Source organism: Streptomyces sp. NBC_01428 (assembly GCF_036231965.1).
Lineage (GTDB): Bacteria > Actinomycetota > Actinomycetes > Streptomycetales > Streptomycetaceae > Streptomyces.
Window position 1 is genome coordinate 3,320,775 of sequence record NZ_CP109499.1, and the last position, 56,593, is coordinate 3,377,367.

A 56,593-nucleotide genomic window follows, 5' to 3' on the forward strand; every position below is an offset into this window, starting at 1 on the left:
GGTGTCCTCGTGCACGTGTCCGTGACCGACCAGACCGTGGGCGAGGCACGGAACCGCGCGCTCGACCGGCTCACGGACGTCACGGCGGCCTACGAGGCCGGCGACCGGCTGCCACCGGGCGCCGCCGTGGACCCGCCCGGGCTGCCGGCGCGGCTGCGTGAGCTGGCGGTCGCGGGCCGGCGCGGCTCGATGGTCGGCGAGCACGACACGCACCCGACGATGTGGGCCGCCGGGCCCGCCGACGGCGGCCGGGCGCTGGCCGTGCAGTACGACTACGCCCAGGGCGCGCACACCATCGACGCCCTGGACCGGGCGATCGTGTGGTCGTCGGCGCTGGCGATCGGGGCGACCTTGCTGGTCGGCGCGTTCGCGGTGACGCGGGTGACGCGGCGGCTGCACGCGACGGCCCGGGTGGCACGGCGGATCAGCGCGGGCGACCTGGACGCGCGGGTCGACGACCGGCGGGCGCAGAATCCGCGGCGGGCGCAGGACGAGGTGGCGGCGGTGGCGGGCGCGCTCGACACGATGGCGTCGTCGTTGCAGCGCAAGCTGCTGAGCGAGCAGCGGTTCACCGCGGACGTGGCGCACGAGTTGCGGACGCCGCTGACCGGGCTGCACGCGGCGGCCGAGCTGCTGCCGCCGGGGCGGCCGACGGAGCTGGTGCTCGACCGGGTGGCGACGCTGCGCACCCTCACCGAGGACCTTTTGGAGATCTCGCGGCTCGACGCCCGCAGGGAGCGTCTGGAGCTGGACTCGGAGCCGCTCGTCCCGCTGGCCGAGCGGGTCGTGCGGGCGTCGGGGACGGACACCGAGGTGCGCGTGGTGCGGGCGACGCGGGTGGAGACGGACCGGCGGCGGCTGGAGCGGGTGCTGGGGAATCTGGTGGCGAACGCGCACAAGCACGGCGCGGGGCCGGTGGTGCTGACGGTCGACGGGCCGGTCGTGACGGTCCGGGATCACGGCGAGGGCTATCCGGGCTACCTCGTGGAGCACGGGCCGCAGCGTTTCCGTACCGAGGGCGGCGCGACGGGTCACGGGCTCGGGCTGACCATCGCGCTCGGCCAGGCGGAGGTCCTGGGGGCGCGTCTGGAGTTCGCGAACGCGCCGGACGGGGGTGCGGTGGCGACGCTGACGCTCCCTCAGGACGGGCAGGGAGAGCCCGGCGTCCCCGATGGCGGAGTGTGACCTGCGGCCCCCGGCTCCCCCTCCTAATGTGGCGATTAGTCAGCTTCGCCCCCTTTCTGGAGGAGCACCCCATGTCCCTGCGGTCCACGCACACCCGAATCGCCATAGCTCTCGCCGCCGGCAGCATGGTCGCGCTCACGGCGGCCGGCCCCGCCCTCGCCGACGGAGAGGGCGGCTTCGCGAACAACAGCAACAGCAACAGCAGTGGCACCGGCAGCCACGAGTGGACCAACAACAGTGAGGGTGCCGGTGCCGGCAACGGCGACGGCCGCGAGTCGAACAACGGCGGTGGCGGCGGTGGCCGCGAGACCGCCAACGGGCGCGGTGACGGCCGTCAGGACAACCCGCGCCAGTACAAGGGCCGGATCACCGCGCGCGGCGGTCTCGCCCTGCGCAGCGCGCCCAACCGCGGCAGTCAGCTGATCCGGGTCGCACGGCAGGGCGAGATCGTCTCGATCTACTGCAAGACCCCGGGCCAGAAGGTCGACGGCAACCCGCTCTGGTACCTCCTCACCGACGGCACCTGGGCCTGGGGCGCCGCCCGCTACATCGACAACATCGGTGCGGCACCTCGCTGGTGCTGACGGCCCGGCACCCGCACAGGTGAACCGGAACGGCCGGTTTGTCAGTTCATAACGGGACATCAGGTCGGCCACTTGCTACGTTCCGGACATGACCCAGCCCGGAATGTCCGGAACGGCCGTGGCGGTGGAACCGGCCCCTCCCGCTGTACGCCTGCCCAGGCGCCGTGGCGTCGAGTTCACCCTCATCGTCCTCGCGGTCCTGCTCAGCGTGTACGGATACTGCGCTGTCGGTCTCGCCAAGAACGGCACCGTCCCGCCCGGCGCCGCCGGTTACGGCGCCGGGCTCGGTGTGCTCGCGCTCCTCGCCCATGTGACCGTGCGGCTGCGGGCCCCGTACGCCGATCCGCTGCTGCTGCCCATCGGCGTCCTCCTCAACGGCCTGGGCCTGGTGCTGATCTACCGGCTGGACCTGGAGACCCCGGACGACCAGGCGGCGCCGATCCAGCTCGTCTGGTCGACGCTCGGTGTCACGTTCTTCATCGTGGCCGTGTTCTTTCTGCGCGATCACCGGGTCCTGCAGCGCTACACCTACGTCTCGGTGGTCAGCGCGCTCGCCCTGCTCGTCCTGCCTATCTTCTTCCCGGCGGTGAACGGCGCCCGCATCTGGATCCGGATCGCCGGGTTCTCCATCCAGCCGGGCGAGTTCGCGAAGGTGCTGCTCGCGGTGTTCTTCGCCGGCTACCTCGCCGCCAACCGCAACGCGCTCGCGTACAGCGGCCGGCAGATCTGGCGGTTCCGGCGGCTTCAGCTGCCCACCGGCCGGGTGCTCGGCCCGATCGTGGCGATCTGGCTGCTGAGCGTGGTGGTACTGATCCTGGAGCGGGACCTCGGGACCTCGCTGCTGTTCTTCGGCCTGTTCGTGATCATGCTGTACGTCGCCACCGGCCGGACCGGCTGGATCGCGGTCGGGCTCCTGCTGGCCTCCGTGGGCGCGGTGGCGGTCGGCCGGCTGGAGCCGCACGTGCACAGCCGGGTGGAGGACTGGCTGGACCCCTTCGCCTCGATCACCGCGGGCGACGGCCCCAACCAGCTGGCCCAGTCCCTGTTCGCGTTCGCCTCCGGCGGGCTGCTCGGCACCGGCCTCGGGCTCGGGCACTCGATCCTCATCGGCTTCGCCGCCAAGTCCGACTTCATCCTCGCGACCGCGGGCGAGGAGACGGGGCTGGTCGGCCTGTCCGCGATCTTCCTGCTCTACGCGCTCCTCGTGGAACGCGGCTACCGCGCCGGACTGTCGGTGCGCGATCCCTTCGGACGGCTCCTCGCCATCGGGCTCGCCTCGATCGTGGCCCTCCAGGTCTTCGTGATCGCGGGCGGGGTGACCGGCCTGATCCCGCTGACCGGCATGGCGATGCCCTTCCTGGCCCAGGGCGGCTCCTCGGTCGTCACCAACTGGATCATCGTGGCGCTGCTGATCCGGATCAGCGACAGCGCCCGCGGTCAGTACGACGGGACGGAGACACCATGACGAAGTACATCCGGCGGGCCGTCGGGCTGTGCGCCGTGCTGCTGGTGGCGCTGCTGGTCAACGCCGCCCGCGTCCAGGTCGTCCAGGCCCCGTCGTACGACGGCAACCCGGCCAACCGCCGTCAGGCGATCGCCCGTTACGGCCAGCCGCGCGGCGACATCGTCGTCGACGGCAGGACGGTCACCGGCTCCAAGGACACCGGCGAGCAGCTCCGCTACGAACGCACCTACCGGGACGGCCCGTTGTTCGCGCCGGTCACCGGGTTCGCCTCCCAGGTGTACGGGACGACGCTGCTGGAGGGCACGGAGGACGGCGTGCTGTCCGGCGCCGACCCGATGCTCGACCCGTTCCCGCTGTGGAACGACTTCACGCGGGCCCGGAACCCGGGCGGCAAGGTGGTCACCACCCTCAACGGGGCGGCGCAGCGGGCGGCGTTCGAGGGGCTCGGTGCGCGCCGGGGCGCGGTCGCGGCGATCGAGCCGTCCACCGGCCGGATCCTGGCACTGGTCTCGACCCCGTCGTACGACCCCGGGGTGCTGTCCGGGACGGGGCCGGCGGTCTCGAAGGCGTGGGCGCGGCTGAACGCGGAGGACGACAGGCCGATGCTCAACCGGGCCATTCGGCAGACGTATCCGCCGGGGTCGACGTTCAAGGTGGTGACCGCGGCGGCGGCGCTGGACGCAGGGGTGGTGGACGACGTGGACGCGCCGAGCGACTCACCGAACCCGTACCGGCTGCCCGGGACGACGACGCGGCTGACGAACGAGATCGAGGGCTGCGAGGACGCGTCGCTGCGGTACGCGTTCACCTGGTCGTGCAACACGGTGTTCGCCAAGCTGGGGGTGGATGTCGGGCTCGACACGATGACGCACACGGCGGCGGACTTCGGCTTCAACGACCGCAAGCTGCGCATCCCCTTCGCGGTGGCGCCGAGCAATTTCGATCTGCGGCTGGACAAGGCGCAGTTGGCGCTGTCGTCGATCGGCCAGTTCGACACCCGGGCGACCCCGCTCCAGATGGCGATGATCTCGGCGGCCGTCGCGGGGGACGGCACGGTCCGCAGGCCGTACCTGGTGGAGCGGACGACCCGGCGTGGCGGCGGCACCCTGGGCACGACGGGCCCGCGGACCCTCCATCAGGCGATGAGCGCGTCGACCGCGCAGCAGATGCGCGCGTTGATGACCGACGTGGTGGAGGAGGGCACGGGGAAGGTGGCGGCCCTGCCCGGTGCCACCGTCGGCGGCAAGACCGGCACCGCGCAGCACGGCGTCGGCAACGCGGGAACCCCGTACGCGTGGTTCATCTCCTGGGCCCGGCCCGACGACTCGATGGAGCCGGCGGTGGCGGTGGCGGTCGTCGTCGAGGACGCGGCGGCGAACCGCGGGGACATCAGCGGCGGTGGGTTCGCGGGTCCGATCGCCCGGTCGGTGATGGAGGCGGTGCTGGACACGCGGGACCGCGGGGACCGGTGAACCGGGGCCGGCGGGGACCGGTGAACCGGGGCGCGGCTCCGACGGGGCGCCCCCTGCTCTCTCGTCCTGTGAGACGTGGGTGTGACAGCCCTTCGGGGCGGCCTACCGTTCGCCCATGACCTTGCCGACAGACGCGCACGAACTCGCCCAAGTGAACATAGCCCGTCTCAAAGCCCCGCTGGACTCACCGCAGTTGAAGGACTTCGTCGACGGTCTCGACCCGGTGAACGCCGTCGCGGACGCGGCCGACGGTTTCGTGTGGCGGTTGCAGAGCGACTCCGGGAACGCGACCGACGTTCCCGTGCTCGGGGACGACCGGTTGATCATCAACCTGTCCGTCTGGCGCGACCCGGATGCCCTGACGGCGTTCATGTACCGGGGGCGGCACCGCGAACTGCTGTCCCGTCGGCACGACTGGTTCGAGCGGGTCGCGGAGGCGATGACCACGCTGTGGTGGGTTCCGGCAGGGCACCGACCGACGGTCCAGGAGGCCGAGTCGCGCCTGCTGCACCTGCGGGAACACGGTCCCACACAGCACGCGTTCACGCTGCGGACGTCCTTCCCGCCGGTGGCCCCGACCGGGGTCTAGAGACCCCCGGGCACGAGTTCCCTGCGGCGCAGCCAGTCGTCGGAGACGTCGTCGACACCGGTGCGGGCGCCCACGACGCCGCCGGTGATGGCGCAGGTGGTGTCGACGTCGCCGAAGCCCTCGGCGGTGCTCCACAGGGCCTCGGTCAGGTCGGTGGCGTGCCGGGCGGCGCACCAGAGGGCGAAGGGGACGGTGTCGTCGGCGCGGATCCGCTGACCGTTGCCGAGGATGTCGGAGGCCTTCCAGGGCGGGGTGCCGAACGGGAGCGCGGCCGCCTTCTCGACACCGTCGCGTACGGCGCTCGGCGGGGTCGCGGCGGCGACGGCGCCCAGGTCGAGGCGGCCGGTCGCGGACAGTGCCGCCGCGGTGGCGACCGCGACCGCGCCCGCGACGCCCTCCGGGTGGGCGTGCGTCACCTCGGCGGACAGCGCGGCCTGTTCGGCGACGGCCGGCAGGCTGGTGTGGAACCAGGCTCCCAGCGGGGCGACCCGCATGGCCGCGCCGTTGCCGAGGCTGCCCTCGCCGCCGAACAGGGCGCGCGCCAGCTCCGGCCAGCGGTGCGGCTCCCGGAGCAGCCGGGGCAGCAGCTCGTGCATGCCGTAGCCGTAGCCGCGGGCGGGGTCCGCGTCGTAGCCGAGGGCGAAGGCGTGGGCCAGTTCCGCCTGGCGGATCTCGCCGTGTTCGTCGAGGACGCGCAGGATGCCGAGTGCCATGGCGGTGTCGTCGGTCCAGTGCCAGGTGTGTTCCTCGGGCGTGCGCCGGGCGCGGATCTCCTCGTACGCCTGGAGGCGGTCCCGGAAGAGGGGGAACCAGCGCTCGCCGAAGGCGTCGCCGAGCGCCAGGCCGTCGAGGCTGCGGCGGGCTGCTCGGCGGTCGGCGCTGCGGTCGGCGGGGATCGGCGGGGTCATGGGGTGATGATGCCGGGCCCGACGGCCGGTTGCGCAGTGGTTTTCGCGCGTCGGGAGTGTCGCGTCGCGGACGGTCGCGTACCGGTTGCGCCAACTAGTCCGGCCCAGGGGATTGACGAGCTTGCTGACAAGCAGTCTCATAAGTTGTGACCGCCGGTAACCCCCGCTGATCCCGTACGACGAGGTGGAAACAGTCATGACGACGGTGACCGAAGCCGAGGTGCTCCGTGACGCGCTCGGTCTGCTCAAGGACCGGGAGCAGGTGGCCGAGCGCCTCCTCGACTCATCCGCCAAGCACTCCTTCGACCCCGACAAGGAGCTCGACTGGGACGCGCCCTTCGAGGAGGGCAAGTGGTTCTGGCCGCCCGAGCTGGTGTCGCTGTACGACACCCCGATGTGGCACCGGATGAGCGAGGAGCAGCGGATCGCGCTGTCCCAGCACGAGGCGGCCGCGCTGGCCTCGCTGGGCATCTGGTTCGAGCTCATCCTGATGCAGCTGCTGGTGCGGCACATCTACGACAAGGCGGCGACGAGCGCGCACGTGCGCTACGCGCTGACCGAGATCGAGGACGAGTGCCGGCACTCGAAGATGTTCGCCCGTCTGATCACCCGCGGCGGCACCCCGCACTACCCGGTGAGCCGGGCGCACCTCAACCTCGGGCGGCTCTTCAAGACCATCTCGACGACGCCGGGTTCGTTCACGGCGACGCTGCTCGGCGAGGAGATCCTCGACTGGATGCAGCGGCTGACGTTCCCGGACGAGCGGGTGCAGACCCTGGTCCGCGGCGTCACGCGCATCCACGTCGTGGAGGAGGCCCGGCACGTCCGCTACGCCCGTGAGGAGTTGCGGCGGCAGATGGTCACGGCGCCGCGCTGGTCCCAGGAGTTCACCCGCGTCACCTCGGGCGAGTTCGCCCGCGTCTTCTCGGTGGCCTTCATCAACCCCGACGTGTACACGAACGTCGGCCTCGACCAGCGCGAGGCGATGGCCCAGGTCAAGGCGAGCGGACACCGGCGCGAGGTGATGCAGACCGGCGCCAAGCGCCTGACGGACTTCCTGGACGACATCGGGGTGCTGCGCGGAGCGGGACGGCGGCTGTGGAAGTCGTCGGGCCTGCTGGCCTGAGCGCCGTGACGGCGGGTCCGTCCCCCGGGTCGGTCCCGCCGGTCACCCTCCGTTGTGGGGGAGTTGTGTACGGGCCGGTTACGCTGCCCGACATGACCTCGCAGGCCTCCACCCCCGCCTACCGCCGTCTCAGCGTCGAGGAACGGCGCAGCCAGCTCCTCGAAGCCGCGCTCTCGCTGTTCGCCCAGCGGGTGCCCGAGGAGGTCTCGCTGGACGACGTGGCGGAGGCGGCCGGGGTGTCCCGGCCGCTGGTGTACCGGTACTTCCCGGGCGGCAAGCAGCAGTTGTACGAGGCCGCCCTGCGCTCCGCGGCGGACGAGCTGGAGCAGTGCTTCGCGGAACCCCCCGAGGGGCCGCTCACCGAGCGCCTCTCGCACGCCCTGGACCGCTACCTCGCCTTCGTGGACCAGCACGACGCCGGGTTCAGCGCCCTGCTCCAGGGCGGCAGCGTCATCGAGACCTCACGGACGACGGCCATCGTCGACGGGGTCCGGCGGGCCGCGGCGGACCACATCCTCGACCACCTCGCGGTGCAGGACCCCGGGCCCCGGCTGCGGATGACCGTACGGATGTGGATCACGGCGGTGGAGGCCGCCTCGCTGGTCTGGCTCGACGAGGGCAAGGAACCGCCGCTGGACGAGTTGCGGGACTGGCTCGTCGAGCAGTTCGTGGCCGTGCTCACGGCGAGCGCCGGGCGCGACGCGCAGACCGCCGCGGTGGTCCGGGCCTCGCTCGCGATGGAGCGTCCGGACGGCATCGCGGGGACGCTGGTGCGCCGGGTGCTGCCCGTTGTCGGGGACGCGGCCCACCTGCTGTGACACTGGTCCGGTGAAGAGCGAAGACACCCCCTTTTCCGGCGGCCCGCTGGACGGCCGCGTGCTGCCCGTGCTGCTCGGGATCACCGGCCACCCGCCCAAGACGTACCGCGTCCCGGTGCCCGCCGCTGACGGCGGCCCGCCCACCGTGCTCGTGTACCGGCGCGTCCAGGCGGCGACGAGTCGGCGGCTCGGCCTCCACAAGGGGTGGACGTACGAGTACGACCCCGAGGACGACGGGTCGGGCCCCCGGTTCGCGTGGCCCTGGTCCGCGCGCAGGCACAAGGGCGGCGGCACGGGCGACGCCACGCCGGGCGGCAACGCCGACGAGTGACCTTCTTGGGCCGAAGCGGCCACCCGGCGCGCGCCCGGGATGCGGCGGCTCGATCCTGCCGGTGCGAGACGGGTGGTCGACGGGCCACCCCGGCACCGGAGGTGATGGCATGTCAGGAAGGCTTCTGCGTCTGGTCTGTACGGCTGCGGTGGTGACGGGAGCACTGCTCGCGCCGTCCCCCGCGGTGGCCGTCCCGGACCCCGCCCCGACCGCCGACAGCTCCGACAACTCCGCCGGCCTCGCGACAGACGGCGGAGATGGCACCGACGGCGCCGCCGCCCCCGACGCCCCGCGGTCCGCGGCCACACTCCTGACGGAGCTTCAGCGGCTGTACCGGGAGGCCGAGAAGGCCACCGAGACGTACAACGGCACCGCGGAGAAGCTGAAGAAGCAGCGCGCGGAGACCGACCGGCTCGACGCCCGCCTCGCCACGGCCCGCCTCTCGCTGCACGACAGCCGCGGTGCCGCCGGACGGCTGGCCCGGCAGCAGTACCAGAGCAGCGGCGAGATCTCCTCGTACGTACGGCTGCTGCTCGCCCGGGATCCGCAGCACGCGCTCGACCAGGGCCATGTGATCGGGCAGTTGTCGCTGGAGCGGGCCGAGACCGTGCAGCGGGTCAGCGGCAGCGAGAAGCGGATCGACGTGCTCGCGCGGGCGGCCCGCAAGGCGCTCGACGGTCAGCTGTCGCTCGCCGGACGGCAGAAGAAGGAACGCGACGCGGTGCGCGCGCGCCTCGACGCCGTGCAGAAGCTGCTCGCCTCGCTGACCGCGGACCAGATCGCCGAACTGAACAGGACCGAGAAGGCCGGGACGGACACGGCGCAGCGGACCCTCATGACGTCCGGAGCGCTCAGCACCGAGCGGGCGCCGTCGTCGGCGGGCGAGCGGGCCGTGCGCTACGCCGTCGGACAGATCGGCAAGCCCTACGAGTGGGGCGCCGAGGGCCCGGCCGCCTACGACTGCTCGGGGCTCACCTCACAGGCCTGGGACCGGGCGGGGCAACCCGTGCCGCGCACCAGTCAGGAGCAGTGGGCCGACCTCCCGAGGGTCCCGCTGGACGAGCTGCGCCCCGGCGACCTGGTGGTCTACTTCCCCGAGGCCACGCACGTCGCCCTCTACCTGGGCGGCGGCATGGTCGTGCAGGCGCCGCGGCCCGGCACCGACGTCAAGGTCTCCCCCATCGCGGCCAACCCGCTGCTCGGCGCGGTCCGCCCCGACCCGGGCGGGGAGCCCCTGCGGCACTACACGCCGCCGAAGCTCCCCGAGAACGCCACGGACGGAAGCGACGAGGGCTACGCCTCCGTCGCCCCGGCGACCGAGGCCAGGTAGGCGCCCGTCTTCTCCGGGTCGTAGAAGAAGTTCTCGAAGTCGGCCGGGTTGTTGAAGCCGTTGGCGAAGCGGTCGGCGACGGGCTGGAGCTGGCCGGCCGCGCCGATCAGGTTGAGCACGTGCTCCGGCGGGGCGCCGAGCATGGCGTTCGTCCACTTGGTGACGTGCTGCGCGGTGTCCCAGTAGCGGTCGAACGTCGCCTGCATCCACTCCTCGTCGAACGGCTTGTCGCCGTGCTCGACGATCGAGGCGAGGTAGGCGGCGGCGCACTTGGACGCCGAGTTGGAGCCCTGGCCGGTGATCGGGTCGTTGGCCACGACGACGTCGGCGACACCGAGGACCAGGCCGCCGCCGGGCAGCCGGCCGATCGGGTTGCGGACCGTCGGGGCGTAGCGCCCGGACAACGTGCCGCCCGCGTCGGTGAGTTCGACGTTCGTCGCCCGCGCGTACTCCCAGGGCGTGAACCGCTCCATGAGTTCCAGGGTGAGCGAGAGGTGCTCGGCGGGGTCCTTGACGCCGTTGAAGACGTCGAGCGGGCCGCCGGGGACGCCCTCCCAGAAGAGGATGTCGGCGCGGCCCGAGGTGGTGAGGGTCGGCATGATGAACAGCTCGCCGACGCCCGGGACCAGGTTGCAGCGCACGGCGTCGAAGTCCGGGTGCTCGGGGCGCGGGCCCAGACCGTGGACGTAGGCGACCGCGAGGGCGCGCTGCGGCTCGGTGTACGGCGAGCGGGAGGCGTCGCGGCCGAACATGGAGACGAGTTCGCCCTTGCCGGCCGAGACCAGCACCAGGTCGTACGTGCGGGAGAAGTAGTCGAGGTCGGAGACGGCCGCGCCGTGGATGACGAGTTGGCCGCCGCGCTGGGCGAAGGTCTCCATCCAGCCGGCCATCTTGACCCGCTGGTCGACCGACTGCGCGTATCCGTCGAGCGTGCCGACCCAGTCGATGGCGCGCTGCGAGGGGCCCGGGTCGAAGGAGCCGGGGGCGGCGACCGAGACGCCGAGGCCCTCGATCCGCGGGGCCTGGGACTCCCAGAAGTTCAGCTGGAGATCGCGCTCGTGCTGAAGTGCCGTGTCGAACATGCACTGTGTCGACATGACCCGGCCGGTGCGGATCTCGTCCGCCGTCCGGTTCGACATCAGGGTGACCTCGTATCCCTGCGACTGGAGGCCGAGGGCGAGCTGGAGTCCGGACTGGCCGGCTCCGACGACGAGTATCTTCCGCATGCGGGTGTTTCTCCTAGGACCTAGGCGTCCCTATTCGGGGCTGACTTCCAGCGCGTGGCCGACCACGGCCAGCAGGGTCTCGACGACCGAGATCCGGCGGCGCGCGTCCATGATCATGACAGGTATGTGCGGGGGCACGGTCAGGGCCTCGCGCACGTCGTCCGGCTCGAACCGCTCGCTGCCGTCGAAGTGGTTGACGGCGACGACGTACGGCAGGCCGCAGCTCTCGAAGTAGTCGAGGGCCGGGAAGCAGTCCGACAGCCGACGGGTGTCGGCGAGGACCACCGCGCCGATCGCGCCGCGCACCAGGTCGTCCCACATGAACCAGAACCGCTGCTGCCCCGGCGTACCGAAGAGGTAGAGCACCAGGTCGTCGTCGAGGGTGATGCGGCCGAAGTCCATGGCCACGGTGGTGGTCACCTTGTCCGGCGTCCCCGTGAGGTCGTCGGTCTCCTCGCTGGCCTGGGTCATCAGCGCCTCCGTCTGGAGAGGCGTGATCTCCGAGACGGCGGTGACCATGGTGGTCTTGCCGACGCCGAAGCCGCCCGCCACCACGATCTTGGTGGCGATCGGCGCACGCGTGCGGTCCGTCTGCCAGGCCTGAAGGTTCTCCTCATCGTCGAGGAGGGGGGCGACGCCAGGTGCGGCGTCAGAGACGACGGAGTCCACTCAGCACCCTTTCCAGCAGAGCGCGGTCCGGCTGTCCCGGGCCGTGACCTGTTCCGTACACACGGATCTTTCCCTGGTCCGCCAGGTCGCTCAGCAGCACTCGGACCACGCCGAGGGGCATCCTGAGGAGGGCGGCGATCTCGGCCACCGTGCGCATACGGCGGCAGAGTTCGACGATGGCCCGCATCTCGGGCATGACCCGGGTGGCGAGCGAGCCGTTCGTCAGTTCCTTGCGTTCCTCCGGGGCCTCCAGCGCGGCCACGAAGGTCTCCACGAGCAGGACGTGCCCGAAGCGGGTCCGTCCGCCGGTGAGCGAGTAGGGGCGTACCCGGGCGGGCTTGCGGTCGCCGCCGCGCACGGGGAGCTTCTGAACACCGTTCGACACGGTCATCGGGCACTCCCGAGCGCTTCGGCCTCAAGGGATTTTCGGAGCTCGGTGCGCAGTTCGGGCGTGAGCACGTGTCCGGCCCGGCCGACGAAGAGCGCCATGTGGTACGCCACCACGCTCATGTCGCAGTCCGGGGAGCCGTGCACACCGAGGAGCGAGCCGTCGCTGATCGACATGACGAAGAGGCTGCCCTCCTCCATCGCGACCATCGTCTGCTTGACGCCGCCGCCGTCCATCAGTTTGGCGGCCCCGATGGTGAGGCTGCCGATGCCGGAGACGATGGTGGCGAGGTCGGCCGCGGAACCCTTGGGTCCCGCGGGCCGGGTGGTGTCGGCCGTCCGGGCCTCGGCGTTGCGGCCGGGGTCGGAGGACAGCAGCAGCAGGCCGTCGGAGGAGACGACCGCGACCGACTGGAGGCCCGGCACCTCCTCGACGAGATTCGTCAACAGCCAGTGCAGGTTTCGGGCTTCGCTGCTCAGGCCGAAGGTACTGGGCGCGGTCAACTGCTTGCCTCCTCGACGGTGCCCCCCGATGCTTCTACGTCCTGTGCGGTGCGCGGGCGCCCGGTGGGCGTGGATCCCGCGGGCGCGTGTGCGGTGGGCGCGGGTGCCGGCGGGGTGTGTCCCGCGGGGGCGGGTGTCTCCCCCGTCCGGTCGGCGATCTCGGCCTCCACTTCACGGCGGCCCTCGACCGCGCCCCGGTGGAACCCGCCGAGCCGGCGCCGCAGGGCGTCGGCGTCCACGCCGCCCACCCGGGGGCGCGGCGCCGCGGCGGGGGCGGAGATCTTCGGCGTCCGCTTGGGCAGGCCCTTGTCGGTGAGCCGGGGGCGCTCATCGGGGGCTCGCTCATGGCTGTCGGGGCCGATGGCGTAAGGGTCGGTGCCGGTGCCGGTCGGTGCGGGCGGCGGCTCCGAGGGCGCGGGGGCCGCGTCGGGGCGGGTTCCGGCTCCGGTGGACGCGGCTGCGGACGGGGTGCGTGTGCCGTCGCGGCGGGGCAGCGGCCCGGCGGAGACGTCCGTGCCGGACGGCGCCGGCGTGGCGCCGGAGTCCGGTTCGCCGAAGGCCGCGGGGGTCTCGGTGCCCGGGTAGGCCGCCGGGGCGGCGGGGTGCGGCTCCTGGGCGTCCGTCGCGAGGTCCGGGAGCAGCAGCTCCATGGTGGTCTCGGGCGTGGCCTCGGGTGCCGGGGCCGCGGCCGGGAGCGGCTCGCGGGGCGCCGGGATGACCGGGGTCTGCGCGGAGCCGGGCGCGGGGTCGGCGGCCTGCTCGGGCGTTCCGTCCGGGGTGGGGTCACCGGCGTCCCGTTCGGCCGCCTGGGCCGCGGCGATCAACGGGTCCTCGTCACCGGCGGGGGGCGGAGCGATGACCGAACGGCCGCGCAGGACGTTGGAGTTGGCCTCCGCGTCGGCGCCGGGCAGGGCGACCGAGGGGGCGGCTCCGGCGAGCCGGGTGGCCGGGGCCGGGACGGTGGACGAGGGCGCTGCCGCGAGCAGGGACTTCGGCAGGACGACCACGGCGGCCACCCCGCCCTGCTTCTGCTCGCGCAGCTGTACGCGGACGCCGTGCCGGTGGGCGAGCCGGGCCACCACGTAGAGGCCGAGTCCGAGGCCCTCGCCGCTCTCCTGGTCGTAGGCGTCCTCGGGGTCGAAGTCGGCGAGCCGGGTGTTGAGCTGGCTCATCCGCTCGTCCGTCATGCCGATGCCCTCGTCCTGCACGGAGAGCATCACCTCGCCGCTCTCCAGGAGCCAGCCGGAGACCTCGATGGGCAGGTCGGGCGGCGAGAACGACGAGGCGTTCTCCAGGAGTTCGGCCACCAGGTGGCTGAGGTCGTCGGCGGCGAACCCGGCGAGGTGGGCGTGCGGCGGCAGCGCGGCGATCCGTACGCGCTCGTAGCGCTCGATCTCGCTGACCGCGGCCCGTACGACGTCGACCAGCGGGACGGGGCTCGCGTGGTGCTGGACGTGTTCGGCGCCCGCGAGGACGAGGAGGTTCTCGCTGTGCCGCCGCATGACGGTGGCGAAGTGGTCGAGCTTGAAGAGGGTGGCGAGGCGGTCCGGGTCCTGTTCGCGTTCCTCGAGGCCCTCGATGACGCCGAGCTGTCGCTCCACCAGGCCGAGGGTGCGCAGCGCGAGGTTGACGAAGGTGCCGTGGATGGTGCCGCGGACCTGGTCCAAGTGGCTTGCCGCCGCCGCGAGTTCGATGCGGAGCTTGTCGCGCTCGTCGGCCATCAGCTGGCGCTGGCCGATGAGGTGCTTGCGGTCGCCTTCGAGGGTGGCGTGCCGCTCCTGGAGCGCCGCGGCGTGCTCGTGCAGCGCGTTGACGGAGCGGACCACCTGGGCGAACTCGTCGTTGCGGCCGGTGAACGTGACCGGCTCCTGGGAGCCGGGGTCGGCGGCGAGACGGGCCGAACCGCGGCGGAGCACGGAGAGCGGCCGGGTGAGCGTGCGGGCCATGGCCATCGTGACGCCGACCGCGACGAGGAGGAGCGCGCCGAGGAGGACGACGCGGATCTCCAGGGCGGTGACGTCGTCGTCGCGGAGCTGTTCGAGGTCCTTGGTGCGGTGGTCGTTCAGCGAGGACTCGGCGCCGCGCATCAGGTCGATGCGGGCGGACAGCGCGGCGTTCAGCTTCTCCGCGGAGGTGTCGAGTTCCCCGTCCGCGAGCTTCGGTTCGTCCGTGAGGCCCGCCAGGTACTTGTCCGCGGAGCCGACGTCGGGGCCGGTGACCGTGGAGTCGTAGGAGGTGACGGCCTTCTCGGGTGCCGTCTCCCGGAAGCCGGCGAGGGCCGCGTCGGAGCGGACCCGGGCCTGCTGGGCGGCGCCGCTCAGCGCGTCGCGCTGCTTGGCGCCGGCGGCCGAGGAGGTGTTCGTGGTGGTCGCCAGGCCCGTGATGGGGTCGACGACGGTCTGCGTGGTGCGCGGGATGGCGAGGGCCGCGAGGAGCAGGCCGCGGGCAGCGGCGGACTGCTGGACGGCGGTGTCCAGTTCGGCGAGCGCGTGCGCGCCGGAGCCGGCCCGGACCGGCATGCGGTCGGCCAGGTCCTCGGCGAGGGCGTGGAGTTCGGCGATGGCCTCGGAGTACGCCTGGTGCGCTTCGAGGGCGGAACTCTTGCCGGTGAGGGCCGCGCGCCGCAGAGCGGCGATCCCGTCCAGGTCCTTGAGGAGTGCGGCGGGGGCGTCCTCGTCGGCGCGCAGTTCGTCGACCTGCCGGTCGACGCGGGCGCCGCGCTGTTCGGAGGGCGCCTTGGCCTTGGGGCGGCCGGCGGCGACGTAGGAGGTGACGTCGTCGCGTTCGTCGGCCAGGGAGTGCGCGAGGGTGAGGGCCTGCTGGGTGCGCTGGGAGAGCGTCACCAGGTTCTGGGAGTCGTTCAGTTGCCGCGAGGCGGCCAGCACCGTGGGCGCGCCGGCTCCGGCGATGGCGGCCGCGACGACCGCCACGGCGACGATGAGCCGGTTGCGTACGTGGGCGGTCCTGCCCCGGCGTGTGGAGCCGGTGGCGTCGCCGACGGCGCCGCCCTCCGCGGAGGTGGAGACCGTCTTCTTGCCTGTGCGCCTCGGCCGCGTCTTCTGCACCGGTGCTCGCATTCCTGACTCGTGTACCCATCTGGGGCCCGGGTGACGTCCCGTCGATCGCGGCGTCCGCCCGGTACGGCTCCCGACCCTCCCAGTGCCGGTGGGCGGTGGTCCCGCTTCGTCCGGCCCGCCACCCGAAGGAGTGAACCCCGGAGGGGAGTTGGCGGGCAAGTTCCTGCGGCGCTTGCCACGGGCCCGCGCGGCGGGCCGGTTGGACGTCGGGACCGGGCTTTGGCAGTATTCGCCGCCACGTGTTCCCGGAGTCGATCATTCCATGCCAAACCCGGCTTCCGGGCTGGTGGTCGGCAGGAGTTCGGCGACCGTTGCCGGGCTTTCGTGAGCCTTGTGAAGGGCTCGTGCAGACTGGCGTGATGCGCACTGAACTCGTCACGGAGCCCGGCGACCCGGCCCGCCCCAATGAGGACTTCGCATCGGTCGGGCTTCCCGCTTCAGGACAGGGCGGTTCACTCGTCGTGCTGGACGGGGTGACTCCGCCCCGGAGCGACTACGGCTGTCGGCACACGGTCGCCTGGTTCTCCGCGCGGCTCGGCGGAGCCCTGCTCGAACTGTCCGTTTCGCAGGGCGATGTGACGCTGCGGGAGGTGCTGGCCGAGGCGATCCGCCGGGTGGCCGACGCGCACGCCGCGACCTGTGACCTTTCTCACCCAAGGACGCCTCAGGCAACCGTCGTCCTCGTACGGTGGTCCGCCTCCGAGGTCGAGTATCTGGTCCTGTCCGACTCGGCCCTGCTGGTGGAATCGCCCGCCGGCGAGGTGACCGCGCTGCTCGACGACCGCCTCTCCCGCGTGCCGCGCGCCTCCCTCGCCTCGGACGCGGTGGCCGATGCCACCGTCCGCAACAGGGAGGGCGGCTTCTTCACGGCGGCGGCGGATCCGGCGGTGGCCGCCCGCGCGGTGACGGGCACGCTGCCCCGCGCCTCGGTCCGCGCCCTGGCCGCTCTCACGGACGGCGCCACCCGCTGGGTGGAGAAGTTCCACGAGGGCGACTGGGCCGATCTGTTCGCGCTGGTGCGCAAGGAGGGCTCCGCGTCCCTCGTGGACCGCGTCAGGGAACTGGAGCGCGCGGACGCGGTGGAGCGGCTGCACCTGCGGCGGAGCAAGACGCACGACGACGCGACGGTGCTGTTCGCGGAACTGTGAGCGACGCCGGACCGTGCCGGGCGGTGCCGCCCGGCTGCGGACGGGCCTCCCATAAGGACGTTCGGCCGTGGGCGGACCTCTGCCTTCCGGCGTCCAGCCAGTCCAGCCAGTCCAGCCGCGGACGGGCCTCTCCGTTCCGAAGTTCAGCCGTGGGCGTGCTTCTCCATGCCGGAGTTCAGCTGGTGCAGCAGCCGGGCGAGTTCGGCGACCTCGTCCTGGTCCCAGTGGGCGAGCTGGCGGACGTAGCGGGCACGGCGGGCCTCACGGACGCTGGTCACCCGGCCGCGGCCCTCGTCGGTGAGGTGGACGAGCCAGGCGCGGCCGTCGGCCGGGTCGGGTTCGCGGGCGACGAGGCCCAACTCCTCCAGGGCGCGCAGCTGCCGGGACATGGTGGCCTTGCCGACGCCGATGTAGGCGGCGAGTTCGGTGGCGCGCTGGCGGCCGCACTCGTCGAGCCGGACGAGCAGCCCGTACGCGGCGGACTCCAGATCGGGGTGGACCTCGCGGGCCATCTCGCCCTGGCTGGCGCGGGCCCGGCGCAGGAACAGGGTCAACTCGCGTTCCAGGGACAGGAACTCGTGCACCCCGTCGCCGTGGTCCACGGGCCGGTCCGCCGCGTGGCCCGCTGCGTCGGACGCGTCGGACGCGACCGGACGCCCGTCGCCGTTGCCGTGATCGTGCACGTCAGCACCCCTGACTCGGTTTCCCGATCCTGAAAGTTTCCGCCGGAACTCGCCCGTTACCGCAGCTCCGCCAGTATTTCGCAGGCGTAGACCAACGGCAGCGCCCGGCCCCTCTTCCCACGCCGTGGTCTACGTGCGTAGCTTCTTTATCAGGCACTTATATCGCTGGCATGCGCACGCCATTCTGGGTCAACGACGACCTGTTCCCCAAGGCCCGCGTGCCCGCGCTCTCCCCCCACCGAGCTCCAGTGGAGCTCCATCGCCCTTCGGAGGCACGCACATGCCCGTGCACAGATCCGGAACGGCCCGCCGCCTGCGCCTGCTCGCGGCCGGAACCCTGCTCGCCGCGTTCTCCCTCCTGTCCACGCTCCCCTCGTCCGCCGCGGACGTCCCCGCCCGGGGTTCCGCGCGGATGGGCATGGGAGTCGTCGCCCACGACGGCCAGGGCGGCCTGCCCACCGGCACCCGGGCCGCCCAGACCGAGGGGGTGGACGTCTCCGGCTACCAGGGCAGCGTGGCCTGGGCCACGCTGTGGAACAGCGGGGTCCGCTGGGCCTACACGAAGGCGAGCGAGGGCACGTACTACACGAATCCCTCCTTCACCCAGCAGTACAACGGCTCCTACGGCGTCGGCATGATCCGCGGCGCGTACCACTTCGCCACCCCCGACACCACGACCGGCGCCGTCCAGGCCAACTACTTCGTCGATCACGGAGGCGGCTGGTCCAAGGACGGGAAGACGCTGCCGGGGACGCTCGACATCGAGTGGAACCCGTACGGTGCCGCCTGTTACGGCAAGACCCTGAGCGCGATGGTCAGCTGGATCAGCAGCTTCCTCACCCAGTACAAGGCCCGCACCGGGCGCGACGCGGTGATCTACACGGCCACCAGCTGGTGGAGCCAGTGCACCGGCAACTACGCCGGTTTCGCCGCCGCCAACCCGCTGTGGATCGCCCGGTACGACACCGGGCCGGGGACGCTGCCGGCCGGCTGGGGCTACTACACGATGTGGCAGTACACGTCGTCCGGCCCGACGGTCGGTGACCACGACAAGTTCAACGGAGCCCTGGACCGCGTGGTGGCCCTCGCCAACGGCTGACCGCCGGCGGACTGCGTACGGGGGCGGTCACCCGGACGACCACCCCGTACGCACCGGGCCCACCGGGCGCACCGGGCGCACCGCCGAGGCCCGCACCCGGCGCACGGGAAAGGCCCGGGCCTCCCTCACGGGACCCGGGCCTTCCCCTCCGATGGGCGTCCGTCACGCCGCCACCGGAACCTCCGGCACCGCGCCGTTCGTCGCCGGCGCCAGTGCCAGCTCCAGGACCTGACGGACGTCCGTGACGGCGTGGACGTCCAGCTTCTCCAGGACCTCCGCCGGGACGTCGTCCAGGTCGGCCTCGTTGCGCTTCGGGATGATCACCGTCGTGACACCCGCCCGGTGCGCGGCGAGCAGCTTCTGCTTCACCCCGCCGATGGGCAGCACCCGGCCGGTCAGCGAGACCTCACCGGTCATGGCCACATCGGTGCGCACCAGCCGGCCCGAGAGCAGCGACGCGAGGGCGGTCGTCATCGTGACACCCGCGCTCGGTCCGTCCTTGGGGACCGCGCCCGCCGGGAAGTGGATGTGCGCGCCCCGGTCCTTCAGGTCGCCGACGGGGAGTTCGAGCTCCGCGCCGTGCGAGCGCAGGAAGGAGAGCGCGATCTGCGCGGACTCCTTCATCACGTCGCCGAGCTGACCGGTCAGGGTCAGACCGGCGGCGCCGGTCTCCGGGTCGGCCAGCGACGCCTCGACGAAGAGGACGTCACCGCCCGCTCCGGTCACGGCGAGACCGGTGGCGACACCGGGCACCGCGGTGCGGCGCTCGGCCGGGTCCTGGGCGGACTCGGGCACGTGGTGCGGGCGCCCGACGAGTCCGCGCAGGTCGGCGTCGGTCACCGTGAACGGCAGCTCCCGCTCGCCCAGCTCGTGCTGGGCCGCGACCTTGCGCAGCAGCCGGGCGATGCCCCGCTCCAGGTTCCGCACGCCGGCTTCCCGGGTGTACTCCCCGGCGAGCTTGCGCAGCGCGCTCTCGTCGAGGACGACCTCGTCCTTCTCCAGACCGGCCCGCTCCAGCTGGCGCGGCAGCAGGTGGTCCCGGGCGATGACGACCTTCTCGTCCTCGGTGTAGCCGTCGAGGCGGACCAGCTCCATACGGTCGAGCAGGGCCTCCGGGATGGCTTCGAGCACGTTGGCCGTCGCGAGGAACACCACGTCCGAGAGGTCGAGTTCGACCTCCAGGTAGTGGTCGCGGAAGGTGTGGTTCTGCGCGGGGTCGAGGACTTCGAGCAGCGCCGCCGCCGGGTCGCCCCGGAAGTCGGAGCCGACCTTGTCGATCTCGTCGAGCAGGACCACCGGGTTCATCGACCCGGCCTCCTTGATGGCGCGGACGATCCGGCCGGGCAGCGCGCCGACGTACGTACGGCGGTGGCCGCGGATCTCGGCCTCGTCCCGGACGCCGCCGAGGGCGACGCGGACGAACTTGCGGCCCATGGCGTGCGCGACGGACTCACCGAGCGAGGTCTTGCCGACGCCGGGCGGGCCGACGAGCGCGAGCACGGCACCGCCGCGCCGGCCGCCGACGACCCCGAGACCGCGGTCCGAGCGGCGCTTGCGCACGGCGAGGTACTCGGTGATGCGCTCCTTCACGTCGGCCAGGCCGGCGTGTTCGGCGTCGAGCAGGGCCTGAGCGCCCTGGATGTCGTACTGGTCCTCGGTCCGTTCGTTCCACGGCAGTTCGAGGACGGTGTCGAGCCAGGTCCTGATCCAGCTGCCCTCGGGCGACTGGTCACTGGACCGCTCCAGCTTCTCGACCTCCTTGAGGGCGGCCTCCCGCACGTTCTCCGGCAGGTCGGCGGCCTCGACACGGGCGCGGTAGTCGTCGGACTCCTCCTCGCCCTCCTCGCCCTTGAGGTCGCGCAGCTCCTTGCGTACGGCTTCGAGCTGGCGGCGCAGCAGGAACTCGCGCTGCTGCTTGTCGACGCCCTCCTGGACGTCCTTGGCGATGGACTCGGCGACGTCCTGCTCGGCGAGGTGCTCGCGGAGCTGCTCGGTGGCGAGCTTCAGACGGGCGACCGGGTCGGCGGTCTCCAGCAGCTCGACCTTCTGCTCGACGGAGAGGAAGGGGGAGTAACCGGAGTTGTCGGCGAGCGCGGACACGTCGTCGATCTGCTGGACGCGGTCCACGACCTGCCAGGCGGCGCGCTTGCGCAGCCAGCTGGTGGCCAGGGCCTTGTATTCCTTGACCAGGTCGGTGACGCGGCCGGGCAGCGGGTCGGGCACGGTCTCGTCGACCCGGGTGCCCTCGACCCAGAGCGCGGCTCCGGGACCGGTGGTGCCCGCACCGACCTTCACGCGCCCGCGGCCGCGGATCAGCGCGCCGGGGTCGCCGTCGGCCAGTCGGCCGACCTGCTCGACGGTGCCGAGCACACCGGTGCTCGCGTACGTGCCGTCGATACGCGGGACCAGGAGTACCTGGGGCTTGCCGGGCGTTGAACGAGCGGCGGCCTGGGCTGCCTCCACGGCGGCCCGCACGTCGGCGTCGTTCAGATCGAGCGGAACCACCATTCCGGGCAGCACGACCTCGTCGTCGAGCGGCAGCACGGGCAGGGTGAGTGATGCGGACGTCGAAGCCATGATCTTCCCTTCGGCACACAAGTTGAGCTATGTGGACTCAATGCATCGGAGTCCCCCAATGTTCCCCGGGGACTGTTCGCTGTGAGCGATCACGCGGGAGCCGCTGGAATCAGGTCCGCCGCGCGGCAGGTGTGGCGCGGGGGCGGCCGGCCTGACATCATCCCCTCCGTAAGGGTCATTAGCTACATAGAGCCGTTACATGCTCGGTGCGGCGGGCCGCCCGGGGGACGGCTCGGGAACAGGGGGCAGGGGTGGACAGGATCGTGCGGGCCTGGGTGGACGGATGGGTCGTCTCCCGCGGGGCGGCGCCGCCGGTGGTCCGGGCGTGGGGCTACACGATCGACGTCGGGCAGGAGGGGCACGTCACGCGGCACGTGATCGGGGAGACGAACGACCGGGTCGAGGCGGCGGCGGTGCGCAAGGTCGCGGACGCGGTGACCGCGCCCGGCGTCTGGCTCAAGGTCTTCGCCGAACCGTCGGCCGTCCGCCCCCTGCTCGGCGAGGGCTGGTGGACCGACCCCGAGCCCGGATACCTGATGTCCGCTCCCCTGGCCGCCGCCGAGGACACCGGTCCGGACGGACCCCTCCCCCCTGACTACCGGCTGCGCGCCTGGTCCCGCGCCGGCGTCACCCGCGTCCTGGTCACGGCGTCGGACGGCTCCTGGGCCGCCCGGGGCCAGATCGCCACGACGGGAGCGACGGCCGTCGTGGACCAGGTCGAGACGTCGCCCGGGCACCGGCGCCGGGGGCTCGGCCGCACGGTCATGCGCACGCTCGCCCGGGCGGCGGCGGAGCAGGGCGCGGAGACCGCCGTCCTCGCGGGAACACCGGAGGGACGGGCGCTCTACGCGTCACTGGGCTGGCGCGTGGAGGCACCGCTGCTGAGCGCGCGGTACACCGGGGCGGACCATCCCCAGGGGCCGGGAAACGGCGGCGCCGGGAGCGGTTCCGGGGGGCCGAGACACCCGGCGGGTGAAGGGCTCGGCAGGTGAGGGGAGCCGGCGTCGAGGGGTCCCGGCGGCCGGCGGGTCAGGTCCGGACCGGCGCGGAAGCGACCGCGCGGGCCCGCGCCGCGCGCCGCACCAGGGGCCAGGTCGCGACACCGAGGGCCAGTGCCAGGAGGTGGCCCCAGTTCGTCATCGGGTCGTCGAGCAGGATCAGGTCCTCCGCGAGGACCGAGCCGACGAGGGTCAGCAGCGGCCACCGCAGCCACGGCGAGAGGAGCCCCGCGAGGGAACCGACGCTCGCGGCGACACCGAAGCTGATGCCGTAGTCGAACCGGTGCAGCGAACTGCCGGGCAGGTGCCCCGCCCACACCGCCAGCCCGACCGGCACCTCGGTGGCCAGCGTGGCGACCACGTGCCCGAGCAGGAAGACACCGGCGGCCCGCGCTCCCCCGATCCGCCGCTCCAGCGCGGTCAGCACGAGCAGGAACCCGGCCGCGTACGGCGAGAGGAACCCGCCGACGATCCACAGCGCGCTCGCGAACAGCACCGCCACGGGATACCGCACGAGGTGCGCGACGTCCGTGCTGGACGCCTGGTGCAGGGAGCGGACGATCGCGGGGTCCGCGTGGCTCGCGACGTACGAGGTGACCGCGAGGACAAGGGCGTACCCGAACGTGAAGGGTGTGCCGAGCGGGGTGGGCAGGAGCCGGAGGGCGGATCGGATCGCCACCGGCAGGCGCGCCGCCTCGACCGTGGGTCCGGAGGCGGCGGGCGACGGCGCCGGGCCGGCGGACTGCCCCGTCGTCGTCGGCGCGCTCCGCTGCCGGGGCAGTCCGCCGAGAAGCCCCGGCCCGGTACCGCTCGGCCCCGAGGGGGCACCGGTAAGGGATCGCTCTACGCGAGCCGCGCCACGCTCGGCGGACGTCCCGTCGGCCGGGTGTCGCCCGTCGCTGTTCCGGTTCACCGTGCAGGACCCCTTCCCTCGCGTCCCAGGCTCCGTTCCCCGTCAGCCGCCGTCCATGACCGGCACCGCGCGTGCGGGGGCGATTCTCAGCAACTCCTCAGGACACCTCCGGGATTCCTCGCGATGCGGACACGTAAAGAAAAGAAGGGGAGAGACGGGGAGAGGCAGAGAGAGGGGCGGGGAGAGTCGGAGCGAGGGAGACCGCGACACCCACGGAGGCGGCCCCTGGACCTCGGACCGGTGCACGACCCGGATATTCCACCCCTCCGTGCCCGACCGGTGCCAGGATGGCGGCCATGACTGCCACGTACGACACCCCTGTGGTCATCGACCGGCGCCAGGGCCCGTACGGCGAGGTGGTGCTGCGGCGTCACGGGGCGCTGCTCCAGATCATCGCCAACGGGTGCTTCCTGATGGACACCTCCGACGGGCGTTCCGAGCGCCTGCTGGTGGACGCCGCCCGTGACGCCCTGGACGCACGACCGGAGCCGAGCGTGCTGATCGGCGGGCTCGGCGTCGGGTTCTCCCTCGCGCACGCCGCCGCGGACGCGCGCTGGGGGCGGATCACGGTGGTCGAGCGGGAGCCGGCCATCGTCGACTGGCACCGCGAGGGTCCCCTCGCCGAGCTGTCGGCGACGGCCCTGGCCGACCCGCGCACCGAGATCGTCGAGGACGATCTCCTCGACTACGTCAATGAGATCTCCGACACGTTCGACGCCCTGTGTCTCGACATCGACAACGGACCCGGCTGGACGGTCACGGAGGGCAACGCGGGCCTGTACGGGGAGGCCGGACTCGCAAGCTGCGCAAGGGCGTTGAAGCCGGGCGGCGTACTGGCCGTGTGGTCGGCCCAGCCCTCTCCGGAATTTGAAGGAACCTTGCGGAATGCCGGATTCCAACGGGTCCGTACCGAAGAGATCCCCGTTGCCCGGGGCGTTCCCGACGTGGTGCATCTCGCGGTAAGGCCTGGATAGCCGAGGCCCCTTGCCTGCCCGTACTCTGCTTTCCTGACGCGGATCATTCAAGCGTCAAGCGCAGTCATGGGATCACCCCACGGATTCCGGAAAGCACACTCAGGGGCGGGCGATGGAGCAGACACACACCTCCCAGAACGGCACGGCGGCGACACAGGGCGCTCAGCGCCGGGTGCTGGTGGTCGAGGACGACCCGACGATCGTCGAGGCCATCGCGGCCCGCCTGCGCGCCGAGGGATTCCTCGTGCAAACCGCGGGCGACGGTCCCGCCGCGGTGGACACGGCCGAGGCCTGGCAGCCCGATCTGCTGATCCTCGACATCATGCTGCCCGGCTTCGACGGCCTGGAGGTCTGCCGTCGCGTGCAGGCCGCCCGCCCGGTGCCGGTGCTGATGCTCACCGCGCGTGACGACGAGACCGACATGCTGGTCGGACTCGGCGTCGGCGCCGACGACTACATGACGAAGCCGTTCTCGATGCGTGAGCTGGCCGCTCGCGTGCACGTCCTGCTCCGCAGGGTCGAGCGCGCCGTGGTCGCCGCCTCCACGCCCCGCAGCGGCATCCTGCGCCTCGGCGAGCTGGAGATCGACCACGCACAGCGCCGGGTGCGGGTGCGCAGCGAGGACGTGCACCTCACGCCCACCGAGTTCGACCTGCTGGTCTGCCTCGCGAACACCCCGCGTGCCGTACTCTCGCGCGAGCAGCTGCTCGCCGAGGTGTGGGACTGGGCCGACGCGTCCGGCACCCGGACCGTGGACAGTCACATCAAGGCGCTGCGCCGCAAGATCGGTGCCGAGCGGATCCGTACGGTGCACGGCGTGGGTTACGCGCTGGAGACCCCGACTCCCTGAGCGGGGCCGCCGTCGGAACGTCGGGACCTTCATGGCCGGGACCTTCGTGAGGGGCTGATGGGATGAGCGTGCTCGGCGAGCGGGGGCGCGGGCTCGGTGCGCGCTCCTCCGGGGAGCGCAGGGGCACGGGCCCCTGGGGCGGTCTCCGGCCCTTCTCGATCAAGACCAAGCTGGGCACCCTGGTCGTCATCTCGGTGCTCATCACCACCGGTCTGTCCATGATCGCGGTGCACACCAAGACGGAGCTCCGCTTCATCACGGTGTTCTCGATGATCGCCACTCTGCTGATCACGCAGTTCGTGGCGCACTCGCTCACCGCGCCGCTGGACGAGATGAACGCGGTGGCCCGGTCCATCTCGCACGGCGACTACACGCGCCGGGTGCGGGACGACCGGCGGGACGAGCTGGGCGACCTCGCCCAGACCATCAACCTCATGGCGGACGAGCTGGAGGCCCAGGACCGCCAGCGCAAGGAACTCGTGGCGAACGTCTCGCACGAGCTGCGCACCCCCATCGCGGGGCTGCGGGCCGTGCTGGAGAACGTCGTGGACGGGGTGTCCGCCGCCGACCCCGAGACGATGCGCACGGCGCTGAAGCAGACGGAGCGGCTCGGACGTCTCGTGGAGACGCTGCTCGACCTGTCCCGCCTGGACAACGGCGTGGTCCCGCTGCGCCGCCGGCGCTTCGAGGTGTGGCCGTATCTGTCGGGCGTGCTGAAGGAGGCCAACATGGTCGCCTCGGCGCGCGCTGACATCGCGTCCGGCTCCGGCAGCCACACCCGCACCGACGTCCATCTACACCTCGACGTGTCCCCTCCGGAGCTGACCGCGCACGCGGACCCGGAGCGGATCCACCAGGTCGTGGCGAATCTCATCGACAACGCGGTCAAGCACAGTCCGGCGCACGGCCGGGTGACGGTCAGGGCGCGACGGGGCGATCACCCGGAGTCGCTGTCGCTGGAGGTCCTGGACGAGGGACCCGGCATCCCGAAGTCGGAGTGGCACCGCGTCTTCGAGCGGTTCAACCGCGGCGGGGTACCCGCACCGCACGGCCCGGGCAGCGACGGCGGCACGGGCCTCGGCCTGGCCATCGCCCGCTGGGCGGTCGATCTGCACGGCGGCCGGATCGGTGTGGCCGAATCCGAGCGGGGTTGCCGGATCCAGGTCATCCTTCCGGGACTTCCTTCTCTGCCAAGTTGACGTAAAGTTCGAAGCGGAGCCGCAAGATCCATCACGGTCGCCGCACACGTACACGTGTGATCAGGCACACGACCGCGCGAGTCGTGCCGCAGCCCGCGTCCGGGCGTACCCTTCCAGAAGCGGAACCCCGCTTGTTTCCCGCCATTTCCCTGCGCGAAACACGGATTCCGATGTGACTTGCACGACGTTGGACGGGCCCGGCCTGACCTACCCGGCCGGGGAGGCGTAGCCTTTATTCCCGCTGTCCATCACCTTGTGAAGCGGAAGAGGGCGGTTGCCGCCGTGTCGCCACAGTCCCCCAGTAACTCGAGCACTTCGACCGAGGACCAAGCCGGGAAGAACCCCGCTGCGGCCTTCGGACCCAACGAGTGGCTCGTCGACGAGATCTATCAGCAGTACCTCCAGGATCCGAACTCCGTAGACCGAGCCTGGTGGGACTTCTTCGCCGATTACAAGCCCGGGGCGCCCGCCGCCTCGGCTCCGGCGGGTACTGCGGCCGCGGGGGCCGCAGGGACCACCACACCCGCGCCGGCCGCTCCGGCCGCGCCCGCGCCGCCAGCGGCGCGCCAGGCTCCCCCTCAGGCGGCTCCCGCCGCTCCGGCGCCCGCGCCCGCTCCGGCGGCCGCTCCCGCGGCTCCGAAGCCCGCTGCCGCCGCCCCGGCTCCCGCGAAGGCCGCTCCGGCCGCCGCGCAGCCGAAGGCCGAGCCGGCCAAGGAGGCGCCCGAGGGCCCGGAGTACGTGACCCTGCGCGGTCCCGCCGGTGCCGTCGCGAAGAACATGAACGCCTCGCTGGAGGTGCCCACGGCCACGTCCGTGCGCGCGGTCCCGGTGAAGCTGCTCTTCGACAACCGCATCGTGATCAACAACCACCTGAAGCGGGCCCGGGGCGGGAAGATCTCCTTCACCCACCTCATCGGGTACGCGATGGTGCAGGCCATCAAGGCCATGCCGTCGATGAACTGGCACTTCGCGGAGAAGGACGGGAAGCCCACCCTCGTCAAGCCCGCGCACGTCACCTTCGGGCTCGCCATCGACCTGGTGAAGCCGAACGGCGACCGCCAGCTCGTCGTCGCCGGCATCAAGAAGGCCGAGACGCTGAACTTCTTCGAGTTCTGGCAGGCCTACGAGGACATCGTCCGCCGGGCCCGTGACGGCAAGCTGACGATGGACGACTTCTCCGGTGTCACGGTCTCGCTGACCAACCCCGGCGGCCTCGGCACCGTCCACTCGGTGCCGCGCCTGATGCCCGCGCAGTCGGTCATCATGGGCGTCGGCTCCATGGACTACCCCGCGGAGTTCCAGGGCACCTCCCAGGACACCCTGAACAAGCTCGGCATCTCGAAGGTCATGACGCTCACGTCGACCTACGACCACCGGGTCATCCAGGGCGCCGCCTCCGGCGAGTTCCTGCGGATCGTCGCGAACCTGCTCCTCGGCGAGCAGGGCTTCTACGACGACATCTTCGAGGCGCTGCGCATCCCCTACGAGCCGGTCCGCTGGCTCAAGGACATCGACGCCAGCCACGACGACGACGTCACGAAGGCCGCCCGTGTCTTCGAGCTGATCCACTCCTACCGGGTCCGCGGCCACGTCATGGCCGACACCGACCCGCTGGAGTACCGCCAGCGCAAGCACCCCGACCTGGACATCACCGAGCACGGCCTCACCCTGTGGGACCTGGAGCGGGAATTCGCGGTCGGCGGCTTCGCCGGCAAGTCCCTGATGAAGCTGCGCGACATCCTCGGCGTGCTGCGCGACTCGTACTGCCGCACCACCGGTGTCGAGTTCATGCACATCCAGGACCCGAAGCAGCGCAAGTGGATCCAGGACCGCATCGAGCGCTCGCACTCCAAGCCGGAGCGCGAGGAGCAGCTGCGCATCCTGCGCCGGCTGAACGCCGCGGAGGCCTTCGAGACCTTCCTGCAGACGAAGTACGTCGGCCAGAAGCGCTTCTCCCTGGAGGGCGGCGAGTCCGTCATCCCGCTGCTCGACGCCGTCATCGACAGCGCCGCGGAGTCCCGCCTGGACGAGGTCGTCATCGGCATGGCCCACCGCGGCCGGCTGAACGTCCTCGCGAACATCGTCGGCAAGTCGTACGCGCAGATCTTCCGCGAGTTCGAGGGCAACCTCGACCCGAAGTCGATGCACGGCTCCGGCGACGTCAAGTACCACCTGGGCGCCCACGGCACCTTCACGGGCCTCGACGGCGAGCAGATCAAGGTCTCGCTGGCCGCGAACCCGTCCCACCTGGAGACGGTCGACCCGATCATCGAGGGCATCGTCCGCGCCCGCCAGGACATCATCAACAAGGGCGGCACGGACTTCACCGTCCTGCCGGTCGCCCTGCACGGTGACGCGGCCTTCGCCGGCCAGGGTGTGGTCGCCGAGACGCTCAACATGTCGCAGCTGCGCGGCTACCGCACGGGCGGCACGGTCCACATCGTCATCAACAACCAGGTCGGCTTCACCGCCGCCCCGGAGTCGTCGCGCTCCTCCATGTACGCCACCGACGTGGCCCGCATGATCGAGGCGCCGATCTTCCACGTGAACGGCGACGACCCCGAGGCCGTCGTCCGGGTCGCGCGGCTCGCGTTCGAGTTCCGTCAGGCGTTCAACAAGGACGTCGTGATCGACCTCATCTGCTACCGCCGCCGCGGTCACAACGAGTCCGACAACCCGGCGTTCACGCAGCCCCTGATGTACGACCTGATCGACAAGAAGCGCTCGGTGCGCAAGCTCTACACCGAGTCCCTCATCGGTCGCGGCGACATCACCCTCGAAGAGGCCGAGCAGGCGCTGCAGGACTTCCAGGGCCAGCTGGAGAAGGTCTTCACGGAGGTCCGGGAGGCCGTCGCCCAGGCGCCCGAGGCGCACACCCCGGACGTCCAGGCCGAGTTCCCGGTCGCCGTGCCCACCGCGGTCTCCCAGGAGGTCGTGAAGCGGATCGCCGAGTCCCAGGTCAACATCCCGGACAACGTCACCGTGCACCCGCGGCTGCTCCCGCAGCTCCAGCGCCGTGCGGCGATGATCGAGGACGGCACGATCGACTGGGGCATGGGCGAGACCCTCGCCATCGGTTCGCTGCTCCTGGAGGGCACGCCGGTCCGGCTGTCCGGCCAGGACTCGCGCCGCGGCACCTTCGGCCAGCGCCACGCGGTGCTGATCGACCGGGTCACCGGCGAGGACTACACCCCGCTCCAGTACCTCTCGGACGAGCAGGCCCGCTACAACGTCTACGACTCGCTGCTCTCCGAGTACGCGGTCATGGGCTTCGAGTACGGCTACTCGCTGGCCCGCCCGGACGCGCTGGTCATGTGGGAGGCGCAGTTCGGCGACTTCGTCAACGGCGCTCAGACGGTCGTCGACGAGTACATCTCGGCCGCCGAGCAGAAGTGGGGCCAGACGTCCGGCGTCACCCTGCTGCTCCCGCACGGCTACGAGGGCCAGGGCCCGGACCACTCCTCGGCCCGGATCGAGCGCTTCCTCCAGCTGTGCGCGCAGAACAACATGACGGTCGCGCAGCCGACCCTCCCGTCGAACTACTTCCACCTCCTGCGGTGGCAGGTGCACAACCCGCACCACAAGCCGCTGGTGGTCTTCACCCCGAAGTCGATGCTGCGTCTGAAGGCGGCGGCGTCGAAGGCGGAGGAGTTCACGACGGGCGAGTTCCGCCCGGTCATCGGCGACGACACGGTCGACGCGGCCGCCGTGCGCAAGGTCGTGTTCTGCGCCGGCAAGCTGTACTACGACCTGGAGGCCGAGCGGAAGAAGCGCGGCTCCACGGACACGGCGATCATCCGCATCGAGCGTCTGTACCCGCTGCCGGGTGCCGAGCTCCAGGCGGAGATCGCCAAGTACCCGAACGCCGAGAAGTACCTGTGGGCCCAGGAGGAGCCGGCGAACCAGGGTGCCTGGCCGTTCATCGCGCTCAACCTGATCGACCACCTCGACCTCGCGGTCGGAGCGGACGTCCCGCACGGCGAGCGCCTGCGCCGCATCTCGCGTCCGCACTCCTCGTCGCCCGCCGTCGGTTCCGCGAAGCGGCACCAGGCGGAGCAGGAGCAGCTGGTGCGTGAGGTGTTCGAGGCCTAGTCCTCGGCTCCCTCGTCACGGCCGTACGAACGAAGGGCCCGGCCCGAGTCCCTGTGGACTCGGGCCGGGCCCTTTCGTCGTTCGTCTCCCGGGGTCTCCCCGCGGGGGTGCGGGGTGCCGGGCTCAGGTGGACTGGGGCTCGAAGTCCCAGTGGGGCCGGTTGCGGGAGCGGGCGGAGATGGTGTGGACGTGCCGGGCGCCGAGGGTGGCGTCCAGGTCGGCCAGGGCCTCCTGTTCGACCTTCTCGGCCTCCTGGCGGTCCGCCATGCCACGCAGGTCCGCGGCGAGCGCGACGCGTGCGGAGAGGGTGAGCGGGTGGGTGCGGCCGAGGGTCTCGGTGGCTCGCGCGACCGTCTCCCGGCTCAGCTCCGTGGCCGGTTCGGGGCCGATGACGAGGTTGCGCAGGGCAGCGGCGTTCAGGGCGCAGCCGAGCGTCCAGGGGTGGTGCTCGCCCACGGCGGCCGTCATGTCGGCCAGCGCCTGCTCGACGACCTCGTGGGCCTGGTCCCACTCCCCCACGCCGCGCAGGATCAGGGCGTGGTTGGCGCGGGCGCCGACGATGAACGGGTGTCCCTCGGGGAGCATCACCTCGTACCGGGCGAGGACGGCCTCGCCGATCTCCCGGGCCTGGTCGATGTCGCCGTGCTCGCGGTAGAAGCAGCTCGTGCCGACGGCGAACCGCAGGGTCTGGGGGTCGGTCTCGCCGAGGACCCGCTCGCAGCGCTCCAGCACACTGGCGAACATGGGGCCCGCCGCGGTGCGGTCGCCGCTGCGGTACTGGCACAGGGCGAGGTTGTGCTCGGCGTCCAGGGTCTGCGGGTTGTCGCGGCCCATGACGTTGCGGTGCTCGCGGACGCTGGTGCGCTGGGCGGACTCGGCCTCCGCGTAGCGGCCGAGGAGACGCAGGTCCGTCGCGTAGGAGATCTCCGAGTACAGCGTCCAGGGGTGCCGTCCGCGCAGCAGGAGGCGCCGGGACTCCAGGGTGCGCAGGTCGGCGTCGTGGGCCTCCTGGTAGCGGCCGAGGAGGCGGAAGGAGACGGCCAGGTTCTTCTGCGCGTTCAGGGTGCGGGAGTCCGCGTCGCCGAGGAGGTCGCGGTACAGCGCCAGCAGCCGTTCGGAGAGGCGCAGGGACTCGTCGTAGCGGCCGAGGCCCCGCAGGTCGGCGGCGAGTCCGCCGAGGGCCCGCAGATGGTCGAGGTCCTGCTCGCCGCGCTGCTCGTACAGGTGCTCGACGGTGGCGCGTTCCAGGACCTCGGTGGCCTGGTAGTCGCCGGCGGCGCGGAGCAGGTTGGCGTAGTGGTAGGTCAGTTCCCACACGCGCGGGTGGTTGTCGCCGAGGAGCGGTTTCCAGGCCGCCAGGGCGCGCTCGCCGAGCTTGGTGCCGGCCCGGTACTCGCCGGAGATGTACATGTAGCGAAGGCAGTTGAAGACCAGCGACTGCACCGCGGGGTCCTTGCTCTGCAGGACGTCGGCGAACTTCAGGTGCGGGACGATCTCGGCGTAGCCGGGCCACAGGCGGGTGTCGGTGGGCCGCCGGGGGTCGGCGGCGGCCAGGGCGCGCCGGACGACGTCGACGAACTCGCGGCGGTCCTCGTCGGGCATGTCCTTGTGGACGATCTGGTGGACCATGCGGTGCAGGTAGAGCGACTCGCCGGAGGAGGCGGTCTCGTCGCCGGCCGCCTCGTGGGACTCCAGGCGGACGACGGAGTACTGGCGGAGCTGGTTGATCGCCCGGTTCCACAGCAGCGGGTCGTTGAGCAGGCCCGCGATCTGCTCGGGTAGCTGGTCGTGGGGCATCTCCTTGAGGAGGCGTACGGGGATGAAGCCGGGCGCGAAGAAGGTGCACAGGCGGAGCAGGTCGACGGACTCCGGGACGGTGTCGCGGAGTTTGTTGAGCAGTATCGACCAGGCGGTCTGGAAGGCGACCGGGAAGTCGGCGGAGATCTTGACGACGTCCTGGTCGATGCCGCCGTCGAGGAGGGCGATGTACTCCTCGACGGACAGGTCCGAGTCGTTGAGCCAGCCGGCCGTCTGGTCCAGCAGGAGGGGCAGGTCCTCCAGTGCCTCGGCGAGCTGGTCGGCCTCGGGTTCGGTGAGGCGGGGCGCGCGGCGGCGGATGAAGGCGACGGACTCGTCGCGGTCGTAGACCGGCACCTCCAGGAGCTTGCTGTTGTGCTCGCTCCACTCGGGGTTGCGCGAGGTGATCAGGACGTGTCCGGGGCCGGTGGGCACGAGGTCGTAGATCTGGTCGGGCTCGTCCGCGCCGTCCAGGATCAGCAGCCAGCGTCCGAAGGGTTCGCCGCGGCGCAGCGCATCGCGTACGGCACGCAGCCGCTCGCCGTACTCGGCGCCGGTGCTCAGTCCCAACTGCGGTGCCAGTTCAGCCAGTCGGCGCCGGTAGGTGACCCGCTTCTCGGCGTTGACCCACCACACGACGTCGTACTCGGAGCCGAAGCGGTAGACGTACTCGGCGGCGAGCTGGGTCTTGCCGACGCCGGACATGCCGTGCAGGGTGACGACGCCGGCGCCGGGCTCGGCGCCCTGGAGCAGGTGGTAGGCGTCGTTCAGGAGCGGCTCGCGGCCGGTGAAGCGGGTGTTGCGGCGGGGGACGCCGCCCCAGACCTCGGGCATGGCGGCCGGATAGCGGGGGCCGCGGCGTGTGGTCTCGGTGGCTTCCGGCAGCGCGTCGGAGGGCAGGTCGAGGCGGTCGAGGACGCGGCGTTCGGCCTCGTCGGCGCCCATGTTGTTCAGGTCGACGGCGCCGAGCACGGCGGTGGCCGTCGGGACCGGGCTGGTGGTGACGGACACGGCGGCGAACCGGGACGGGTCGGGGGCGACGACCTCGCGCAGCGCGGTGTTCCACTCCTCCTGGGTGCGCGGGCCGAGCTGGAAGTACCACTCGCTGACCACGATCAGGATCCGGCCCTGGGCGAGGGTCAGGTCGCGCAGCAGGTCGACGAGCGGAACCTCGGCCGGGGAGTCCCAGCGCTGGTAGACCACGCGATGGCCGCGCCGCTCCAGGCGGTCACCGATCCAGGCGGCCCAGGCCCGGTTGAACCCGGCGAAGCTGATCGTGACGGCCTGCTTCACGGCCCCCCTCTCGGCTGGCCGGACCGGCGTACGAGCTCCAGACATGCAGCGGCCTCCCCGCGCGTGATTTTAGAACCGCCGCGAGGGCCTGCGATAGGGCGCCGACACGGCCTCCCGTCGCCTGCCCACGGTCCTGGGTCAAACGTGTTCAGCGACGATCTTGGCGCACGGAGGGTCCCGCGTCCGGGAAGCCGCGGCTTTCGGCGAGGATGGCTCGATCCGGCCGGTGGCGTGAAGGCGTTCACCGGCCCGGCGTGTGCCGCTGTGCCCACAGGGTGCGGGCGGCCCGCACGTAGGCGGTGGCCCGTGCGGTCTGGCCGCGTGGCGCGGGCTGCTCGGCGAGCCGTTCGTACACCTCGACCATGCGGTCGACGAACTGGCGTCCCCGCGGGGTGAGATCGCCGGATCCGACGAGTGCGGGCAGGACGGCGCCGACCTGTTCCTGGTAGCGGGCGTGCCGGGCCCAGGCGGTGTCCCGCCGCCCGGGGTTGGGGGTGGCGAGCGCCGTGCGCTGGAAGAAGTCGGCCAGCGCGAGGTGCGAGTAGGCGCCCTGCAACAGGCCGTCGTACGGGCGGGGGTCGGGCCGCCAGGGCGCGAAGTGCCGTGCCTCGGAGCTTGCCTGATGGAGCGTCACCATGGTGCTGAGCGCGGCGAGTTTGGTGTGCTGGATCTCGTGGACGAGGGTGGCGGCGAAGGCGGTGGCCGTCGCCGGGGTGCTGCTCAGGACGGCACCGAAGGCCTCGCGGCGGGTGCCGCTGCAGCTTCCGGCCGGCCGGCCCGGCACCGTACCGGGGGGTGCGGAGAGGGGGACGAGGCAGCGCAGCAGGGCCGCCGCTTCCGTCAGGCGCCGCTCGCCGCCGAGCCCGAGTGCCGCCGCCGTGCCGGACCAGGCGTGCAGCCAGTGCTTGCGGTCGGCGTCGTCGAGGGTGACGGGACCGCTAAGGGTGTGTGCCCGGGGGCCGTCGCGCGCCGTCCGGTAGGGGTCGAGGTCGTCGAGCGGTACGGGCGCGGAGCCCGGCAGCAGCCCGGGCAGCGCGTACGCGGGGGTCCAGGCCGCCGCCTCCGACCAGGCGCCGACGCCGCTCTGCACGTGGACGACCACGTCGCCCTCGCCGGGTTGCCGGAAGGTCAGCCGTCCCCGCCGGTGCACGAGGCCCACCTCGGTGTCCCCGGGACGGCCGGTGCGCAGTGCGCCGAGCGAGGGCAGGGTGAGGACGCCGTCGCGGGCACGCAGGCGCACGGCGCAGGACACCCCGGCGCGGACGGCGGCCACGGCGGCGAGCGCCCCGAAGTGGGCGAGGGCGCGGGCCGGTTCGCGGGGGTCGCGCTCGGCGCCCGGGCCCGTCACGGTGTCGAGTGCGCGCAGGGCGTCACGGGCCCAGGGCCCGGTGAAGGGGTGCAGGATCAGGGACCGGACGCCGCTCGGGGGTGGGCCGGGGGGAACGGGGGCGGGGGCGTCGTGGCCGGTCCGGTGCGGGGTGCGGGTCGGCGACGGCGCGCGGTGCCCCGGGGCCCGACCCCTCTCGCCGCCCAGGGGCCGTCCGGCCGGGGACGGGGGCCCGCAGGCGTCCGCGTCGCGGGCGGGCCGTCCGGCCGCGTCCTCGGGGACGACACCGCCCGCCGGGCCGAACACCCCGGTGAAGGCGCCCGGTTCCCTCGGACCGGCGCCGGGGACCGGACCTGCTTCGGGTCTCGCCCCGCCCGCCCGGCGCGTGCGGTAAGCGGCCCGTTCCAGGCGTTCCGCCTCCTCCAGCAGGGCCCAGTCCTCGTGCAGCCGGTCCAGTGCGGCGGCGGGCAGGACGCGCGGGCCGGCGGCCTCCGCGGCGTCGAGGACCGCGCGGAGCAGGAGCAGCCGGCGGGTGTGCTGGTCGCGTACGAGCAGCCCGAGGGTCTCGGGACCGCCTTCGGTGCGGCCCAGTTCGGTCAGGGCCCGGTCCGGGACCGGCGGCAGGATCACGGGACGCCTCCTTCGGAAGCCGCGGGGACGGCCCCGGCCAGTCTCCGCGCGACGTGCCGGATGAAGCGCTGGAGGTCGGCGCAGTAGACGGACGGGTTGGCGAAGCCCCGTCCGGCGCGGTAGCGGTGGGCGTAGTGGCCGCCGCCGCAGACCGTGAGCAGCGGGCAGGCCCGGCACTCCGCGGCGAGCGCGGCGGCGCCCGCCTGCCGGGCGGCGATCCCGGGGTGGCCGAGCGCCTCGTCGAAGCCGTGCCGGAAGACGTCGAGTCCGGTCTCCGCCGCCCCCGCGTAGCAGGACTTCAGGGAGTCGACCTGTTCGATGGAACCGTCGGTCTCCACGACGACGGCGTCGAACGGCGCGAGCCCGAGCGACTCGGTGGCGGCGGGCAGCCCGAGGAGCAGGGCGAGGCACTCCTCGAAGAGCCGGACGCGCGTCTCCCGCCGCCCGGCTCCCCACCAGCGGTCGAAGACCGTGCACAGCCAGTCCCCGTACGGCGTCGCCCCGGCGGTCCAACGCAGAGGCGGCGCCGACCAGTTGCCGTGCGGGAGCAGCAGGTCGAGAGCGGGCGGCCGCAGTTCGAGCAGCGACTCGTACAGCTCCACCGGGTCGGTCGCGGGGTCCACGACGGTGAGGATTCCGGCGTACGCCCCCGGGTGGTGTGTCGCGACGAGGCGGGCGCCGCGGGTCGCCGCGGGCCAGGAGGGGCGTCCGGCGCGGTCGGTGCGCAGCGTGTTGTGCTCGGGCAGTCCGCCGTCCAGGCTGATGCCGACGCGGATGCCGTGCCGGGCGAGGACGGCAAGACCGCGTTCGGTGAGCAGGGTGGCGTTGGTCTGGACGGTGGCGTGCACCGTGCAGTCGTCCGGGACCAGCCGGCGGACGCGGTCGGTGAACCGGGCGAGCGTGCCGGTGCCGGCGAGCAGCGGCTCGCCACCGTGCAGGACCAGGGACAGCGCCGTCGAACCGTGGGCGCGGGCGTGTTCGCCGATCCGTCGCGCGGTGCGTTCCAGAACGGCGGGCGGGGTGGCGGCGGGGCGGGCGCGCCAGCCGTGGTCCGGGCCCTCGTAGAGGTAGCAGTAGCGGCAGGCGAGGTTGCAGCGGCCGTGCATCTTGACGATGAACTGCCGGAAGGGAAAGGGCGGTTCACCGGTGCGGTCCGCCCGGTCCGGCGACGGGGCGGGGTCCGGTGGGCGGGAGGTCGCGGTGGCGCGCGGACCGGGATGTGGGGTGTCCCGGTGCGGGGTGGACGTCGTGGGGATCGCGGAGGTCACCTCGTCCGACACTCCGGCACCCCCATGACGTACGGCCCCGCGGTTCCGCGGCGCGCACCGCGCCTCGGCCCCTGCCCGTACGGGGCGGCATTCCCGGGCGGGGCCCGGACACAAACGCGGCGCGTCGGAAGTTGTCCGGTTCAGCCACCGGAGCGGACCGGAACCGACGTCTTGCGCCGACCGTGCCGGCGTTCCCCTCGTCCGTACCGTCCCTCAGAAGGAGTTGTTGAACCCCCAGAGGATCTCGCTGGGACGGGCGGCCCGTTCCCGCAGATCGGCCAGCACCTCGTCCAGCACCGGGTGCCGGACGGCCCGCAGGCCCGCCAGGTCCAGTTCCAGCAGGTCGGGCAGCTCCCCCGCCTCCCACGGCTCCGGCGGGCCCGCCGGACCCGTCGGACCCGTCGGACCGTCCCTCGTGACGTCCGCGTCCCGTGCTTCGTCCCGTACGCCCATGTCATCCCCCTGGGTCTCCCTGTCGCCACACCGGCGGTCGCCGGCGGGCACCTGCTCGTTCACTCCAGCTCGGCCAGCCGCTGCGCCGTCTGCCGGGCCGTCGGCTCGCCCGTGCTCAGGGCGCCCTCCGGGAGCCTGGACCACTCGGCGCGTGCGGCCCGGTAGGCCTCGCGTGCGGCCCGCGGCCGTGCCGCCGCCTCGTAGGACATACCCCGCCAGTGCTGCGCCCGCGCCCCCAGTTCCACGGCCTCCTGGCGCTGCCGGTCCGTCTCCGCCTCGCCCTCGGCGTCACGCGCCGTCTCGGCGGCGGCCCGGAAGGCGTCGATGGCCTCGTCGAGGCGGGCCTTGCGGCCGAGGCTCTGGTACGCCTCGAACTGCGCCTGCCCGAGTTCCAGCCAGCAACGCGCGGTGGTCAGCGGCGGGCCCTCCTCCAGCGCCGCGAGCCCGAGCAGGTGTTCGGCCTCCCGCAGGTCGACCCGGTCGCCGCGGGCGCGGTACCGCAGCATCAGGGCGCGGCCGAGCAGCAGCAGGCGGTGGGCGAGGTCGCGACTGCCCGACGGGGTCTCGGCGCGGCAGTCGCGCAGCACCCGGATGGCCCGGGACAGCGACTCGGGTCCGCGGTCCAGGACGGCTCGGTGCAGCAGGGCTTCGCCCCACTCGGCCAGGACGTCCGCGTGCGCGGGGGCGTCCCGGGGCACTCCGCGGGAGGCCTGCTGGAACCGGTCGGCGGCGTCCTGGAGCTCACGGGGGTCGCCGCTCTCGGCGTACCGGGCGACGTGGATGCGGCCGGCCCGCACGTGCAGGGCGGCGCGCAGCCCCTGGTCGCGGGTCAGTCCGAGCGCTTCGTCGACATGGGCGCGGGCGTCGTCGAGCGGGCCGCCGGACCGCAGGACCGCGTCGACGAGGTCGAGGAGGATCCGGACGCGGTCGGTCTCGGCGGCGACGCCGGGCACCGTCGCCGGGCCGGGTTCGAGGGCGGCGCGCAGCGAGTGGGCACCCTGTTCCGCGTAGAGCCTGGACTGTTCCTGGTCGGCCGTGGCGCCCGAGAGACGCAGCAGGACGCGGCCGTGGGCGAGTGGCAGTTCGGACGGGCGGGGCCGCTCGTCGGGCCAGGCGTCGGCGAACGCCTCCAGCATGCCGACCGCGCCCTGCAGGAGGGCGCTGTCGCCGCCGAGGCGCCACTGGGCCTCCAGGGCGCGAACCCGCTCCAGGGTGAGCCGCAGGGCCTCGGCGTCCTCCAGGCCGGGCGCGGCGCAGGCCACCGCGTACTCGCGGTCGGCGCGGCGCAGCAGGTCGAGCGCGCCGCGCCGGTCGCCGCGCCGCCTGCGGTCGGTGGCGGCGGCGTGCAACACCCGTGCGAGGGCGGCGCGTTCGCGCAGCGCCCGGGGATGCGCGACGGCCCGTTCGGCGGCGGTCTCCGCCTCGCGCAGCAGGTCGGCGCCGCCCTGCACCTCCCACAGCCGCAGCACGCAGGTCGCGTACTCGGCCCACAGTTCGGGGTCGGCGCCTGCGGGCCGTTCGTGTTCGGTCGCGCCGCGCAGCAGTTGGACGGCGTCGATGAGGTCCTGCACCATGCCGTCGCTGTCGAACTGGCCGGCCAGGGTGCGGGCCCGGATCACCGCGGCGTGGGTGGGGCGCCCGCCGGGCAGGTCGTCCCGCCCGCGCCCGCCGTACAGCGCGAACTGTTCCGGCAGTGGCATGAACCGCTCCAGCACCCGCGCCGCGACCTCGGCGAAGGGCTGCGGCACGAGGGTGGCGCCGCCGTTGTCGCCGTTCTCGCCCGCGTATCCGGTGCCGGGCGGGTACGGCCGTCCGGAGCCGCCGTCGCCGAGCTGGGCGAGCGCCAGGGCGGGGAAGTTGGGTCCGCCCCTGCCGAAGCGGTACTCGATGTACTCGGAGCAGTGCTTGAGGACGAGCATCGCCTCGTCGCGGCCCAGCGGTGACAGCAGGGCCTCCTGCACGCCGGGCGCGAACTCGTACCACTGGGCGCCGTCCTCACCGTGGTCCTCGGCCTTGGCGCGTGAGACCAGTCCGCTGAGCAGGACCTCCGCCAGTTCTGAGGGCCCGGAGTCGGGGAGCATGGTGCGCTGGACGAGTTGCATCACGGGGAGGCTGAGGGGGGCCGCCGCGAGGTAACCGGCCAGTCTCCCGGCGGCCTTGGAGGCGTTGGACCGGAACCGGCTGACCAGTTCGAGACCGGACGGCCGTCGCCCGGCGCGAGGTCCCTGGGCCGGTCCGTGGTCGGGGCGGACCCATCCGACCGCGCCGGCGACGGGCCCCGCTCCGGCCCCCGACAGCAGCCGCGCCCAGGCGCCGAGCGCGGTGGGCTCGGGAGGCAGCACGGGCACCGGCAGGGCGCCCCCGCGCGCCTCCGGCGGGGTTCCCGCGGGCAGCCTGACCTTCAGCGTGGCGGCACCCGCGAGGGCTTCGCCGCGCGTCAGCCGGCCGTAGGACACCGGCAGGCGGGTGCGGTTCCACATGCGCTGCGGCAGCGGCTGGAGCACCGCGACGGGGCCGAGCCGGGACAGGTGGTGGAGCAGCCGGTGGGCGCGGCCGCTGTGCCACAGGGGGCCGGCGCAGTCGCTGACGAGGAGGGTGACCCGGCGGCCGGTGGGGTCGCTGAGCCGGTCGGCGGAGTGCAGCGGGGCCGCGCCCGGCTCGGGACTGCGGCTGACGGCGGGCTCGCCGTCGGGCCCCTGGTGCAGATGGCTGACCTCGACGCCCCAGAAGGCGCCCAACTGCCCGAAGACCTGCTCCAGTTCGGTGAACATGCGGTCCCAGACGCGCATCGACGAGGAGGCGTCCATCACCAGCTGGAGTGCCGCGTCCGCGCGGGTGACGCCCCGGAACACCGGGAGGACCAGTCCGCCCGCGCGGGCGCTGAGTTCGGCGGTGGCCGTCTCGTCGAGGGTGGTGCGCAGGGGTGGCGCGGCGGTGCGGTATCCCTGCAACGGGCGTAAGGCGTGCTGGAGTTCGAGCGGGGCGGGGAACGCGGGCGCGGCCGGGACGCCGACCGGCAGCTCCGCCGCACGGCCCCGCACGGGTCCGCGGGGCGCGCCGTCGCGCGGGACCGGGTACAGCGCGACACGCCGGTCGGTGCCGGTGTCCCGCCGTGGCCCGGTCCTGTCGCCGGGCGCCGGCGGGTCCGCTGGCCGCGGCTCGGGCCGTACGGGACCCGGCTCGTCGCCCGGCGTCACCGCGCCGTCCCGGGGCGCGCTCCCCGGCCCACGCTCCACGGCGTCCGTCGGACGGGACCAGCGCGCCAGCCAGAGCGCGTCGGCCAGTTGTCCGGCGTCGGGATCGAGCCCGATCTGCCGCATCCGGGCGACGAGTTCGGCGATCGGGTCGCCGCCGGGCATCAGCGCGTCACCTCGGGCGGTCGAGTCGCTGGATGAGCAGGTCGGCGAGCCGGTCGCGACTGGGCGGCGCGGCCGCGTCGGTGAGGTAGATGGCGTTCAGGAGCTGGTCGGCGGCGACGAGTTCGCTGCGCGAGCGCTCCAGGAAGTGGGTGATGAGGTCGTCCCCGGCACGGGCGGCCTCGTCGCCGAGGTGGGCGCGGACGAAGGTGGCGAGCCGCTTGTGGTCCGGGCGGCCCAGTTCGAGGTGGATGCAGCGGCGCATCAGGGGGGCCGGGAAGTCGCGCTCGCCGTTGCTGGTGAGGACCACGAAGGGGAAGGCCCGGCAGCGCACCCGTCCGTCGCGGACCCGGGCCTTGCTGCCGTCGGCGGTGAGCACCTCGGCCTCGCCGCCGGGCAGCCGGTCGGCGACGCGCTCCAGCTCGGGGATCGCGAACTCCCCCTCCTCCAGGACGTTCAGGAGGTCGTTGGGCAGGTCGATGTCACTCTTGTCGAGTTCGTCGATGAGCAGCACGCGCGGAGTGTCGGACGGCAGCAGCGCGGTGCCGAGCGGGCCGAGCCGGATGTAGCTGCCGATGCCCTCGACGGAGCCGGGGGCGCCGGGCGCGGCCGGGTCGGCGCCCTGGGGCGCGGCGATCTGCACGTCCTGGAGCCGGGCGATCGCGTCGTAGTGGTAGAGCCCGTCCTGGAGCGTGGAACGGCTGACGATGGGCCAGCGCAGCACGTTGCCCAGACCGAGTTCGTACGCGACCGAGTGCGCGAGGGTGCTCTTGCCCGCGCCGGGGCTGCCGGTGACGAGCAGCGGGCGGCGCAGGTACAGCGCCGCGTTGATCATCTCCAGCTCCTCGGCGCCGGGCCGGTGCAGTTCGGCCAGGTGCCGGTGCGCGCCCAGCCTGCGGTCCTCGGAACCGTCGGCGCCGGCTCCGGCCGTGTCCCGGCTCGCGAAGTCGCGCCAGGGCGGCGGGGCCGGAAGGCGGTCCAGGCCGTCGTGGGGTTCGCCGGCGCCCCGGTAGATGAGCCACTCGCTGGATTCGGTCATTGCCCAGTCCTCGTCGTCACTCGTCCACCACGGCAGCCGTCGGAGTCTGCATCACCGTATCGACCCTCGGAGGGCCCCGTAAGGTCCCAAGGCGGGCTCACAGCAGCCCACTTGGGCTCCCCCGGCGCATCACGCGACCATGCCCCGGCCGGCGCGGTCACGGCGCCTCCAGCAGGTCTCCGGTGCCGGGCAGGGGCCTGCGGGGATCGTCGTAGAAGAGGGCGATCCCGTCGGCCCAGTAGGTCTCCGGTTTGCCCGCGCGCAGTCCGGCGCGCAGCGCGTGCACCAGCTCGGGGAGCCGGTCCGCGCCGCCCGCGCCGGCCACCGTGTCGCCGGCCCGGCGGTGGAACTCGCCGCAGACCGCGTCGGCCTGCCCGCGCCAGCGCCGCCACAGCGCCACCCCGTAGCCGCCGTGCACGATCCGCACGAGCGCCACCCGGTCGTCCTCGAAGCGGTGGTCGCCGTACCGGCAGAGCACCGGGACGGTCCGGTGCGGCAGTCCGCGCAGCGACTCCGCGGCGGGCACGGGCACCCTCAACCCGTCCTCGCAGTCGAGGACTTCGGCCTGGGCGCCGTGCGTGTGGATCCACTTCCAGCGCGCCTCCCGTTCGTGTCGCTCCTCCTCGGGCAGGGGCTCCTCCTTGCCGTCCGGGAGCCCGTTCCCGTCGCCGGGGTCGGGCAGCTGCTCCCGGTCGGCGCAGCGCACGACGACGGGCCGGTGCGCGCCGATCGATGGCTCGTCGGGGCCCAACTGCCAGGCGTCGACGTCGAGTCCGAGCAGCAGATGGGGCAGCGCGACCTGGAGGTCGACGGGCCGCCCGGGTTCGTCGCACTGACGGAAGGCCTCCGCGAGGGCCGGTGCGAGCACGGTCGGCAGGTCCTCCAGCGGGGTGCGTTCGCCGTCGCGCAGCCGCACCACCTCGCCGGTCGGCCGGCCGACCGCGACGTGCCAGTCGCAGCGGCCCGGCTCCCAGCCGAGCTGCTCCAGTTCGAGCAGGACGAACAGCCGGGGCGCACGGTCGGCGCTCCGCGCTGGTGTGCGCGCCGCTCCTGCTCCCGCGGCCGACGGGCCGCGCGGCGGCAACTGGAGCCGCTCGATCCACTGTTGGCCGAGGCGGCGCCGGTAGCCGGGGCCCGGACGGCCTTCGGCGGTCTGCCGCACCCACTCCCACAACGCCCGCTCGGCGGCCTGGGTGCCCGGGGTGACGAAGGGCCGCTCGGCGGACATGGCCCGCATCGCGTAGTCGAGGACGAGGTCCAGGGCCGCGTCCTGGCGGGAGTTCTCGTACAGCGCGCCGAGTCCGTCGCGCCAGCCGCGCGGCGCCGGGTGCGGGATCGCGGTCTGGTCGCCGAGGAGGGATTCGAGGAGGCCGAGGAGGGCGCGGGTACTGACCGGCGGCGGCAGGTCGGCGAGCCGGCCGAGCAGCTGCGTCCGCTCCTCCGGGCTCAGCGCCCGGCCGGGGCGGGCTCCGAGCTGGTTCTGCACGTCGGCCCAGGTGCTGCGGTCCGTGTCCGGATGGCGCTGCCGGTCCCGGTGGTAGCGGTCGTGGGCGTGGAAGACGGCCTGGTAGCTGTCATCGTGCTCGGCACGCGGCTCCTCGGCGGGCACCGGCAGGGACCGTAACTGCTCGACCCCGGTGCAGGTGCCCCCGAGTCCGCGGTCCGCGCGGGACTTGAGGACGCCGACGACCTCACCGCGTACGGGATCGACGACGGGGCCGCCCGAGACGCCGGGCGGCAGCACGTCGCCGCCCAGCCGGATCTGTTCGTCGTCGGACCAGCCGCCGAGGGTGCCCTGCACCGTGCAGGTGCCGCTCAGCCGGCGCAGCTCCCCGCCGACCACGGACCAGCCGGAGTAGAGGACGACGGCCTCCTCGTAGTAGGCCGCCGGGCGTTCCGTCACATAGGCGCAGTCGTGGTCCACGGGTTCGCTCAGCCGCACCAGGGCCAGATCGGGAGACGGCCAGGTGCCGCGCACGGGGAGGCCGACATGGTCGGGGAGGGCCGTCGCCACCACTCCGGCGACGGCGGACGTGCCCCGGCCCGGCCCTGTCTCGTACACCACCGTCACCTCGTCCCCCTCCCCGCTCCGGACCACGTGCGCGCAGGTCAGAACCCAGTTCGGAGCGATGAAGAAGCCGCTCCCGAGGAACGTGCCGGGTTCGTCCAGGGCATACCCGGCGCCCGCGCGATGGATGCGTACGGTGGCCGCCATGACGAGATCGTGCAGCGCACGGTGACCGTTGCCCGGGCCGCCCGGTGCGCCCGGGGCGTGCCCGTCCTTCATGCTCCGACCCCGCCGGGGGCGTCGTCGGCGCGGCCGTGCGCCGGGGCGCCGGGAGACGCGCCCGCGTGCGGCGGGGCGGCGGTGTCGTCCAGGTCCGGCGGGCCGCCGTTCCAGGTGAGCGTCACGGTGATGCCCGCCTTGGCCTCGCCGTCCGCGAGCAGGCCGACCACCTTGCCGGCCTTCGCGGTCAGCTCGATGCCGAACTCGACGCTCACCTCGTCGGGCCGCACGGCACGCAGCGGCGCCGCGAGCGAGCGCGCGACACTGGTGATGACCGAGTGCAGGCTCTCGACCTGGGCCTCGACCCGGTCTCCGAAGGCGACGTCCGACAGGGACAGCTCGCCGGACTGTTCCTCCAGCTCGTCGGCGCCCGAGATCCGGGCCCACACCGGTGTCCCGTCCGGCATCTCGATCCGTGCGATCCGGGTCACTGCGTCACCCATGGCATCCCCCGTTCCCCCACGCCCCCGTGGTACCGCCGACCTCGCAGGCTAGCCGCAGGTCCCCGTACACGACAGAGGCCCTTCACGGGCACAGCGGCCCGCCTATCCTTTTCCCAGCGCGTCCCAGCGTTCCACTTCCCCTGCACCGACGGAGCACCATCCATGTACTTCACCGACCGCGGCATCGAGGAACTTGAGAAGCGGCGCGGCGAGGAAGAGGTCACCTTCGAGTGGCTCGCCGAGCAGTTGCGTACGTTCGTCGACCTCAACCCGGACTTCGAGGTCCCGGTGGAGCGGCTGGCGACGTGGCTGGCGCGGCTGGACGACGAGGACGAGGACGAGGAGTAGTCCCGCGCTCCCCTCCGCCGACCCTGGCCTGCCACTCCTGCCACTCCTGCCGCGTCTGCCACTCCTGCCGGTTCCCGTCCGGTCCGGTGCCGGGCCGGCTCCGGTGCGGTCCGGCTCCCGTCCCCCGGCCGCCCCTCGCGGAGAGGCTGTCAGGAGTGGGTGCGCAGGCGGTCGTACGCGAGGCCGAGGGCGCCGCGGGCCGTCAGGACCGAGCCCGCGACGATCCAGCCGCCGCCGCGGTGCCGTAGCCCCCAGGCGGTGAGCGGGAGGCCGAGCGCCAGCTGGGCGACGGCGAGCGCACGGGCGCGTGGACCACGCAGCCAGGGTCCGAGCGCGCCGCGCTCCACGATGTCGAGTTCGGCTCCGACGGCGGCGCGCCAGCCGGCCCAGTCGACCTGTTCGGCGTCGGGCAGGATCCGGGCCGCGCCACGGAGCCGGTCGGCGGGCTCCCCCGGGGTGAGACCGGCCGGCAGCAGCAGTCCCGCGCGCGTGAGGACGGCGAGCAGGCCCCGCACGCGTGCCGGGGCGTCGGCCTCGGGATCGGGTCGCGTCAGCGGCTCCAGTGCCTGTACGTCGAGGACCGGGTCGAGCCCGAGGCGGGCCGCGAAGGTGCGCATCGCCTCGTCCTCGCCGACCGGGGTGCCGTCGGCGAGCCATTCATAGCCCACGGGCCGGCGGAATCCGGACGCCAGGACGAAGCCGCTGCGGTCGGTGTCCCACCACAGGGCGAGGACGGGCCAGGGGGCGCCGACGGCGAGTGCCGTGGCCCAGCCGGTGAGCACGCGGTCGACCGGTTCCGCGCCGTCCTGCCAGGGCTTCCCCTCGGGAACCAGCAGGCTCCACCCGGCCCCCGCTCCGGCGAGCACCATCCGCTCGCGCAACAGCGGAGCGGCCGGGCCGACGGCGTCGGGGCGGGCCCGGCACAACAGGAGGGCGCCGGCGGTGCGGGCCGGGCGCTCACCCGGCGGGCGGCCGTCCCCCGACGCGCCGGAGGCAGTCGACATGGTGTCACTTTAGGGCGATTTGCCCACCTCGGCTCAGCGATGGCACCGGAACGGGTGTCTTGACTTTCCGTATCCGCGATATATCGTGAATAGTGCTAGACGCGATATGGCGCGTCGAGTTCGGGCCCGCGAGCGGGTCCGGCCCGGTCGAGGAGGTCTGCACCATGTCCGAGTGGTCCGTGGCAGAGCCGAAGAAGCTCTCCTTCGACGACCCGGTGACGACGCTGCACGTGCGCGTCGTCAACGGAACAGTGAACGTCGTGGGGACCGACGAGGGTTCCGCCCGCCTGGAAGTGTCCGAACTGGACGGGCCCCCGCTCCAGGTGGCCCACAAGGACGGCACCCTCACCGTGGCGTACGAGGACCTGCCCTGGAAGGGCTTCCTCAAGTGGTTCGACACCAAGGGCTGGCGCCGCTCGGCGGTGGTCTCGCTGGCCGTTCCGGCCGGCACCCGCGTCGAGGTGGGCGTGGTGGGCGCCGCCGCCGTGGTCTCCGGAGTGGACGGCCGGGTGGAGGTGAAGGGCGTCAGCGGCGACACGACCCTCGTCCGCGTCGCCGGTCCGACCCACGTGACCACCGTCTCCGGGAACCTGGAGGCCCAGGCCGTCACGGGCGACCTGCGTTTCAACTCCGTCTCCGGCGACCTGACCGTCGTCGAGGGCTCCGGCTCCTCGGTGCGGGCCGAGTCGGTGAGCGGCTCGATGATCGTCGACCTCGACGCCGCGGGCGCTCCGACGGACGTCCAGCTGTCGAACGTGTCGGGCGAGATCGCCATACGGCTCCCGCATCCGGCGGACGCGGAGGTGGAGGCGAACACCGCGAGCGGCACCGTCTCCAGCGCCTTCGAGGACCTCCGGGTCGCCGGCCAGTGGGGCGCCAAGAAGATCACCGGCCGGCTCGGCGCGGGCAACGGCCGGCTGAAAGCGGTGACCGTCTCGGGCTCCATCGCCCTGCTGCGCCGCCCCCCGACGGAGGAGGAACCCTTCGAGGACGCCCCGAAGCCGACGGACTCCCCGAGGCCCGCGAGCACGCCCGCGTCCCCGAGCACCCCCGGGTCCACGGACACCACCGGGGCCGGGGATCCGGCGAAGGCCGCGGACCTGACGAAGGGCACGGACGGCCCCGAGACGGCCGGACCGGACGACGCCACCGCGAGCGACGGTTCCGGCGGAGGCCGCCCGGCCGACACCCCGACCGACAAGAAGGTGCTCTGAGATGGCTCCCGTCTTCGCCCACGGCCGACTGCGCCTCTACCTCCTCAAGCTGCTGGAGGAGGCGCCGCGGCACGGGTACGAGGTGATCCGGCTCCTGGAGGAGCGTTTCCAGGGGCTGTACGCACCCTCGGCGGGCACCGTCTATCCCCGGCTCGCGAAGCTGGAGGCCGAGGGACTCGTCACGCACACCTCCGAGGGCGGCCGCAAGGTGTACGCGATCACCGACGCGGGCCGTGCCGAACTGGCCGACCGCAGCGGTGAGCTGGCCGACCTCGAACTGGAGATCCGCGAGTCCGTCGCGGAGCTCGCGGCGGAGATCCGCGCCGATGTGCGGGGCGCGGCCGGTGACCTGCGACGCGAGATGCGCGCCGCGGCCACGGAGGCCCGGCGTGGCGGCAGCAAGGGCGCGGCCGGCGCCGAGCGGCACGACTCCGCGGCGGGCGGCTCCGCCGGCGCCGACGACTTCCAGGACAGGGAGTCCTGGCGGGCGGCCAAGGAGGAGATGCGGCGCGTCCGGCAGGAGTGGAAGGAGCAGGCCCGCCGGGCGAAGGACGAGAGCCGCCGCGCCCGTGACGAGGCCCAGCGCGCACGCCGCCAGGCCAAGGAGGCCCAGGAGCACGCCCGCGCCCAGGCGCAGGAGGAGATGCAGCGCATGGCCAAGCGTGTCCAGGACCAGGTCCAGGACCACTTCGCGCGGGGCGACTGGCCGACGGGGGTCCGCGAGGGACTGACCGAACTGGCCAAGGAGTTCGGCGACTTCGGAAAGAACTTCGGCAAGGACCTGGGGAAGGACTTCGGCAAGGAGTTCGGCTTCGGCCGCACCCCGCCCAGCACCCCCGCCCAGCCGGAGTACACCGCGACCCCGGAGGACTTCCCCGCGGAGTACGAGCCGTCCTGGGCCCACGAGGGCTCCACGGGCAACCCGGCCCGCGACCTGGACCGCCTCCTGGACCGCTTCCGCGACGACATCCGCGACGCCTCCCGCGACCACGGCATGACGGAAGATCAACTCCGGGACGTCCGCCGCCACTTGTCGGCAGCGGCGGCACACATCGGATCGACGCTGCGGAGCGGGCGACCGTAGCACCCCCGGGGCTTTCCCCCAGGGCGTTCCTCCGGGACCGGCCGAACGTCCGGACCGACGGGGCCTGCGCGCATCGCCTCCCCTGCGCGCAGGCCCCGCCGGGCGTTCCGCTCTCAGCCCGCCTCGGCCACGCCGCCCTCTCCGTAGAGCACCCGTGTCACCGAGCCGTACGTGATTCCGCGATCGGCCAGCACCTCGCCGGCGACCCCGCCCTGGAGGGTGATGGCCAGCAGCAGGTGCTCGTCGCCGATGTGACGGTCCCGCCGGGCGACGGCGACCCGCAGGGATCGCGTGAGCGTCTCCTTCGCACTTCGCCCGAAGGGCCGACGTCCGGTCCGCCTGCCACGGTCGGACCGCTTCCCCGACTCCAACGCCCCCTCCCCGTGCGCCTCCTCGATCCGGGCGACGATCTCCGAGAGGTCGATACCGAGCCCGGAGAGGGCGTCCGCGTCGGCACGGGACAGCCCGCCCCGGCGGCGGGCCTCGGCGAGGTCCCGCTCCAGCGACTCCCGCGGGCCGGCCGACCTCAGCGATCCGAGGGCGAACGACCCCCGGCTGCCCTCGCGGTCGAGGAGCGCGAGCAGCAGATGCTCCTCCTCCACCGTCGCGGCCCCCACCCGCTCGGAGTGCGACACCGCCCCCGTGACGACGGCCCGCGCGTCCTTCGTGAAACGTTCGAACATCACTGCCTCCCGTACTTCTTGTGCACGGCCTGCCTGGTCACTCCGAGTTCCGCGGCGATCTCCTGCCACGACCAGCCCTGATTGCGCGCACTGCGCACCTGTACCGCTTCCAACTGCTCCAGCAGCCTCCGCAGCGCGGAGACCGCCCGCAGCCCGACCCGCGGATCGCGATCACCCGCGCGCTCGGCAAGATCCGTTGCTTCGGTCATGCTGTCAACTTACGTTGACACCGCCGCCCATGTCAACCGAAATTGACACGGGGACGGGGACGAGGAACAGGGACAGGGAACGGAAAACGGCGGGCCCGGACACCCGGACCCGCCGTACGCGGCACCTACCGCCCGTTCCCGGTCAGCTCCCCGTCAGCACGATCTTGCCGAAGTGGTCTCCGGCCTCCAGTCGCTCGAAGCCCTCGCGGGCCCGGTCGAGCGGGAGCACCTCGTCGATGACCGGCCGCACGCCCGTGGTGGCGCAGAACGCCAGGAGGTCCTCCAGCTCGTCCTTCGTGCCCATGGTGGAGCCGACGACCTTGAGTTCGAGGAAGAAGATGCGCGTCAGCTCGGCGTGCGAGGGCCGGTCCCCGCTGGTGGCGCCGGTGATGACGACAGTGCCGCCGGGACGCAGCGACTTGATCGAGTGGGACCAGGTGGCCGCGCCGACCGTCTCGATGACGGCGTCCACGCGCTGCGGCAGCCGCGCCCCGGACTCCAGCGCCTCCACCGCACCGAGTTCGAGCGCCCGCTTCCGCTTGGCCTCGTCGCGGCTGGTGGCGAACATCCGCAGGCCGGCGGCCTTGCCGAGCACGATCGCCGCCGTGGCGACACCGCCGCCGGCACCCTGCACGAGCACGGAGTCGCCGGGTCGTACCCCGGCGTTGGTGAAGAGCATGCGGTACGCCGTCAGCCAGGCGGTCGGCAGACAGGCGGCCTGCTCGAAGGACAGCTCGCGGGGCTTGGGCAGGACGTTCCAGGTCGGCACGGTGACCTGCTCGGCGAAGGTGCCCTGGTAGCGCTCGGTGAGGATGGAGCGGGGTTCGGCGGGGCCGACCCCGTGGCCGGTCTGGCCGATGACGGAGTGCAGGACGACCTCGTTGCCGTCCTGGTCGACTCCGGCGGCGTCGCAGCCGAGGATCATCGGGAGTTTGTCCTCGGCGAGACCGACCCCGCGCAGCGACCAGAGGTCGTGGTGGTTGAGGGAGGCGGCCCGTACGTTCACGGTGGTCCAGCCCGGCCTCTGTTCGGGAGCCGGACGCTCCCCCAACTCCAGGCCGTTCAGCGGCTGGTCACGGTCGATTCGGGCGGCATAGGCAGCGAACATGGCCCCGACGATAGGCTCCGCTCCCTCCCGGCGGAACCGCCTCCCGTTGTGACACGCGTCCCTGGAGGCGAGAAATCAGCCCCCCGGCGCTTGAGGAGCGGGGGTCCGGGGGCAGCGCCCCCGCTACGGGACGGGCAGGGGCGGAGGGGGCGAAAACAATGACCCCGCCGGGAGAAACCCCCGGCGGGGTCACAGCGAACGCACGTGCCTCAGCGGCGGGCGACACCCTCCGCACGGGCCGCGGCGGCCACAGCGGCCGTCACCGCCGGCGCCACCCGCTCGTCGAACGGCGAGGGGATGACGTAGTCCGCGGCGAGGTCGTCACCGACGACCGCGGCCAGCGCCTCGGCGGCGGCGATCTTCATGGCCTCGGTGATCCGGGAGGCCCGGACCTGGAGAGCACCGGCGAAGATGCCGGGGAACGCCAGCACGTTGTTGATCTGGTTCGGGAAGTCGGACCGCCCGGTCGCGACGACGGCCGCGTACTTGTGGGCGATCTCGGGGTGCACCTCGGGGTTCGGGTTGGCCATCGCGAACACGAAGGCGCCCTCCGCCATGGAGGCGATCGCCGGCTCGGGCACCGTACCGCCGGAGACGCCGATGAAGACGTCCGCGCCCGCGAGTGCGGACTCCAGCGAACCGGAGAGATTGGCCTTGTTGGTGATCCCGGCGAGCTCGCGCTTGACGTCCGTGAGGTCGCCCCGGTCGCGCGACACGACGCCCTTGCGGTCGGCGACCGCGACGTCGCCGATGCCCGCCTCCAGCAGGAACTTGGCGATGGCCACACCGGCCGCGCCCGCACCGGAGATCACCGCGCGCAGCGATCCGATGGAGCGTCCGGTCAGCCGGGCGGCGTTGCGCAGGGCCGCGAGCGTGACGATCGCGGTGCCGTGCTGGTCGTCGTGGAAGACGGGGATGTCCAGGCGCTCCTGGAGCTTCCGCTCGATCTCGAAGCACCGGGGCGCCGAGATGTCCTCCAGGTTGATCCCGCCGAACGACGGCGCGAGCCGGGCCACGGTCTCGACGATCTCGTCGACACCGGTGCAGGCCAGCGCGATCGGGACCGCGTCGACACCGCCGAACTGCTTGAAGAGGATGGCCTTGCCCTCCATGACGGGGAGGGAGGCCTCGGGGCCGATGTCACCGAGCCCGAGCACGGCCGTACCGTCGGTCACGACGGCGACCACGGACGACTTCCACGTGTAGTCGTGGACGAGTTCCGGCTGCTCGGCGATCGCGCTGCACACCTTCGCGACGCCGGGCGTGTAAGCCAGGGACAGGTCGTCCTTGTTGCGGACCGGCACGGTGGCTTGCACAGCCATCTTGCCGCCGCGGTGCAGCGCGAAAGCCGGGTCGAAGGAGTCGAGGGGCTCCGCCCCGCCCTCCGGATCCGTACTGCTGTCGCTGCGAGGATTGACGATCTCCGCTGCCACTTTGTTTTACCCCTTAAGTCTTTATTGTCTGAGGGTGACCACTCCTGGTTGAGGGGTGGGCGGGCACCGCGCAGGCCCTGCCGCCGTGGTTGCGTACGGGCGGCTGCGCGACGGGCGCGCCGCACACGCGCCCTGAGCCCCGGATGAGGGGTGTAAAGAACCTTCTTACCCGACGCACGGTGCCGTGGACGAGTCCATAACGCCAAGATCACACGCCGGTGACATGACTCATGCCGTGATCCATTGACAATTCCGGACATGCGCTCGTTCGTCCGGGGGCGCGCAGTAGCGGCCCTCCGCGTCGCGGGATGTACCGAAGATCTTCCGGTCGGAAGAAGAGATTCCCGTACAAGATCCGGTCAGGTAGTACCGGCCCGTAGCGGTTCAGGGGTCACCCGTTATCCGATTTTGACATAGCGGGCACCCTGAATGCCGCAATCCGAATGGCAAGATGCCGTCATCACACGAGGTCGCGACACCCGAAGGTGTGTGTTCTCGTCGACCTGTCGGCTACTCCCTCATCCGCCGGAGGACCCTCATGACCGCAAGCACCACCCGTCGTACCACCGCCGCTCAGTCCCGGATAGCAGCGGTCGGTGCGATCGCGGTCGCCGGCGCCCTTATCCTCACCGGCTGCGGTGACCAGACCAAGAACGACTCGAGCGACTCGTCCGCGAGCACGAGCTCGGCGCCGCTGGCCGGCAAGCTGCCCAAGGCGATCCGCGACGCGGGCGTCATCAAGGTCGGCTCGGACATCGCCTACGCGCCGGTCGAGTTCAAGGACGACTCGGGCAAGACCGTCGGCATCGACCCCGACCTGGCGGACGCGCTCGGCAAGCAGCTCGGCGTGAAGTTCGACTTCCAGAACGGCACCTTCGACACGCTGCTCACGGGTCTGCGCTCCAAGCGGTACGACATCGCGATGTCCGCGATGACGGACTCCAAGGACCGCCAGGAGGGCATCGACTCGGACACCGGCAAGAAGGTCGGCGAGGGCGTCGACTTCGTCGACTACTTCACCGCGGGTGTCTCCATCTACACCCCCAAGGGCAAGACCCAGAACATCAAGAGCTGGTCCGACCTGTGCGGCAAGAAGCTCGTGGTGCAGCGCGGCACGGTCTCCGAGGACCTCGCCAAGGCCGAGTCGAAGAAGTGTACGGGTGGCAAGAAGATCGCCATCGAGTCGTACGACAACGACCAGCAGGCCCAGACCCGGCTGCGCGGCGGTGGCGCCGACGCCGGCTCGTCCGACTTCCCGGTCGCCGCGTACGCGGTGAAGACGTCCGGCGGCGGCAAGGACTTCGAGATCGTGGGCGACCAGGTCGAGGCCGCTCCGTACGGCATCGCGGTCGCCAAGTCCAACACCCAGCTCCGGGACGCCCTGCAGGCCGCGCTCGACGCGATCATCAAGAACGGCGAGTACGACAAGATCATCGCGAAGTGGGGCGTCGACGCCGGCGCCGTCAAGGCGGCCGCGGTCAACGGCGGCAAGTGACCGCGGAACCGAGCGGGCACTGAAAGGCAACAACTCCCGTGACTGTTGACACTGACAAGACACCGGGCCCGGAGGACGCTCCCCCGGCCCGACCGGAAGCCATCAAGGCGATCCCGGTCCGGCACTACGGGCGATACGTCTCCGCGGTCATCGCGATCGCGCTCCTGGTCTCCGTGGTCTACGCGTTCTCCCAGGGCAAGATCAACTGGGGAGCGATCCCCGACTACTTCTTCGACCACCGCGTCATCAACGGTGTCCTCAAGACGCTGCTGCTGACGGTCCTCTCGATGCTGATCGGCGTCGTCGGCGGCGTTCTGCTCGCCGTGATGCGGCTGTCGAAGAACCCGGTGACCTCGTCCATCGCGTGGTTCTACATCTGGTTCTTCCGCGGTACGCCGGTCCTCGTACAGCTCGTGGTCTGGTTCAACCTCGGCCTGGTCTTCACGTACATCAACCTCGGTCCGATCTACAAGGACTACTGGTCCAGCTTCATGACGCCGTTGCTGACGGCGTTGCTGGGACTGGGCCTGAACGAGGCCGCGTACATGGCCGAGATCTGCCGGGCCGGCCTGCTCTCGGTCGACGAGGGCCAGACCGAGGCCTCGCACGCCCTGGGCATGAGCCACAGCAAGACCCTGCGCCGGATCGTCATCCCGCAGGCGATGCGTGTGATCGTGCCCCCCACGGGCAACGAGGTCATCAACATGCTGAAGACGACCTCGCTGGTGGCCGTCATCCAGTACTCCGAGCTGTTCCGTGTGGCCCAGGACATCGGCCAGACCTCGGGGGCGCCGGCCGAGATGCTGTTCCTCGCCGCCGCCTGGTACCTGCTGCTGACGTCGGTGTTCAGCGTCGGCCAGTACTACCTGGAGCGGTACTACGCCCGGGGCAGCAGCCGTAGCCTCCCGGCCACGCCGTTCCAGAAGATCAAGACCCACGTGCTGTCGGTGGGCCGTCCCTCGGGAGGTGCGGCATGACCGCCGACGTGACCAAGGCGGACTCCGCCACGGCGATGGTCAAGTCCGAGGGCGTCCACAAGTCCTTCGGCCCTGTCGAGGTCCTGAAGGGCATCGACCTGGAGGTGAAGTCCGGAGAGGTGTTCTGCCTCATCGGCCCCTCCGGCTCCGGCAAGTCCACGTTCCTCCGGTGCATCAACCACCTGGAGCAGATCAACGCCGGCCGGCTGTACGTCGACGGCGAGCTGGTCGGCTACCGCCAGAAGGGCGACAAGCTCTACGAGCTGAAGGACAGCGAGGTCGCGCTGAAGCGCCGGGACATCGGCATGGTCTTCCAGCGCTTCAACCTGTTCCCGCACATGACGGCGCTCGAGAACGTCATGGAGGCACCGGTCCAGGTCAAGGGCGTCAGCAGGTCCCAGGCGCGAGAACGCGCGGGCCAGCTCCTGGAGCGCGTCGGCCTCGCCGACAAGGCGAAGAGCTACCCCTCGCAGCTCTCCGGCGGCCAGCAGCAGCGTGTGGCGATCGCCCGCGCGCTGGCGATGGACCCGAAGCTGATGCTCTTCGACGAGCCGACCTCGGCCCTGGACCCAGAACTGGTCGGTGACGTCCTCGACGTCATGCGCGACCTCGCCGAGTCCGGCATGACGATGATCGTCGTCACGCACGAGATGGGCTTCGCCCGCGAGGTCGGCGACAGCCTGGTCTTCATGGACGGCGGTGTGGTCGTCGAGTCCGGCAACCCGCGCGACGTCCTGACGGACCCGCAGCACGAGCGCACCAAGTCGTTCCTGTCGAAGGTCCTCTGACCGGAGAACCGGGAAACCGGAGAACCGGAGAACCGGAGGACCTGCGCGCGAGCAGCCGAGGAAAAAAGGGGCGGTACGGGATTCCCGTACCGCCCCTTCCGCGTCTCCGCTGGGCCACTCGGCTACTTGACCGCCAGCACCAGCGCGTCCGACGGCGAGCGCCATACCGCCCGGGCCTCCGCGAAGCCCTTCTCGCGCAGCACGCGCGCGTGCCAGTCGGCGGAGGGTGTGTCGCCGTCGGCGTGTTCCCCGTAGATCTCGAAGCGGCGGGCGGTGGGTTCGGCGAGGACGGGGTCCTGCGCGGCCACCTTCCACCATTCGGCCCAGTCGAGCGCGCCGGTCTCCCTGGCCCGGTCCATCCGGGCGTGCCGCAGGGCCCGGTCGGCCGCGTTGATCCGGGGCGTGGTCTCGTCGATCATGTGGTCGGCGTTCATGAGGACACCGCCGTCGCGGACGAGTTCCGCGAGCTGACCGTAGAGGACCGCGAGGGGTTCGCTGTGCAGCCAGTGCAGGGCCGTGGCGGTCAGCACGGCGTCGTACGTGTCGTACGGCAGCCGGGTGCGCCACTTTGGATCCTTGAGGTCGGCCGTCACGAGGGAGACCCGGTCGTCGCCGGCGAAGGTGCCCTCGGCGATGGTGAGCAGTGCGGGGTCGAGGTCGACGCCGGTGCTGGTGGCTCCGGGGAGGCGGTCGAGCAGCCGGGCGGTGATGGTGCCGGTGCCGCACGCCAGGTCGAGGACGCGGGGGGCCGGTCCGACGAGCGCCTCGGTCAGGTCGAGCATGACCGAGAAGCGGTCCTCCCGGTCCGGCATGTACCACTCCTGCTGCCGGTCCCAGCTCCGCTGCCAGGCCTGCCAGTCCGTTCCGGTGCCGATGGCCATGAAAGCCCCTCCTCCACTCGACCACGTAATACCCTGTAAGCACGATCATCTGTTACCTGACCGCCGTCACGACGATAGAGCCCCTCCGTAAGGACTACAAGTGGAACTGGCCTATTACGCGGATTACGCCGTCCGTCTCGTCAACAGCGAGGAACCGGCCCGCGGCAAGGACACGCTGACCTCGGTCGAGGCCGTCCGTGACCTGTTCGGGAGCAACGCGTCGGCGGCCCGCCGCGCGGCGGAGGCGGACGTCACCCGCTTCCGCTCCGTACGGGCCCGGCTGCGCGCGGTCTTCGAGGCGGCGGACGGCGGCGACGAGACCCTCGCCGTGGACCTGCTGAACTCGCTGCTCCTGGAGTTCCCGGTGAGCCCGCAGATCTCCGGGCACGACCACCGCGACGACGACGGCCGCCCGCTGTGGCACATGCACCTGGCGGACCACCCGTCGAACGCGACTGCGGGCTACGCGGCGATCGCGTCGATGGGCCTGGCCTTCCACCTCACCGAGTACGGCGTGAACCGGCTCGGCCTGTGCGAGGCCGCCCCCTGCCGCAACGCCTACCTGGACACCTCGACCAACCGCTCCCGGCGCTACTGCTCGGACCGCTGCGCGACCCGCGCCAACGTCGCGGCCTACCGTGCCCGCAAGCGCCTGGAGGCCGACCGGGCGGAGAGCACCGGCCTGGCGGCGACCAGCACCCAGCGGGCGACGGCGAACGGGGAGCGCTGACCGGCCGGCGGCCGGAACCGGAACCGCACCTTCCCGAGGACGAGGTCCTCGGGAACGGTTCCGTAGTCGGTGCTGTCCCCGCCCGCGAACGCGTTGTCACCCAGCACCCACCAGCCGCCCTCGCGACGCTCCGCGATCCGCTTCACGACGAGCAGGTCCTGCTGGAAGGGATGCCGCAGGACGACCACGTCACCCGGCCCCACCCGCGCACCCCACTGCACCACGAGCCGATCCCCGTGCTGGAGCGTGGGCACCATGGACGGGCCCGTCACCTCCGCCGCCCCGAACGGCAGCAGGGCCCTCCCCCGCTCGGTCTCCTGCGACAGCTCCGGCATCACCGGCACCTCCCCGGTTCCATCCTCCACCAGTCCCAGTCTCACCCTGGACTTTTGTCCTAAGCCCATGGGGGCACTCGCGAAAACAGGTCTCCTACGGAGTAATGTCCCACCTGAGAAGACGATCACGAGGAAGGACAGCTCAATGCTCTCCCGCCTGTTTGCCCCCAAGGTGAAGGTCAGCGCGCACTGCGACCTGCCCTGCGG

The 56,593-nt window shown here is 72.5% G+C and carries 48 protein-coding genes (2 of these 48 only partly in view); 24 read left to right on the forward strand and 24 right to left on the reverse strand.

Features of this window, described 5'->3' with window-relative positions; translation table 11 throughout:
* The 5 genes from OG406_RS14200 to OG406_RS14220 all read left to right on the forward strand — a co-directional run.
* Positions 1-1,185, forward strand: partial view of a sensor histidine kinase gene (locus OG406_RS14200; protein ID WP_164371818.1) — the 3' portion only. It extends 99 nt beyond the left edge of the window; only the last 1,185 of its 1,284 coding nucleotides appear in the window; its start codon lies beyond the left edge, outside the window; it ends in the stop codon at positions 1,183-1,185.
* A 71-nt stretch (positions 1,186-1,256) separates the two neighbouring features.
* Positions 1,257-1,769, forward strand: a complete 513-nt coding sequence (locus OG406_RS14205; protein ID WP_267048531.1) for an SH3 domain-containing protein — start codon at positions 1,257-1,259, stop codon at positions 1,767-1,769.
* A gap of 88 nt (positions 1,770-1,857) precedes the next feature.
* Positions 1,858-3,234, forward strand: coding sequence for an FtsW/RodA/SpoVE family cell cycle protein (locus OG406_RS14210; RefSeq protein ID WP_329186052.1), 1,377 nt, complete (start codon positions 1,858-1,860; stop codon positions 3,232-3,234).
* Positions 3,231-4,706 (forward strand): penicillin-binding transpeptidase domain-containing protein, encoded by a 1,476-nt coding sequence (locus OG406_RS14215; RefSeq protein WP_266846884.1) that lies wholly within the window; start codon positions 3,231-3,233, stop codon positions 4,704-4,706. Before OG406_RS14210 ends, OG406_RS14215 begins: the two co-directional genes overlap by 4 nt.
* Positions 4,707-4,821: 115 nt before the next feature.
* On the forward strand, positions 4,822-5,295 hold the full coding sequence (locus OG406_RS14220; RefSeq protein ID WP_203659957.1) for a DUF3291 domain-containing protein: 474 nt from the start codon (positions 4,822-4,824) through the stop codon (positions 5,293-5,295).
* Here OG406_RS14220 and OG406_RS14225 read toward each other — a convergent pair.
* Positions 5,292-6,203, reverse strand: coding sequence for an ADP-ribosylglycohydrolase family protein (locus OG406_RS14225; RefSeq protein ID WP_329186055.1), 912 nt, complete (start codon positions 6,201-6,203; stop codon positions 5,292-5,294). The genes OG406_RS14220 and OG406_RS14225 overlap by 4 nt on opposite strands.
* Before the next feature lie 196 nt (positions 6,204-6,399).
* Here OG406_RS14225 and OG406_RS14230 point away from each other — a divergent pair, with 196 nt between their 5' ends.
* From OG406_RS14230 to OG406_RS14245, 4 genes are all read left to right on the forward strand, one after another.
* Positions 6,400-7,329, forward strand: a complete 930-nt coding sequence (locus tag OG406_RS14230; RefSeq protein ID WP_164371821.1) for an AurF N-oxygenase family protein — start codon at positions 6,400-6,402, stop codon at positions 7,327-7,329.
* A 92-nt stretch (positions 7,330-7,421) separates the two neighbouring features.
* Positions 7,422-8,147, forward strand: coding sequence for a TetR/AcrR family transcriptional regulator (locus tag OG406_RS14235; RefSeq protein ID WP_081219403.1), 726 nt, complete (start codon positions 7,422-7,424; stop codon positions 8,145-8,147).
* 10 nt (positions 8,148-8,157) lie between these two features.
* Entirely contained in the window at positions 8,158-8,478 is a 321-nt protein-coding gene (locus OG406_RS14240; RefSeq protein ID WP_164371822.1) for a hypothetical protein, read from the forward strand.
* 109 nt (positions 8,479-8,587) lie between these two features.
* Positions 8,588-9,808, forward strand: a complete 1,221-nt coding sequence (locus OG406_RS14245; protein WP_329186057.1) for a C40 family peptidase — start codon at positions 8,588-8,590, stop codon at positions 9,806-9,808.
* Here the strand turns inward: OG406_RS14245 and OG406_RS14250 are convergent.
* The 5 genes from OG406_RS14250 to OG406_RS14270 are packed head-to-tail and all read right to left on the reverse strand — an operon-like array spanning position 9,772 to position 15,671.
* Positions 9,772-11,034 (reverse strand): styrene monooxygenase/indole monooxygenase family protein, encoded by a 1,263-nt coding sequence (locus OG406_RS14250; RefSeq protein WP_266616494.1) that lies wholly within the window; start codon positions 11,032-11,034, stop codon positions 9,772-9,774. The genes OG406_RS14245 and OG406_RS14250 overlap by 37 nt on opposite strands.
* Positions 11,035-11,064: 30 nt before the next feature.
* Positions 11,065-11,703: a GTP-binding protein gene (locus OG406_RS14255; protein ID WP_081219399.1), complete on the reverse strand. Its 639-nt coding sequence runs from the start codon at positions 11,701-11,703 to the stop codon at positions 11,065-11,067.
* Complete coding sequence (locus OG406_RS14260) at positions 11,684-12,094, reverse strand: DUF742 domain-containing protein (protein WP_164371841.1); 411 nt, start codon at positions 12,092-12,094, stop codon at positions 11,684-11,686. Before OG406_RS14260 ends, OG406_RS14255 begins: the two co-directional genes overlap by 20 nt.
* Positions 12,091-12,594, reverse strand: coding sequence for a roadblock/LC7 domain-containing protein (locus OG406_RS14265; protein WP_164371842.1), 504 nt, complete (start codon positions 12,592-12,594; stop codon positions 12,091-12,093). Before OG406_RS14265 ends, OG406_RS14260 begins: the two co-directional genes overlap by 4 nt.
* A complete protein-coding gene (locus OG406_RS14270) occupies positions 12,591-15,671 on the reverse strand; it encodes a sensor histidine kinase (protein ID WP_329186063.1) in 3,081 nt (1,026 codons plus the stop codon). The genes OG406_RS14265 and OG406_RS14270 overlap by 4 nt, the downstream gene beginning before the upstream one ends.
* 359 nt (positions 15,672-16,030) lie before the next feature.
* Here OG406_RS14270 and OG406_RS14275 point away from each other — a divergent pair, with 359 nt between their 5' ends.
* Positions 16,031-16,819, forward strand: a complete 789-nt coding sequence (locus OG406_RS14275; protein WP_267048524.1) for a protein phosphatase 2C domain-containing protein — start codon at positions 16,031-16,033, stop codon at positions 16,817-16,819.
* Positions 16,820-16,962: 143 nt separating this feature from the next.
* Here the strand turns inward: OG406_RS14275 and OG406_RS14280 are convergent, their stop codons facing one another.
* On the reverse strand, positions 16,963-17,502 hold the full coding sequence (locus tag OG406_RS14280; RefSeq protein WP_385630811.1) for a MarR family winged helix-turn-helix transcriptional regulator: 540 nt from the start codon (positions 17,500-17,502) through the stop codon (positions 16,963-16,965).
* A 280-nt stretch (positions 17,503-17,782) separates the two neighbouring features.
* Here OG406_RS14280 and OG406_RS14285 point away from each other — a divergent pair, with 280 nt between their 5' ends.
* Positions 17,783-18,601 (forward strand): lysozyme, encoded by an 819-nt coding sequence (locus tag OG406_RS14285; protein ID WP_329186065.1) that lies wholly within the window; start codon positions 17,783-17,785, stop codon positions 18,599-18,601.
* Between the two features lie 162 nt (positions 18,602-18,763).
* On the opposite strand, the gene lon is transcribed toward OG406_RS14285, so the two are convergent.
* Entirely contained in the window at positions 18,764-21,178 is a 2,415-nt protein-coding gene (gene lon / locus OG406_RS14290) for an endopeptidase La (RefSeq protein WP_081219392.1), read from the reverse strand.
* Between the two features lie 251 nt (positions 21,179-21,429).
* Here lon and OG406_RS14295 point away from each other — a divergent pair, with 251 nt between their 5' ends.
* The gene (locus tag OG406_RS14295) at positions 21,430-22,170 is read left to right on the forward strand and encodes a GNAT family N-acetyltransferase (protein ID WP_329186066.1); all 741 of its coding nucleotides are present in this window, start codon (positions 21,430-21,432) and stop codon (positions 22,168-22,170) included.
* 37 nt (positions 22,171-22,207) lie between these two features.
* On the opposite strand, the gene OG406_RS14300 is transcribed toward OG406_RS14295, so the two are convergent.
* Positions 22,208-23,089, reverse strand: coding sequence for a rhomboid-like protein (locus OG406_RS14300; RefSeq protein ID WP_443067080.1), 882 nt, complete (start codon positions 23,087-23,089; stop codon positions 22,208-22,210).
* A 296-nt stretch (positions 23,090-23,385) separates the two neighbouring features.
* On the opposite strand from OG406_RS14300, the gene OG406_RS14305 reads away from it, so the two are divergent.
* The 4 genes from OG406_RS14305 to OG406_RS14320 all read left to right on the forward strand — a co-directional run bounded on the left by OG406_RS14305 (position 23,386) and on the right by OG406_RS14320 (position 30,204).
* A complete protein-coding gene (locus tag OG406_RS14305; RefSeq protein ID WP_266846902.1) occupies positions 23,386-24,063 on the forward strand; it encodes a spermidine synthase in 678 nt (225 codons plus the stop codon).
* Between the two features lie 112 nt (positions 24,064-24,175).
* Entirely contained in the window at positions 24,176-24,913 is a 738-nt protein-coding gene (locus OG406_RS14310) for a response regulator transcription factor (RefSeq protein WP_081219389.1), read from the forward strand.
* Positions 24,914-24,975: 62 nt separating this feature from the next.
* Positions 24,976-26,112 (forward strand): HAMP domain-containing sensor histidine kinase, encoded by a 1,137-nt coding sequence (locus OG406_RS14315; protein ID WP_164371849.1) that lies wholly within the window; start codon positions 24,976-24,978, stop codon positions 26,110-26,112.
* Positions 26,113-26,394: 282 nt separating this feature from the next.
* The gene (locus OG406_RS14320) at positions 26,395-30,204 is read left to right on the forward strand and encodes a multifunctional oxoglutarate decarboxylase/oxoglutarate dehydrogenase thiamine pyrophosphate-binding subunit/dihydrolipoyllysine-residue succinyltransferase subunit (RefSeq protein ID WP_266616480.1); all 3,810 of its coding nucleotides are present in this window, start codon (positions 26,395-26,397) and stop codon (positions 30,202-30,204) included.
* A gap of 123 nt (positions 30,205-30,327) precedes the next feature.
* Here OG406_RS14320 and fxsT read toward each other — a convergent pair whose 3' ends face one another.
* The 8 genes from fxsT to OG406_RS14360 form a co-directional block, all read right to left on the reverse strand.
* The gene (gene fxsT, locus OG406_RS14325; RefSeq protein WP_329186068.1) at positions 30,328-33,339 is read right to left on the reverse strand and encodes an FxSxx-COOH system tetratricopeptide repeat protein; all 3,012 of its coding nucleotides are present in this window, start codon (positions 33,337-33,339) and stop codon (positions 30,328-30,330) included.
* Positions 33,340-33,535: 196 nt separating this feature from the next.
* Positions 33,536-35,251: an aKG-HExxH-type peptide beta-hydroxylase gene (locus tag OG406_RS14330; protein ID WP_443067081.1), complete on the reverse strand. Its 1,716-nt coding sequence runs from the start codon at positions 35,249-35,251 to the stop codon at positions 33,536-33,538.
* Positions 35,248-36,357 (reverse strand): FxsB family cyclophane-forming radical SAM/SPASM peptide maturase, encoded by a 1,110-nt coding sequence (locus OG406_RS14335; protein WP_404126026.1) that lies wholly within the window; start codon positions 36,355-36,357, stop codon positions 35,248-35,250. Before OG406_RS14335 ends, OG406_RS14330 begins: the two co-directional genes overlap by 4 nt.
* Positions 36,358-36,732: 375 nt before the next feature.
* Positions 36,733-36,972, reverse strand: a complete 240-nt coding sequence (fxsA, locus tag OG406_RS14340) for an FxSxx-COOH cyclophane-containing RiPP peptide (RefSeq protein WP_329186070.1) — start codon at positions 36,970-36,972, stop codon at positions 36,733-36,735.
* Positions 36,973-37,031: 59 nt separating this feature from the next.
* Positions 37,032-40,331 (reverse strand): SAV_2336 N-terminal domain-related protein, encoded by a 3,300-nt coding sequence (locus tag OG406_RS14345; RefSeq protein ID WP_329186072.1) that lies wholly within the window; start codon positions 40,329-40,331, stop codon positions 37,032-37,034.
* A 7-nt stretch (positions 40,332-40,338) separates the two neighbouring features.
* Positions 40,339-41,367 carry an AAA family ATPase gene (locus tag OG406_RS14350; protein ID WP_164371996.1) on the reverse strand — a complete coding sequence of 343 codons (1,029 nt, stop codon included), beginning with the start codon at positions 41,365-41,367 and terminating at the stop codon, positions 40,339-40,341.
* Between the two features lie 157 nt (positions 41,368-41,524).
* Positions 41,525-43,582 carry a VMAP-C domain-containing protein gene (locus tag OG406_RS14355; protein WP_329186074.1) on the reverse strand — a complete coding sequence of 686 codons (2,058 nt, stop codon included), beginning with the start codon at positions 43,580-43,582 and terminating at the stop codon, positions 41,525-41,527.
* Between the two features lie 68 nt (positions 43,583-43,650).
* Complete coding sequence (locus OG406_RS14360; RefSeq protein WP_164371994.1) at positions 43,651-44,097, reverse strand: CU044_2847 family protein; 447 nt, start codon at positions 44,095-44,097, stop codon at positions 43,651-43,653.
* A 162-nt stretch (positions 44,098-44,259) separates the two neighbouring features.
* Here OG406_RS14360 and OG406_RS14365 point away from each other — a divergent pair, with 162 nt between their 5' ends.
* Positions 44,260-44,445, forward strand: coding sequence for a DUF6104 family protein (locus OG406_RS14365; RefSeq protein WP_030190019.1), 186 nt, complete (start codon positions 44,260-44,262; stop codon positions 44,443-44,445).
* A gap of 149 nt (positions 44,446-44,594) precedes the next feature.
* On the opposite strand, the gene OG406_RS14370 is transcribed toward OG406_RS14365, so the two are convergent.
* Complete coding sequence (locus OG406_RS14370) at positions 44,595-45,449, reverse strand: hypothetical protein (RefSeq protein ID WP_266616469.1); 855 nt, start codon at positions 45,447-45,449, stop codon at positions 44,595-44,597.
* A gap of 164 nt (positions 45,450-45,613) precedes the next feature.
* Between OG406_RS14370 and OG406_RS14375 the strand changes: the two genes are divergently transcribed.
* Both OG406_RS14375 and OG406_RS14380 read left to right on the forward strand, forming a co-directional pair.
* Positions 45,614-46,663, forward strand: coding sequence for a DUF4097 family beta strand repeat-containing protein (locus OG406_RS14375; RefSeq protein WP_329186078.1), 1,050 nt, complete (start codon positions 45,614-45,616; stop codon positions 46,661-46,663).
* 1 nt (position 46,664) lies between these two features.
* Positions 46,665-47,747, forward strand: coding sequence for a PadR family transcriptional regulator (locus OG406_RS14380; protein WP_266846920.1), 1,083 nt, complete (start codon positions 46,665-46,667; stop codon positions 47,745-47,747).
* Positions 47,748-47,860: 113 nt separating this feature from the next.
* Here OG406_RS14380 and OG406_RS14385 read toward each other — a convergent pair whose 3' ends face one another.
* The 4 genes from OG406_RS14385 to OG406_RS14400 form a co-directional block, all read right to left on the reverse strand.
* The gene (locus OG406_RS14385) at positions 47,861-48,430 is read right to left on the reverse strand and encodes a Clp protease N-terminal domain-containing protein (RefSeq protein ID WP_267048513.1); all 570 of its coding nucleotides are present in this window, start codon (positions 48,428-48,430) and stop codon (positions 47,861-47,863) included.
* Positions 48,430-48,639, reverse strand: coding sequence for an HTH domain-containing protein (locus OG406_RS14390; RefSeq protein WP_081219377.1), 210 nt, complete (start codon positions 48,637-48,639; stop codon positions 48,430-48,432). Before OG406_RS14390 ends, OG406_RS14385 begins: the two co-directional genes overlap by 1 nt.
* Positions 48,640-48,781: 142 nt before the next feature.
* Complete coding sequence (locus OG406_RS14395; protein WP_164371989.1) at positions 48,782-49,747, reverse strand: zinc-binding dehydrogenase; 966 nt, start codon at positions 49,745-49,747, stop codon at positions 48,782-48,784.
* A 209-nt stretch (positions 49,748-49,956) separates the two neighbouring features.
* Positions 49,957-51,180: an NAD(P)-dependent malic enzyme gene (locus OG406_RS14400; RefSeq protein ID WP_267048511.1), complete on the reverse strand. Its 1,224-nt coding sequence runs from the start codon at positions 51,178-51,180 to the stop codon at positions 49,957-49,959.
* Positions 51,181-51,718: 538 nt separating this feature from the next.
* On the opposite strand from OG406_RS14400, the gene OG406_RS14405 reads away from it, so the two are divergent.
* From OG406_RS14405 to OG406_RS14415, 3 genes are read left to right on the forward strand one after another with little or no spacing between them, the layout of a single operon-like run.
* A complete protein-coding gene (locus tag OG406_RS14405; RefSeq protein ID WP_164371987.1) occupies positions 51,719-52,675 on the forward strand; it encodes an ABC transporter substrate-binding protein in 957 nt (318 codons plus the stop codon).
* Positions 52,676-52,713: 38 nt separating this feature from the next.
* On the forward strand, positions 52,714-53,652 hold the full coding sequence (locus OG406_RS14410; protein ID WP_081219373.1) for an amino acid ABC transporter permease: 939 nt from the start codon (positions 52,714-52,716) through the stop codon (positions 53,650-53,652).
* A complete protein-coding gene (locus tag OG406_RS14415) occupies positions 53,649-54,440 on the forward strand; it encodes an amino acid ABC transporter ATP-binding protein (RefSeq protein WP_164371986.1) in 792 nt (263 codons plus the stop codon). The genes OG406_RS14410 and OG406_RS14415 overlap by 4 nt, the downstream gene beginning before the upstream one ends.
* 122 nt (positions 54,441-54,562) lie before the next feature.
* Here OG406_RS14415 and OG406_RS14420 read toward each other — a convergent pair whose 3' ends face one another.
* A complete protein-coding gene (locus tag OG406_RS14420) occupies positions 54,563-55,321 on the reverse strand; it encodes a class I SAM-dependent methyltransferase (RefSeq protein WP_329186080.1) in 759 nt (252 codons plus the stop codon).
* Positions 55,322-55,421: 100 nt separating this feature from the next.
* Between OG406_RS14420 and OG406_RS14425 the strand changes: the two genes are divergently transcribed.
* Positions 55,422-56,051, forward strand: a complete 630-nt coding sequence (locus OG406_RS14425; protein ID WP_164371984.1) for a CGNR zinc finger domain-containing protein — start codon at positions 55,422-55,424, stop codon at positions 56,049-56,051.
* Here the strand turns inward: OG406_RS14425 and sodX are convergent.
* Complete coding sequence (gene sodX, locus OG406_RS14430; protein WP_164372014.1) at positions 55,955-56,386, reverse strand: nickel-type superoxide dismutase maturation protease; 432 nt, start codon at positions 56,384-56,386, stop codon at positions 55,955-55,957. The two genes, OG406_RS14425 and sodX, sit on opposite strands and share 97 nt — an antisense overlap.
* A gap of 145 nt (positions 56,387-56,531) precedes the next feature.
* Between sodX and sodN the strand changes: the two genes are divergently transcribed.
* On the forward strand, positions 56,532-56,593 hold the 5' end (the start) of the coding sequence (gene sodN / locus OG406_RS14435; RefSeq protein WP_329186082.1) for a superoxide dismutase, Ni. It continues 334 nt past the right edge of the window; 62 of the gene's 396 nt are visible here — the first part of the coding sequence; the start codon lies at positions 56,532-56,534; its stop codon lies beyond the right edge, outside the window.

Bases quoted from the DNA above. Each gene is read 5' to 3' on its own strand.
- OG406_RS14205 (WP_267048531.1), top strand. From the start codon at position 1,257: ATGTCCCTGCGGTCCACGCACACCCGAATCGCCATAGCTCTCGCCGCC.
- OG406_RS14210 (WP_329186052.1), top strand. From the start codon at position 1,858: ATGACCCAGCCCGGAATGTCCGGAACGGCCGTGGCGGTGGAACCGGCC.
- OG406_RS14215 (WP_266846884.1), top strand. From the start codon at position 3,231: ATGACGAAGTACATCCGGCGGGCCGTCGGGCTGTGCGCCGTGCTGCTG.
- OG406_RS14220 (WP_203659957.1), top strand. From the start codon at position 4,822: ATGACCTTGCCGACAGACGCGCACGAACTCGCCCAAGTGAACATAGCC.
- OG406_RS14225 (WP_329186055.1), bottom strand. From the start codon at position 6,203: ATGACCCCGCCGATCCCCGCCGACCGCAGCGCCGACCGCCGAGCAGCC.
- OG406_RS14230 (WP_164371821.1), top strand. From the start codon at position 6,400: ATGACGACGGTGACCGAAGCCGAGGTGCTCCGTGACGCGCTCGGTCTG.
- OG406_RS14235 (WP_081219403.1), top strand. From the start codon at position 7,422: ATGACCTCGCAGGCCTCCACCCCCGCCTACCGCCGTCTCAGCGTCGAG.
- OG406_RS14245 (WP_329186057.1), top strand. From the start codon at position 8,588: ATGTCAGGAAGGCTTCTGCGTCTGGTCTGTACGGCTGCGGTGGTGACG.
- OG406_RS14250 (WP_266616494.1), bottom strand. From the start codon at position 11,034: ATGCGGAAGATACTCGTCGTCGGAGCCGGCCAGTCCGGACTCCAGCTC.
- OG406_RS14260 (WP_164371841.1), bottom strand. From the start codon at position 12,094: ATGACCGTGTCGAACGGTGTTCAGAAGCTCCCCGTGCGCGGCGGCGAC.
- OG406_RS14270 (WP_329186063.1), bottom strand. From the start codon at position 15,671: ATGCGAGCACCGGTGCAGAAGACGCGGCCGAGGCGCACAGGCAAGAAG.
- OG406_RS14275 (WP_267048524.1), top strand. From the start codon at position 16,031: ATGCGCACTGAACTCGTCACGGAGCCCGGCGACCCGGCCCGCCCCAAT.
- OG406_RS14285 (WP_329186065.1), top strand. From the start codon at position 17,783: ATGCCCGTGCACAGATCCGGAACGGCCCGCCGCCTGCGCCTGCTCGCG.
- lon (WP_081219392.1), bottom strand. From the start codon at position 21,178: ATGGCTTCGACGTCCGCATCACTCACCCTGCCCGTGCTGCCGCTCGAC.
- OG406_RS14305 (WP_266846902.1), top strand. From the start codon at position 23,386: ATGACTGCCACGTACGACACCCCTGTGGTCATCGACCGGCGCCAGGGC.
- OG406_RS14310 (WP_081219389.1), top strand. From the start codon at position 24,176: ATGGAGCAGACACACACCTCCCAGAACGGCACGGCGGCGACACAGGGC.
- OG406_RS14315 (WP_164371849.1), top strand. From the start codon at position 24,976: ATGAGCGTGCTCGGCGAGCGGGGGCGCGGGCTCGGTGCGCGCTCCTCC.
- fxsT (WP_329186068.1), bottom strand. From the start codon at position 33,339: ATGTCTGGAGCTCGTACGCCGGTCCGGCCAGCCGAGAGGGGGGCCGTG.
- OG406_RS14335 (WP_404126026.1), bottom strand. From the start codon at position 36,357: ATGCACGGCCGCTGCAACCTCGCCTGCCGCTACTGCTACCTCTACGAG.
- fxsA (WP_329186070.1), bottom strand. From the start codon at position 36,972: ATGGGCGTACGGGACGAAGCACGGGACGCGGACGTCACGAGGGACGGT.
- OG406_RS14345 (WP_329186072.1), bottom strand. From the start codon at position 40,331: ATGCCCGGCGGCGACCCGATCGCCGAACTCGTCGCCCGGATGCGGCAG.
- OG406_RS14350 (WP_164371996.1), bottom strand. From the start codon at position 41,367: ATGACCGAATCCAGCGAGTGGCTCATCTACCGGGGCGCCGGCGAACCC.
- OG406_RS14355 (WP_329186074.1), bottom strand. From the start codon at position 43,582: ATGGCGGCCACCGTACGCATCCATCGCGCGGGCGCCGGGTATGCCCTG.
- OG406_RS14360 (WP_164371994.1), bottom strand. From the start codon at position 44,097: ATGGGTGACGCAGTGACCCGGATCGCACGGATCGAGATGCCGGACGGG.
- OG406_RS14365 (WP_030190019.1), top strand. From the start codon at position 44,260: ATGTACTTCACCGACCGCGGCATCGAGGAACTTGAGAAGCGGCGCGGC.
- OG406_RS14370 (WP_266616469.1), bottom strand. From the start codon at position 45,449: ATGTCGACTGCCTCCGGCGCGTCGGGGGACGGCCGCCCGCCGGGTGAG.
- OG406_RS14375 (WP_329186078.1), top strand. From the start codon at position 45,614: ATGTCCGAGTGGTCCGTGGCAGAGCCGAAGAAGCTCTCCTTCGACGAC.
- OG406_RS14380 (WP_266846920.1), top strand. From the start codon at position 46,665: ATGGCTCCCGTCTTCGCCCACGGCCGACTGCGCCTCTACCTCCTCAAG.
- OG406_RS14385 (WP_267048513.1), bottom strand. From the start codon at position 48,430: ATGTTCGAACGTTTCACGAAGGACGCGCGGGCCGTCGTCACGGGGGCG.
- OG406_RS14390 (WP_081219377.1), bottom strand. From the start codon at position 48,639: ATGACCGAAGCAACGGATCTTGCCGAGCGCGCGGGTGATCGCGATCCG.
- OG406_RS14395 (WP_164371989.1), bottom strand. From the start codon at position 49,747: ATGTTCGCTGCCTATGCCGCCCGAATCGACCGTGACCAGCCGCTGAAC.
- OG406_RS14405 (WP_164371987.1), top strand. From the start codon at position 51,719: ATGACCGCAAGCACCACCCGTCGTACCACCGCCGCTCAGTCCCGGATA.
- OG406_RS14415 (WP_164371986.1), top strand. From the start codon at position 53,649: ATGACCGCCGACGTGACCAAGGCGGACTCCGCCACGGCGATGGTCAAG.
- OG406_RS14420 (WP_329186080.1), bottom strand. From the start codon at position 55,321: ATGGCCATCGGCACCGGAACGGACTGGCAGGCCTGGCAGCGGAGCTGG.
- sodX (WP_164372014.1), bottom strand. From the start codon at position 56,386: ATGCCGGAGCTGTCGCAGGAGACCGAGCGGGGGAGGGCCCTGCTGCCG.